The sequence below is a fragment of the Saonia flava genome (assembly GCF_011927795.1).
GTDB lineage: Bacteria > Bacteroidota > Bacteroidia > Flavobacteriales > Flavobacteriaceae > Saonia > Saonia flava.
This window is the reverse complement of record NZ_JAATJJ010000002.1, coordinates 634,385-692,055: the sequence shown is the minus strand read 5'-3', so window position 1 is coordinate 692,055 and position 57,671 is coordinate 634,385. Positions and strand designations below refer to the sequence as shown.

Here is a 57,671-nt window from a genome sequence, read left to right as displayed (position 1 = left end):
TGACTTTACTGGAAGAGAACAAAAATTACGCAAGCAAAGCGACCTATCAAAAAGTAGCTTTTTATCGTGGAGTGGAGCTTTTCTTGGATACCGATTATTCTGGGGCTATCGATGCCTTTTCAAAATCCTTAAAAAGTGCCGAGGACAGATTGTTTGAGGCAAGAGCAAGTTACTGGAAGGCAGAATCAGCATATAGGTTGAATAGATTTGATGAAGCACTGGTAGATTTTGTGCAATTTCAAAAAAATCCAATGGCCTCTACTACTGAGGAATTTAAAGAGCTGGACTATAATTTGGGTTACAGTTATTTTAAAATGAAGGACTATGGAAGTGCTATAACCTACTTTACGAGCTTTGCCAGTTCCGGGGATGATGATGAAAGGTTAAATGACAGTTATCTCCGTTTGGGAGATAGCCATTTTGTAACAAGTAAATACTGGCCCGCCATTGAAGCTTACAACAAAGCCTTGGAAATGAACGGGGCCGAAAGGGATTATGCTGCATTCCAAAAAGCAATAAGCTATGGTTTTGTAGATAGGAATGAAAGAAAAATTGAAGAACTTAATAAGTTTGTGGATAGGTTTTCTAGATCAAGCTTAAAGGATGATGCTTTGTTCGAGTTGGGAAATTCATATATAAAAGCAAATAGGGAAAGTGATGGAATGAATGCCTACGATAGACTGATAGATGAGTATAGAGGCAGTTCTTTGGCACCACAAGCATTAATGAGGCAAGGGCTGGTGCATTACAATGCCAATAGAAATGAGGAAGCTCTGGGTAAATTCAAAACAGTGGTTCGTAGTTATCCCAAGACACAGGAAGCGGTCCAGGCCGTGGCCACCGCAAAATTAATTTATGTTGATTTGGGCCGTGTAAACGAATATGCCGATTGGGTCAGGGGATTGGATTTTGTTGAAGTGACTGATACCGAATTGGATAATGCTACTTTTGAGTCAGCCAATAAACAATATATAGAGGGCAACCAGGATGCCGCGATTAAGGGGTATGAAAGTTATGTAAAGCAGTTCCCTAATGGATTGCATGCGCTCAACGCCAACTTTAATTTGGCTCAACTTTATTTTGGGAAAGAACAACGTGATAAAGCGTTGCCCTTTTACCAAGATGTGGCAAATAGAGGAACCAGTGAATATCAGGAGCAGGCTTTGACAAGAGTGTGCGAGATTTATATTGGAAACAAAGATTATGTCATGGCAATTCCATTTTTGGAGCGATTGGAAAGTATGGCCCAAATTCAGCAAAATGTCACTTTTGCCCAATCTAATTTAATGAAGGGATATTACGGTCAAAAGGATTATCGCAGAACAATCTCATATGCCGAAAAAGTGCTGGCTTCCCCAAAAATTGATAATCGTATAAAGAGTGATGCACATACCATGATCGCACGCTCAGCTATACAGACCAATGATGAAAATAGGGCGGAAAGCGCCTATAGAGAAGTGCAAAAAATAGCAAATGGAGAGTTGGCCGCTGAGGCGTGGTACTACGATGCATATTTTAAAAATAAGTCAGAAAATCATGCGACCTCTAATATTTCCGTTCAAAAATTGGCGAAGGATTTTGCCGCTTATAAGGAATGGGGAGGAAAAGGACTGATTATCATGGCCAAAAATTTCTATGCTTTGGGCGATGCCTTCCAAGCAACTTACATACTGGAAAGTGTTATTTCCAATTTTGCCCAATATGAAGAAATAGTGGTAGAGGCGAAAGAAGAATTGGCTAGTATTAAAACAAAGGAATCAGAAAGTAATTCATCGGTCAACCCAGACGGGAACTAAATCAATCAAATACATGATGCAGAAGAAAATAAGGATAGTTTTGATATTTTTTATGGGGTTTTCAGTATGGGCGCAAGCACAGGAGGAAGAGACTATTGGTACAGAAACGGTTACAGTGACAAAGGCATATACACCCACTATTTCAGATGCTTTTAAGTTGAAATCCACCCCAAGTTTGAATGATTCCATTGTGTTGCGAAAAAAGGAAATTGAGTACAATATTTTTTCCGTGCCAGTTGCGTCCACTTTTACTCCGGCCAAAGGAAAGGCTGCGACGGTGGAAAAAACTCCACCACCTGTGTTGTTCAATTCTTATGCATCAGTAGGTTTGGGAAATTATAACAATGCCCTAGTAGATTTTTATACCAGTAGAAGTTTTAATAGGGGAGAGGATTTATTAGACGTAGGGTTTAACCATCATTCGTCTAGAGGAGAAATAGACGGAACTGCATTGGACAATATATTTTATAATACAAAACTGGAAAGTTCTTATGCTAAAAAAGATAGTGATTATGATTGGGGTGTAAATCTTGGACTGCAACACCAATTGTACAATTGGTATGGAATTCCTGATGGAGCTTTTGATGATGCTACTATTGATGGAATAGATGAACGTCAGAATTATTATAAAGCACAGGCTGGAGCCCATGTCAATATGGAAGACTCTTTTTTTAAAAGGGGTGAGCTACTTTTAAGACGGTTTTGGGACGGAGTTGAATCTGGAGAGAATAGAGCGGTATTGTCACCCACTATTGAGTTGCCACTTACCGAGGAATTGGTGACCATTAAGGCCAAATTGGATTATGTGGGCGGTACTTTTGAAAATGCCAACCTTGCCAATGAAGCCAATATACCTGGGATTGATTATAGTTATTTTCAAGCGGGTGTAAATCCCAGTATTTTAATTCTTAGAGATGATTTGACTTTAAATTTAGGAGCCAATTTTGTTTATGGAATGGATATGGAAAATAGTGACGGTAATTTTTTCATTTACCCCACTGTAACAGCTTCTTACCGTTTGGTGGAGGATGATGTTATTGCTTATGGAGGTATAGAGGGAGAACTAAAACAAAATTCGTATTATAGTTTTGTAGAGGAGAATCCTTATGTATCCCCTACTTTATCTATAGTGCCCACGGACCAGCAGTATGATGCTTATATTGGATTAAAGGGACAATTGTTTTCTAATGTTAGCTATAATATAAAGGGTTCTTATATGGCCGAAAATAGAAAACCCCTGTTTAAATTAAACCCAACAAATCTTTTTAGAACTGATGAAAAGGGATACTATTATGGTAACTCTTTTGAATTGTTTTATGATGACGTGCGAACACTGGGCATATTTGGTGAATTGAATGTTGATGTAAATCGAAATTTCTCTTTGGGAGTCAATGCGGAGGTGTATGAGTATGATACGGAAACTGATAATCCAGCATGGAATCTACCAAACATAAAAGGTACTCTTTTTATGGATTACCAAATAGGCGAGGAGTGGTTCATGGGGCTTAACTTATTTTATGTTGGAGAAAGAGAAGATTTTACAACTGTTTTTGTACAGAATACAGCACCCGAAAATTTTCCTGCAGCTATTGTTGCTTTAGATAGTTATTTTGATGCCAATGCACATATTGGGTATAGATTTAACGAGCAACTATCTATTTTTGCAAAGGCCGCCAATATTGCCAATAATAATTACAATCGCTGGGCAAATTATCCCGTTCAGGGATTTCAAATACTGGGAGGAGCTACCTACAAATTCGATTTTTAATAATCCGAATACTCAGTAGGATATAGCAACCAAATGTCCGCATGGGATACATTGTTTTGGTATTTAGACATGGACGACATTTCTTTCCATGCAGGAGCATTTCCAAAAGCTTTCCAATTGGCATCCCTTATTTCCATGTTTTCATGGGTGGTCATATAAATGAGATTGGGCATTTTTGGACCAGAAATTACATCGGCATAAAAAACGGCATTGAAATCTAAATCATCAAATAACTTTACTTCTCCGCCCTCATTGAACATATGAACCTTATTTCTGTAAATGGCTTCGGTAGCAGATTCATAACTTCTTAATTCGTATACCCTGTCCTCCCTTGGACCTGTAAGAGGGGAAGGCTTCATGTTGGGCATATCATCAAAAGCCTCCATTAAAACAGATTCTATGCGCGCATAGGGAGGGTTGTCATAAGAAGCTTTTAAATAGTCTACACCCGCTGCCAAATGTTCTTTGTCCCTGCTTAATTCATAATCTAAAGAACTAAAAACATCCAGAGAAGGGGATGGAATTAACAATATTGTTTTCTTGGGAGTTTCCTCTCCTTCTATTTTTCTATACTTAAAAACACCTACATGTTCTATTCCCAATCTTTTTAAGGCCGGTAAATATGCATTTTCAAGATAGGCATCTGTAGTCGCCATTTGTTCGTCCGTATCAAAAATGTAAGTTTTTAGCTGATAAAATTCATTGCGTTGGGCCTGTACGGTAATTGTTGCCGTAAGGGCAAAAAGTAAAATTGCAAAAGTGAAAAAGGATGAGATTTTGGACTTCATGGGAATAGAATTTTATTTGTAACCAAACTTAATCAAGTTGTTGCTAAAATCCTATCAGTGAAGAACAATTTTAAAATTAATACCTTAGAGTAAGAAGAAAAATATACCAATATGCTTTCAACTATTCGGAAAGGATTTTTTTTGCTTGTATTGAACCTTTTTCAATATGTTCCGGCGATGGCGCAAAATTTGGTGAAAAACCCCAGTTTTGAGGAGTACATAATATGCCCCAAAACTATGGGGAATTTTGAAGATGATGTTAAGGATTGGTCAGCTCCAACAGCTGGTACTACAGACTATTTTAATACGTGTAGTACTATTATGGGTGCTCCTAAAAATTTTAACGGCAGTCAAGTAGCAGATTTTGGTCAAGGTTATGTTGGGTTTTATATGCACGCACCAGATGACTATAGGGAGTATATACAGGCTCAACTTAAAACCACATTAATAAAGGGCGAAAAGTATACGGTTTCTTTTTATGTAAGTTGGGCGGACGAGTCGGATATGGCCATTCGAGATTTTGGTGTTCTTTTTTCAGAAAAACAGGTGTATTTGCCTACAAAAAAACCACTTTCTGGACGCCAGCGATATAAAATAAGGGACAATGCCTACCATATGATCGACATTGAGAATGTTAAGTTTTATGACAATAAGGATACTTGGGTATTGGTTTCAATAGAGATCGTGGCAAAGGGAAAAGAAAATTTTCTAATTCTTGGTAATTTTAAAAGTAATGCCGCAACAAGGCGATTTAAAACGGGTAAAAAAGTCAAGAAAGGAGCATATTACTATGTGGATTTGGTTTCAGTGGTGCCAGAGAATCCCAACAAAGTTACGGCTACTATAGAATTGGATAAAACCAATATTTTTGAAAAAGTACTTTTTGATTTTGACGAGTATAGTTTAAAGGAAACGGCCAAAATAAGTTTGAAGCGCTTGTTCAAAGAAATAGGAGGGGATGAAGCATTGTATATAACGATTCATGGACATACAGATAATCAAGGTTCCAATAAACATAACAAAAGGCTTTCCAATAATAGGGCCCAAGCTGTTGGAAATTATTTAATAGAATTGGGATTGTCCAAGGAAAGGGTAAATTGGAAAGGGCATGGGGGAGAACAACCTGTGACTGAAAATGACACAGAAGAGGGTCGACAACAAAATCGTCGTGCGGAGTTTGTGATTATGAAAAAATAAAATCCAAGAAACGAGGGTCTTCGATTGCTGCTTGTTTTAATGCTTTTAAATTAGCATATAATGGGACAGAAAGATTGTCCATTTCATTAGTAAATAAGAAGTCTATTAATTCAATCAATTCATTTATGGTATTCACTTTCATATCAATCTCATCCGTTTCTGGAATAAATAATTTTACTTCTGAGGAGTTGGGTTTAAGAGCGATGTTACCCTTAATTTTAGAAACACCCAAAAACCCTGGGAGGCCTCCTTTTCCTACCCATCTATAAAAACCTACTATTTTGGTTTTTTCAGCAAGATTAAATATAGGCGCATTTTTTTCAGTTCCTTCTTCAGATAGTTCTCGCTCCATACCTTCTCTTAACATTGGAAATAATTTATGGGGATTATTTTCATAATCCGCTATATCAAGAGATCCGGAACCGGTTGGTGCGATTAGGTCTTCAGATCTTTGTGCAGATTGACTTTGTTGCCATAAAATCATTTCATTATCTGAAAAGGCGATGGTGTTACCGCCTATATGATTTGAAAAGTTCGAAGTTTCTAAGGGTTTGATTCTATTTATTTTTTTAGCAGGATCTAAAATGTATGGAAATTTATTTATTGCTTGCCATCGGTATCTATTTTTTCCTTTAACTGTATTGTCTTCAATATTTTTTGTTGACATATCGTTAGTGACATAAGATAGATAATAGGAACTTTTGAAAACCTCAAGGGTTTTTACTCCCTGTTTTGGAGTTGTTAACAAGGAAATTTTATTATCATTAAAAAACATTTTATTGGTACGCCTCGATTTGTAATAATTATTCAAAAGAGCATCTTTTATTAATTCGGCATCTGGCTCCAAAGTTTTCATGATTTCTTTCTTTTTTCCCTTAACTATTCTAAGGCAAACACTGGTCACCTCATTCCTCAAAAAAGTATTTACCGTTTTTGAAAATAAAATAGAATCTTTTCTTAAGGGCAGATCAATTCGTTTATATCCGGCTTCTTCTTCTATTTTGGAAGGATGCAAAACAGTATTAAAATTATTTACCTTATTCTTGTAGAAGGTTTGGAACAAAAATTTATCAATTTTTTTTGATGAAGAAACTTTTAATTTTCTGTTTTTGATAAATTTAAAAGTAGTGGCAAATATCATAAGGATAAAAGCTAACAGGGAAATTAAGAGGTTTATTGCAGAAGTTAAGGATAGTGCAAAACGCTCCAACCCCCAAAAAGTGATTATAAAACTAAATATGCCTAGTAATAGGTTAAGTAAAAAAAAACTTGACTTGTTTTTCCCAATAAGTTCAAAATAAAAATTAATTACGGAGTAAGGAAAAAAGCTTGGTTTTCCAATATTTGGAGATTGTTTGGACATAAATTTTTTGTTGGTTGTGTCTAAGATAATGGTTTTAGTAAAAAAAAGACTATAAGGTTTCATACAATTGCTACTAAGAGGGTCGACAACAAAATCGTCGTGCGGAGTTTGTGATATCCAAACAATGATTCTTAAATTACTGGACCAATAAAATATCAATCATAGAAACACATATAGCACCCTTACAGGAAAGACCAATACGGCTACAAGAATATGGGGTTGGGATTTTTATTAAAATCCCAACAAAATCTGCTCTTAAAAAGGCTATAAAAAAGAAGTTGGTCTTTGTAGATGGTAAAATTGCTTCCACAGCTACAATGATCAAAGGAACTGAAAGGATAACCTATAGCCCAGCAATTGAAGTTGAGAGAGGAAAAAAGCTGGTTCTTAAACTGGAAGTGGTTTATGAAGATGATTATTTGGCTATTGTGAACAAACCTGCAGGTATTTTGGTAAGCGGTAATTCTTTTAAAACTATTACCAATGCATTAGTGTTAAACCTTGATAGAAGTGGCCAGGTTGATGTAACTAAACCACAACCCGTACATCGATTGGATTATCCTACTACGGGGTTATTATTGGTAGGTAAAACAACTTCTAGCATCTTGGCCTTAAATCAACTGTTCCAAAATAAAGAAATAGCAAAAACATATAAAGCTGTCACAATTGGTCCTATGTCCATAAAAGGGAGTATAAACCAAACCATAGATGTAAAAGAGGCGGAATCTTTTTATGAAGTACTAAAGACAGTTCCTTCAGCGAGGTTTGGTTGTCTAAATTTGGTAAAGTTGGTTCCTACCACGGGAAGGCGTCACCAATTAAGAAAGCACCTTTCGGGTATTGGGAACCCAATTTTTGGAGATTTAGAATATGGTCAGGATAATTTAATTTTAAAAGGAAAAGGGTTGTATTTGCATGCTTTTTCATTGGAATTTATTCATCCCTTTACCCATAAAAGAATGCATGTAAAAAAAAATCCACCTACTAAGTTCGATAAAATTTTTGCTGAATGAGAAGCCTAGATTAATCGCAAATCAATTAGGGTATCCATGATGTTTTTTGCCTAGTATTTTGTTGCTTTGGAGAAATAAAGACTTTTGAAGCCAATAGTTTAGGATGTCCATACAACAAATATGTAGCTGCACCGTTAATATTTAGTAAGGCAAATCTTACAATATGTAACAATTATATTTTTCTATAAATTATTGAACAAGCCTCGTATGATGTATTACAAGAAAATCATATTCTTTATTTGTGTATTTATTTCTTTTTCCAGTGTTGCCCAAAGGAACCAATTAACAGATTTAAAGGTTTATACTTCTATACAGGATGCCTATGCCAATAGACGAACGGCCATGTATGTAGATTTGTCCAATCAAAATTTAAATGCTGTACCTAATGAGATTGGTAGCTTATCAAATCTAAAAAGATTAAATCTTGGGAATAACAATATATCAACACTGCCACGTTTCTTTAGGAATCTTAGAAATTTGGAGGAATTGGACCTTTCCCAAAACAATTTTAGGACTGTACCAAATGACCTATATAGAATAAGGGGCTTAAAAGTGATTTCATTTAGGAATAATGAAATAGGTTCCATATCCGAGTGGATAGGTTTTTTGCGCAATTTGGAGCGTCTAAATTTTCAGAACAATAAATTAACATCCCTGCCAAATTCCCTATGCAATTTGGGAGGTCTTGAATGGTTGTATTTGGATAACAATAGATTAACCTATTTGCCCCCAAACCTTGGTAATCTTTCTAATCTTAAGATTTTGGCGTTGAGTAACAATAACTTGGCCGCGTTACCCACTTCCATTAACAGGTTGTCCAATTTGTACAGTCTAAGGCTTGAAAATAACCAGATAGTATCTTTAAATGGTATTTTTAGCAATCAAATGATAGGGCTTAAGTACCTAAACATTGGAAACAATAACCTTACTAGTTTGCCCAATGAAATTGGGGATTTGACAAACCTTAGTAACTTGCTTATGGCCAATAATGGCATTATATCTCTACCGGCATCCATAGAAAATTTAGGCAAACTAGAAGCTATATGGGCCGAAGGCAATGGTTTGTCCAATACCGATCTTGATAAAATTAAGGGCAAAAAAATGAAATAGAGGTGAATACATTCTCTGCACTGGAGTTAACTTAACGTATTGTCTTCAACAAGAATGAGCACTTCACTTAGATTCATTTCTACGGGGTAGGGACCAAGTAGAGCGAAATGCATCATAAATTAAGCCGTTTAACTATCATAACTTCTAACAAATATGTTTTTTAAGGAATACATATTTGGCTAACTTGCTATACTCTTTAAGCAATTTCGAAGCACTTTATATATTTTGTTAGTATAGCAGTAATTATTGCAAATTATTTAAATTAGCTTAAATCTTTGCTTCGGGTAAAAATAAAACCAAGTGCAAAAGAATTATATCGATAGTATTATTAAGCAATTTCAATATTATAAAACCTTAGGTGAAAAGACATTTGACCAGTTAAGTGACGAGGAGGTTTTGTGGCAGTTTGACCCTGAAAGCAATTCAGTGGCAATTATAGTAAACCATCTACATGGGAACATGAAATCTAGATGGACAGATTTCTTAACCTCAGATGGGGAAAAAGAATGGAGAAATAGGGATAATGAATTTGAAAATATAATTGGGACCAAGGAACAAATGTTAAGTAAATGGAATGAAGGATGGGAATGTTTATTCAAGGCATTGAAGTCTATTAATTCTGAAAATTTTGACAATAAAGTTTATATCCGAAATCAAAGCCATACAATCATAGAAGCTGTAAACAGGCAACTTTCCCATTATTCCTATCACATTGGCCAAATCGTATTTATTGGAAGAATGATTAAAGGTAGTAGTTGGAAGAGTCTATCTATTCCAAAAGGAGAATCTTCGGAATTTAATGAGAAGATGTTTTCCAAAGGGAAACATTCAGGACATTTTACGGATGATTTAATTCAATAACAAAATAAATGAGTGGGCAACCAGAATTTTGGCTTCGAGGTCCAATACCAGAAATTCCCGCTTTGCTGCAACCTGGAGCTCACGCCCTTTTGCAATCTCTAGAGGAAGTTAAAAGATATACAAAGGGTTTTTCAGAGGATTTGCTTTGGGAAAAACCAGGGGGCTGTGCATCGGTTGGGTTTCATATACAACATATTACGGGAGTTTTAGATAGAATGCTGACTTATGCAAAAGGAGAGTCTTTATCTGAAGTACAGTTTGCATTCCTTAGAAATGAAGGAAATCCTAAGACAGAAGCATCAATTGATTTTATGGTTAAAGAATTTGAGAAAAAAGTGGAAGAGGCATTGTCCTACTTTAAATCGGTTCCTGTTGCATTACTTACTGAGACCAGAACTGTGGGCAGAAAGAAATTGCCTTCTACAAGGATTGGATTGTTGTTCCATGCAGCAGAACATAGCCAGCGTCATGTAGGTCAATTATGGGTTACAATAAATGTTCTTAAAGCATAGCTTTTAGGAAGTCTATCATCAATGTAATTTCCTTAAATTTGAATAAAACCAGTCTATATGAAATTGCGCCTATTGCTATTGACTCTTATTGTCTTAATTTTAAGTTGTAAAGAAGAGAAATCGACCACAAAAGAAGATGCAACTATTGTTTTGGATAGTCTCTTTGAGGCCTTTCATAAATTTAAATTGGAAATAAACCCATTAGAAGCTACTAGGGCTGGTGATAGTTCCTATAATGATTATCTGCCAAATTATATTTCGGATGCGCATCAACAAAAATTATTGGAGAAATACACCCAATTTTTGAGTAGAATTGATGATTTGGACCAGGCACAGTTGTCCCAATCACAGTTAATGAGTTTAAAGGCCATGAAGTGGGATTGTGAAATAAAAAAAGAAGGATTGACTAACAATCTTGTAACTATAGCTTCTCCCATGTTCGATTTGCCCAATTTTGAATTGATGCCAATCAACCAAATATTCAGTTTTCATTTGGAAATGGGTCTTTTGGGAAGTGGAAATGGAGCACAACCATTTAAGACTTTTGAAGATTATAAAAATTGGCTTAAGCGGTTAAAAGATTATATCGAGTGGATGGAAACTGCTATTGTCAATATGGAAGAGGGGATAGAAAAAGAGGTGGTTATGCCGAAAGTCATTATAAAAAGATTAATAGATCAATTGGATGGCTATTTGCCAGAGAATATTGAGGACCATCTTTTTTATGGCCCCATAAAATTACTTCCAGATGATTTCTCTGAAGACGATAAAAAAAGCTTGGATACTGCCTTCAGGGAAATGATTACTGCTAAAATGAATCCTGTACATAAAAAATTAAAACAATTTTTAATTGAGAAATACTTACCAGCAGGAACGGAAACTTCTGGTATTGGGGCACTGCCAAACGGACAGGAAACCTACCAATATTTAATAAAGTATCACACCACTACGAACATGACCCCAAAAGAAATTCATGAATTAGGATTAACAGAGGTAGAAAGGATTTCTGCGGAAATGGAAAAGGTAAAGGAACAGGTCGGGTTCAAGGGCGAGTTAAAAGCCTTTTTTGATTTTGTAAGGAATAGTCCAGAACAGATGCCATTTACAGAACCCGAGCAGGTGATAGCCAATTTTAATGCCATTCATGAGACCATGAAGGATAATTTGGACAAACTCTTTGATTTAAAACCTAAAGCAGGTTTTAAAGTAAGAAGGGTAGAGGCCTTTAGAGAGAAATCTGCATCAGCAGAATATTTTGCTGGCTCAAAAGACGGTTCTAGGCCTGGTACTTTTTATGTGCCTATTCCAGATGTTGAAAATTATAATAAGTTTCAAGATGAATCTTTGTTTCTACATGAGGCAATTCCAGGACACCATTACCAATTATCCTTGCAGCAAGAAAATGAAAGTCTACCTGCTTTTCAACATGCTGAGGGAATGGGGGTCTTTGTGGAAGGATGGGCATTGTACTCGGAATCTTTGGGGAAGGAATTGGGATTGTACACAGACCCCTATCAGTACTTTGGAATGTTGAGTGCAGAAATGCACAGGGCAATTCGTTTGGTTGTAGATTCTGGCATGCATGCCTTAGGGTGGTCACGGGAACAGGCCATTCAGTATTCTTTGGACCATGAGGCAGAGTCAGAAGCTGGTATCACTTCAGAAATAGAACGGTATATGGTAGGTCCAGGGCAGGCATTGTCATATAAAATGGGTCAATTAAAAATTAGGGAATTAAGGGATAGGGCAAAAGAAGCCCTTGGGGATGATTTTTCCATAAAAGAATTTCATAACCAAGTTTTAAACTCGGGAAGTTTGCCTTTGGTCTTGTTGGAGGAAAAAATTAATAATTGGATAGAAAAAACTAGCAGAAATGAATAGATATAGTATGTTAAGAAATGTTCTTTTGATTTTTGTTGCATTAGGAGTCTATGCATGCGCTCAAGAAAAAGAACAGGTAGATCTTATTGTCCATAATGCAAATATTTATACAGTGGATGATGGGTTTTCAAAGGCAACTTCTTTAGCTGTCAAGGATGGAAAATTTGTAGCGGTCTTAAGTTCTAATATCATATTGGATGCTTATACTTCGGAGAATGTATTGGATGCCCAAGGGCAAACCCTTGTTCCTGGTTTAATTGATGCCCATTGTCATTTTTACGGATTGGGATTGAGTCAGCAGATTGTAGATTTGGTCGGTACCAAAAGTTATGATGAGGTATTGCAACGTGTTAAAGAGTTTCAAGAAAAAAGCCCAACGAATTTTATTCAAGGTAGAGGTTGGGACCAAAATGATTGGGAAATAAAAGAATTCCCAACCAAAGAAAAGTTGGATGCCTTGTTTCCAGATATTCCAGTTGCCTTGCGAAGAGTGGATGGGCATGCGTTATTGGTAAATCAAAAGGCTTTGGATATGGCTGGAATAACCAATAAGACAAAAGTTGCCGGGGGTGAAGTAATATTAAAAAATGGAGAACTAACAGGAGTTTTGGTAGATAGCCCTATGCAATTCATAGGAAATATAATTCCCTCCCCAAACGTTGAAACCCGTATGCAGGCGCTCAAGGATGCAGAAAAACTATGTGTGGATTATGGATTAACGACAGTAAACGATGCGGGCATCGATAGAAGTACAATTGAATTGATAGATAGTCTACAGCAAGCTGGCGATTTATCTATGAGAGTGTATGCCATGGTGAGCAATAATCAAAAAGAAGTAGATTATTTTTTAAATAAAGGCATTATAAAAACGGATAAATTACATGTACGTTCCGTAAAAGTATATGGGGACGGAGCTTTGGGTTCTAGAGGTGCGGCACTTCGTGAGCCTTATTCTGATCAAGCGGACCATTTCGGTGCAATGATTACCACGCCAGAACAATTGGAAGAATTGGCCTTGAAAATAGCAGCATCGGATTATCAAATGAATACACATGCCATTGGGGACTCTTCTATCGTATCGGTCTTAAGGGCATACAAAAAAGCATTGAAAGGTAAAGCCGACAGAAGATGGAAAGTGGAGCATGCCCAAGTGATTTCCATGCAGGATTTTGATTATTTTGAAAATGGTATTATTCCCTCTGTGCAACCTACCCATGCTACCAGTGATATGTATTGGGCTGGGGACAGATTGGGAGAAGAAAGGGAGCAGGGGGCCTATGCGTATAAAACATTGTTGGATAAAGCCGGACTGGTCGCTTTGGGAACTGATTTTCCCGTGGAGCAGGTGAGTCCATTCCTTACTTTTTATGCGGCGGTTGCCCGTAAAGATTTGGAAAATTATCCAGAAGGAGGCTATCAAATGAAAGATGCCTTGACAAGGGAAGAGGCTTTAAAAGGTATGACGATATGGGCAGCTTATTCTAATTTTGAGGAAGATGAAAAAGGTAGTATAGAGATTGGGAAGTTGGCAGATTTTGTAATCTTGAGCGATAATATTATGGAAGTTCCAGAGCAAGAAATCCCCAAAATTACTGCCCAACAGGTTTTTATTGATGGGAAGAAAGTGAAATAGATTTCAAATAAAAAAGCCGAAGCATTCGCTTCGACTTTTAATTCTAATTTTTATTTCCACACTTACATTATAGGAACGGCAACTCTAGTAGTTCCCCATCCCATAACCATGTGAACACCGCCATCAACTTCTTTATAGGCAATTGAGAAAGCTTCCAAAGATTTTCCATCTGTGCTTGCGGAAGCAGACACTCTGACAACATCGGCAGATTCAGCATAAGAATAAGACCCCCATTGGTTTAGATTACTGTTTAAAATAATGGTCCATTCACTGGCCCCAGGAATGGTAAACAAGGAATAAGTGCCGGCTTTAACGGCTTTTCCGCCAAATGTTACATCCTTAAAGAATGTAATTTCGGTAGATTCATTGGCACCGGTTCTCCATACTTTTCCAGCTGGAGCAAGATCAGATAAAGACCTTCCCTTTAATTGTGGTCTGCTATAGATGACCTTAACGGTTTTCTCAGCTGCTCTACCTGGGTAGATGGCAATATCGGCAGGACTTTTGTCCAATCCGCCAAATTCTTGGGCAATGGTTTCAGTTGAAACCACCATAGTAAATGCAATGATGGCAAGCGTAAGTACTCTTTTCATAATAATGTGATTTAGTTTTCTTCAAATCTAATTAGTATTCCTATGGAATTCTTATAAAAAGTCGTTAAAGTTTGTTAAGCTTACAATATGTTGATATGGTTTTAAAATATATCAAAATAAATTACATTATATTTTTAATATGTAGATATGTATTTCAAAATGAAACTTAAAAGTGCTTTATGGTTTGTTAAATGAAAGTTTAGTATCATATTTGCCTTATAATTGATATAAAAAGATTGATATGTGTGGAATTGTATGTGCGTTCGATGTTAAAGAAAGCACAGAGGCTTTGAGACCTCAATTATTGGAAATGTCCAAGAAAGTCCGTCATAGAGGACCAGATTGGAGTGGTATCTATTCAGATGATAAGGCTATTCTGGCACATGAGCGTTTAGCGATTGTGGATCCAGCATCTGGAAAGCAACCTTTGTTAAGTGAAAATGGTAAACTTGTTCTTGCAGCTAATGGTGAAATATACAACCATATGGAGTTAAGAAAACAGTTTGAAGGAACATATAATTTTAAGACTGAATCCGATTGCGAAGTAATCTTGGCTTTATACCAAGCAAAAGGGGCTGATTTTTTGGATGAAATGAATGGTATTTTTGGCTTTGCCATCTATGATGCCGAAAAGGATGAATATTTTGTGGCCAGAGATCATATGGGGATTATTCCTTTGTATATGGGCTGGGACCAAAATGGAACGTTCTATGTAGCATCAGAGTTAAAAGCTTTGGAAGGTACATGTACAAAAATTGAGCTTTTCCCTCCGGGACATTATTTGCACAGCAGTGATGGTGAGTTAAAAAGATGGTACTCCCGTGATTGGATGGAATATGATGCTGTAAAGGAAAATGAAACCAGTATTAAGGAAATTAAAAAAGCATTGGAGGCCGCGGTACACAGACAATTGATGTCCGATGTTCCCTATGGCGTTTTGCTTTCAGGTGGACTGGATTCCTCGGTTACTTCTGCTATTGCCAAAAAATATTCTCAAAAGAGAATTGAGTCTGGTGATACAAAAGACGCGTGGTGGCCACAATTACATTCTTTTTCAGTGGGATTGGAAGGTTCACCAGATTTAGCTGCTGCACAAAAGGTTGCAGACCATATTGGTACGGTACACCATGAAATAAAATTTACAATCCAAGAAGGATTGGATGCCATCAAGGACGTGGTATATAACTTGGAAACCTACGATATTACAACAATTAGAGCTTCTACACCTATGTATCTTATGGCAAGGGTAATTAAATCCATGGGGATAAAAATGGTTTTGTCAGGAGAAGGAGCAGATGAATTGTTTGGGGGATATTTGTATTTTCATAAAGCGCCAAGTCCTAAAGACTTTCATGAGGAAACAGTTCGTAAATTGGATAAGCTCCATATGTATGATTGCCTAAGAGCCAACAAATCTTTGGCTGCTTGGGGAATAGAGGGGCGTGTGCCATTCTTGGATAAGGAGTTTATGGATGTTGCCATGCGTATTAACCCAAAAGATAAAATGATCAATGGGGAGCGAATGGAGAAATGGGTCGTTAGAAAAGCATTTGAGGATATGTTGCCAGAAAGTGTGGCTTGGAGACAAAAAGAACAGTTTTCTGACGGTGTTGGATATAGTTGGATAGACACTTTGAAAGAAGTGGTTGCAGCGGAAGTTTCTGATGAGCAATTGGCCAATGCCAAGTTTAGGTTCCCACTACAGACACCAACTACAAAAGAAGAGTTTTATTATCGTTCAATTTTTGAATCACATTTCCCATCGGATGCTGCTGCTTTATGCGTGCCGCAAGAACCCTCGGTAGCTTGTAGTACTAAAATTGCCTTGGAATGGGATGAGGCATTTAAAAATATGAATGATCCATCGGGTAGAGCTGTAGCAAACGTTCACGATGATGCGTACAAAAAGTAACGTATAGACGGTTTTAAAGAGGAAGTAGATTCTGTTTTTTTTTCTTTCAGTTTTTATTTTAATTAGTCGATGAGAAGCACCCAATTGGGTGCTTCTTTAATTTTAATATTATAGTCTATTGCTTAGGCAGTTATTTTATTTTTTATATTCATGGTTATAGTGGAATGTTGTAATCGTTTAAATGCACAGGAGTTAGTTTAAGTGTGTTTATAATAAAATGAAGAGAAGCCTAAAATGCATGCAAATCGTTACAAAAATGTTGTTCATCGAAATATGAAAGACATTCATAGCTAATATTAATGGCGATATTATTATCAATATAGTTTTGCCGTATGATGCATGTAAAAAATTCCCCATTTTATAAAGAGGCCATACAGGAAATTAACTATCCTTTTGGTGATTTTTATCTATTTGAAAATTTTGTCATTGGAGAAATAAAGGCCGATATTGTTTTTACATGGGCTGACCATGGACAAAAAGTAGTTGAAGAATTAACAGATTTATATGGTGAAAATGGAAAGGGCTTGGTTTATATAACCAATCGTGTCAACTCATATTCCGTAGTTCCCAGTGATTGGATAAATTTTTACAAATTAAGCTATCAATTAAAAGGATATGCAGTAGTGAGTTACAGTTCCAAAGGCTTGCTTAACTCCTTTTTGGAAAAAATCTTTATGAGGAATACATGGCACAGTTTTGAGAAATTGGAAAATGCGATTTCTTGGGCCAAAAGTCTGTCAGAAATAAAAGGTACAGCCGCATAAATACTGTTTTAATTACCAGATTAGCAGCTTCTGTTATCAAAGCAAATAAAAAAAAGAAAGACCATTTATATTTAGAATGGTCTTTTTACATAATATAGTTTAGAGTAATAAATACACGCATAAGTGTACCTAAGTTAACAACCCAATTATGCGGCTAATTTTTCCACAATTTTTGTTGATAACTTAAAAGGCTAAAATAGCTACAACTACTATATTTCATAGGCTTTTCCGTATATTTGTAAGATTGCAAAATTTTAACTGAAACAACTCAAATTATTCTATGAGCGAAGAAGCAAAAAAACCGAATTATTCAGCCGATAGTATTCAGGCTCTTGAGGGAATGGAGCATGTAAGAATGCGTCCTTCTATGTACATTGGAGATGTAGGTGTAAGAGGATTGCACCACTTGGTCTACGAAGTAGTGGATAACTCTATCGATGAGGCAATGGGTGGGCACTGTGATACTATTAGTGTTATTATTAATGAGGATAATTCTATTACTACAAAAGATAACGGTAGGGGTATTCCCGTGGGACTCCATAAAAAAGAAGGAGTATCTGCTTTGGAGGTGGTAATGACAAAGATTGGGGCCGGGGGTAAATTTGATAAAGATTCTTACAAAGTTTCTGGTGGTTTACATGGTGTTGGTGTTTCCTGTGTAAATGCCTTATCAAGTCACTTAAAGGCAACTGTTTTTCGGGAAGGTAAAATTTGGGAGCAAGAATATGAAAGGGGAAAGGCACTTTATCCTGTAAAAAGTGTTGGAGATTCATCTGATCATGGTACAGAAGTTACTTTTCTTCCAGATACTACCATATTTACCCAAACTATAGAATATAGTTATGAAACTCTTGCCAATAGAATGCGGGAACTCTCTTATCTCAATAAAGGTGTTACCATTTCTATTATGGACAAACGCCAAAAGGATAAGGATAGTGAAACTGGTTATGTTGGTGAAGTATTTCATTCAACAGAAGGTTTAAAAGAATTTATAACCTTTTTAGATGGCAACAGGGAACAATTGATACAAAATGTAATCTCTATGGAGGGTGAAAAAAATGGTATTCCTGTTGAGGTTGCCATGATTTATAATACTTCATATACAGAGAATTTGCACTCTTATGTAAATAATATTAATACACATGAAGGAGGGACACATTTGTCAGGTTTTCGTAGAGGTCTTACAGGAACTTTAAAAAAGTATGCGGATGCTTCGGGAATGTTGGATAAGTTAAAATTTGATATTCAAGGGGATGATTTCCGTGAAGGTCTAACAGCGATAGTTTCCGTAAAGGTGGCCGAACCCCAGTTTGAAGGTCAGACAAAGACCAAATTAGGTAATAGGGAGGTGTCAGCCGCTGTTAGTCAATCTGTGTCTGAAATGTTGACCAACTATCTTGAAGAAAACCCTGATGATGCCAAAACCATTGTTCAGAAAGTAATTTTAGCAGCTCAAGCCAGACATGCAGCAACAAAGGCACGTGAAATGGTGCAGCGTAAAACGGTAATGAGTATTGGTGGTTTGCCAGGAAAATTATCAGACTGTTCAGAACAGGACCCAACCCTTTGTGAAGTATTCCTTGTAGAGGGAGATTCGGCAGGTGGAACAGCTAAACAAGGGCGTGATAGAAATTTTCAGGCCATATTGCCATTGCGAGGTAAAATTTTGAATGTGGAAAAGGCAATGCCACATCGTGTTTTTGATAACGAAGAGATTAAAAATATATATACTGCACTTGGTGTGACCATTGGTACAGAGGATGACACCAAGGCTTTAAACTTGGAGAAGTTGCGTTACCATAAGGTGGTCATAATGTGTGATGCCGATGTGGATGGTAGCCATATTGAGACATTGATTCTTACATTCTTTTTTAGGTATATGAGAGAGCTTATTGAAGGAGGTCATGTGTATATTGCCACACCACCACTTTATCTTGTGAAAAAAGGATCTAAAAAGAAGTATGCTTGGAATGATGCAGAAAGGGATGAAATAGCAGAAAGTTTTAATGGTAGTGTTGGTATACAACGTTACAAAGGTTTGGGTGAAATGAATGCGGAACAATTGTGGGATACTACAATGAATCCAGAGTTTAGGACTTTACGCCAAGTAACTATTGATAATGCTACCGAGGCAGATAGAATATTTTCTATGTTAATGGGTGATGAGGTGCCACCAAGAAGGGAATTTATTGAGAAAAATGCTGTTTATGCGAACATTGATGTATAACTAATGACGTTTCACAACAAAAACTCGCACCAACAGTGCGAGTTTTTTAGTTTTGGGGAAAACTTAAATTATGAAAGTAGTATATTTTCTCTTTGTAGTATTTTTTGCTTCCCTAACGTATGGCCAATCCAATGTAAATGAATTATTGGCAGCAGGTCTAGAGGATGCGGAACGCTTTACCAATGATTATATGTCTCCAGTATCCGAGGGTGTTATTTATAGCATAGCTGGTGGCTGGTACAATACAGCAGATGCAAAACCCCTTGGCGGCTTTGAAATTTCGTTAATTGGGAATATGGCAGGGTTTAAGAACAAGGAAGATAAAAAGTCATTTGTTTTAAACACCTCTGAGTATGAAAATCTTCAATTTGATGATGGCAGCACCTCAAAAACAGTATCCACCGCTCTGGGCGATATAGAAGGGGTAATGGTATTTGTCGAGGGAGAAATTGCTCCAGGAGTAACGACTCGGGAGGATTTTGAACTTCCTACTGGTTTGGCCTCGGAGAATATTAATTTTGTTCCTTCTGCTTTTATACAGGCAAGCGTAGGATTGATCAAGGGAACAGAGCTAAAAGCAAGATTTTTGCCCAAAATCAATACAGATGAAGTTTCTGTGGGGTTGTTCGGGCTGGGGGTGCAGCATGAGTTTACAAAACACCTTCCGGCAGATAAAATATTGCCAATCGCTATTTCTGGTGTTATAGGATATACCAACTTAACTGGCACCTATGATTTTACGGATACAGATATAATAGCTGGAGAAAATCAAAAAATAGATACAAAAACAAATTCATGGCTTTTTCAGGCTGTAGTATCTACCAAGCTTCCAATTATCAATTTTTATGGAGGTGTTGGATATATTACAGGAAAGTCGGAAACAGACATATTAGGTACATACAGAGTGCAATCAGGACCTTTTCAAGAAGAATATGTGGACCCTTTTTCCATAACCAAAAATGCAAGTGGCGTTGTGGCTAATGTAGGAACTAAATTAAAATTGGGATTCTTTAGGTTAAATGCCGACTATTCTATTGGTCAGTTTAACAACCTTTCCTTTGGTGTAAATTTTGGATTTAGATAGAGGGATAGAATAAGATTTATAAAAGGCCCAAACATATTTAATATGTTTGGGCCTTTTTTGCATTAAAGATTTGGGTTTATTCTCTTTTTGCCAAAATAGTGCCTGTATTGTCTTCTAAGACTGTGCCAATGGCACTTTCTTTTAAAATGACTATATCATCAGCTAAATTGGTTCCGGGATAAGAAATGGTATAGGTGCCATTTTCCTGAACCCATTTAAAGTCAGTTTGCATTTCAACAATATTACCGTTGTATCTATGATATCTTCCTAGATAGGCATCGTTGAATATCCATTCCAGCCGTTCGGAATTTTTATTGGTAGTTAACTGTACTGCTTTATTGGACCAGATTCCAAGAACGGGGTCGTTGTTTTCTGGAATTCGCGAGCAATTGCTCGCAAAAAATAGGCTAATAATAGCCAAAAGTGATAATAGCCTCTTCATCAATCGTAGGTTTAAGATAATAAGTAAAACTTGGTACTATTTAGAACGGTAGTTGGGAAGCTAGTATTTCAAAATTTCGATGAAATACATTCAGTTGCCATTTTTTTCGATGAAATACTCATTTTAACATAGTAGGAATAAAGTGTAAAATATATGGGAAAAGGATATAAATTGATTTTATAGAAAAGAAGCTGGGTTATCGTTCTTTTGTGTTAAAATCACTAATTTTGACGATACAAAAATTCATTAAAAAAAATCACTAACATGAAAGTTACCGTAGTAGGAGCCGGCGCAGTTGGGGCAAGTTGCGCAGAATATATTGCCATTAAAAATTTTGCTTCAGAAGTCGTTTTGTTGGATATTAAAGAGGGGTATGCTGAGGGCAAGGCCATGGACTTGATGCAAACAGCTTCTTTAAACGGTTTTGACACCAAAATTACTGGTAGTACCAGCGATTATTCCAAAACGGCCAATAGCGATATTGCTGTAATTACATCGGGTATTCCAAGAAAACCAGGAATGACAAGAGAGGAACTTATAGGTATAAATGCTGGAATCGTAAAAGCCGTTTCTGCTAGTTTAATAGAACATTCTCCAAATGTTACCCTTATTGTAGTAAGTAACCCTATGGATACCATGACCTATTTGGTTCATAAGACTACCAACCTTCCTAAAAACAAAATAATTGGTATGGGTGGTGCTTTGGATAGTGCCCGTTTTAAGTATAGATTGGCAGAGGCTATGGAAGCACCTATTTCTGACATAGATGGTATGGTAATAGGAGGCCATAGTGATAAGGGTATGGTGCCTTTAACCAGTCATGCAACAAGAAATAGTTTAAAAGTTTCAGAATTTTTATCAGAAGAAAGACTGTCGCAGGTTGCGGAAGATACCAAAGTAGGTGGTGCAACGTTGACCAAGTTGTTGGGAACCAGTGCTTGGTACGCTCCGGGCGCAGCTGTTTCTGGTCTTGTACAGGCAATTGCTTGTGATCAAAAGAAAATGTTCCCATGTTCCACTTTCTTGGAAGGTGAATATGGTTTGGATGATATTTGTATTGGAGTACCTGTTATCCTTGGTAAAAACGGTATAGAAAAAATAGTTGAGATTGGCCTAAGTGATGCAGAGAAAGCAAAAATGCAAGAAAGTGCAGAAGGGGTTAAAAAAACCAACGGTCTTTTAGAACTATAGAAAACAACTCATTAAATTTGATACGCATCCCGTTAACAACGGGATGCTTTCATTTTATAAAACTGATAAATATATTGTCATTTCCTATGGGAAATGATATATTTGCACGCTGTTTACGAAAACATCAATAAATTAATTAAACAATGCAAAATAAAGGACTTATAAAGCTTTTTGCTTTCTTGTTTGGGATTGTAAGTATCTACCAACTATCCTATACGTTCATAACCAATAAGGTTGAAAAAGAAGCAGAGACTTTTGCAATTAGCTCAATTTCTGAAGCTGAAGAAGACTATGTGGCCAAGAGAGAGGCTTTAGAAGCTAGATACTTAGATTCTATCGGTAGCAATCCAATCTTTGGATTTACCAATTATGACGAAGCAAAGAAGAAGGAACTTAACAAGGGTCTTGACCTTAAAGGTGGTATCAATGTTACCTTACAGATTTCCGTAAAGGATATCCTTAAGGGATTGGCAAACAATACCAAAAACCCGGTTTTCAACAAGGCTTTGTCCGATGCAGATACTGCATCGAAAAATAGCGATGATACCTATTTGGAATTGTTCTTTGATGCTTTTGATAACATTAAGGGAGATACAAAGTTGGCAAGCCCAGATATTTTTGCCAATAAGGAATTGAGTGATGTCATTAATTTTCAGATGAGCGATGATGAGGTAAAACCTATTATCAGGACCAAAATTGATGAAGCTATTGTTTCCGCGTTTGAAGTGTTGAGGGAACGTATTGATGGTTTTGGGGTTACCCAGCCCAACATTCAAAGAGAAGGGAATTCTGGACGTATTTTGGTAGAATTGCCAGGAGCTAGAGATATTGCAAGAGCTCAAGACTTATTGTCCAGTACGGCACAATTGGAGTTTTGGGAAACGTATAAGCCAACCAATCAGAGTATAGGAACTTTCTTGGTATCTGCCAATGAGTATTTAAAATCTGTGGTTGAAACTGATACTACTGCGGTAGTTGAAGAAGAAATTACTAAACCAGAGTCGGAAATAGACTCTCTATTATCCGATGTTTCTGATGATGCATCAGATTTAATAGGACAGGTAAATCCATTGTTGGGATTGATCCAGGGTCCCGGTCAAAATAACGCCATTGCAAGTGTGGCTATTAAGGATACGGCCAAACTAGGGGAATACCTTAGAATGCGAGAAGTGCGTCGCCTTATACCGGCTGAAATCCAATTTGTGAAATTTGCGTGGGAACGCCCGACTGCAGATTCTGAAGTTGTGGATTTGTACGCATTGAAATCCAATCGCGATAACATTCCTAGAATGAGTGGGGATGTGGTAAGTGATGCACGTGATGATTTTGACCAGTTGAGCAGACCTGCCGTTAGCATGAGCATGAATACCAGAGGTGCCAAGGAATGGGAAAAATTAACGGGAGATGCATTTAATAATCAAACCGGTATCGCCATTGTTTTGGATAATAAAGTGTATACAGCTCCTGGAGTTTCTACGGGTCCTATTTCTGGAGGGCGTTCTGAAATTACAGGAACGTTTACGGTTAACGAGACTAAAGATATTGCCAATGTGCTACGAGCAGGTAAATTGCCAGCAAAAGCAGATATCATTCAGTCAGAAATTGTAGGTCCATCATTGGGTCAAGAGGCCATCGATAGTGGTTTTATGTCGTTTATGATTGCCATGGCATTTGTATTGCTTTGGATGATTTTCTATTATGGAAAAGCAGGAATCTTTGCAGACATTGCTCTTTTGTTGAACATACTATTGATTTTTGGAGTATTGACCAGCTTAAATGCGGTGTTGACCTTACCTGGAATTGCCGGTATTGTATTGACCATAGGTATGTCTGTTGATGCCAACGTACTTATTTTTGAGCGTATAAAAGAAGAATTGGCTAAAGGAAAAGGAAAAGCTTTGGCCATATCGGATGGTTTTAGCAACGCACTTTCATCTATTTTGGATGCCAATATTACAACAGGTCTTACGGCATTGATTTTATTTATTTTTGGAACAGGTCCTATTAAAGGATTTGCAACTACCTTATTAATAGGTATTTTAACATCTCTATTTACAGCCATATTTATAACAAGATTGTTGATAGAATGGTATATAAGTAAAAAAGGTAGGTCTTTGGATTTCTCCACGGGCATGACCAAAAACTTATTTAAGAATACCAAAATAAATTTCTTGGGCAAACGTAAGATTGCATATGTTATCTCCGCTATTTTAGTAGGTGTTGGCTTGTTCTCCCTATTTACGCAGGGTTTACAGCAAGGTGTTGATTTTATTGGAGGACGTTCGTATCAAGTTCGTTTTGAACATCCTGTAAATCCATCGGAGATAGCATCAGAATTAAATACTGTTTTTGGTAGTGGAACCAATGTAAAAACATATGGTGATGTCAATCAAATAAAGATTACAACTCCCTATAAAGTAGATGTAGAGGGTATAGAAGTGGATAATGAAATACAAAATACATTATTTACATCGCTCCAAAAGTATTTGCCAGATGGTACAAGCTTTAACGATTTTACAGTGGGAGCATCAGAAAAATCCATTGGTATTTTACAGTCTACCAAAGTTGGACCGACCATTGCGGATGATATTAAGAAGAATGCCGTTTTGGCCATTATAGGTTCCTTGTTTGTTGTGTTCTTATATATCTTATTACGCTTTCGTAAGTGGCAATTCTCATTGGGAGCTGTTGCGGCGGTATTCCATGACGTTTTAATTGTTTTGGGTATATTTTCTTTAGTAGGTAAGATTATGCCATTTAACATGGAAATAGACCAAGCTTTTATTGCGGCTATTTTGACCGTGATTGGTTACTCCTTGAACGATACAGTGGTTGTGTTTGACCGTATACGTGAAATTGTTGGTCTAAAAGGTTGGAACAATGGTGAAAACGTAAATGAGGCCTTAAACAGCACGTTGAGCAGAACATTGAATACATCCTTAACTACCTTGGTAGTATTATTGGCCATCTTTATATTTGGTGGGGAATCGCTTAGAGGGTTTATGTTTGCCATGATTATAGGTGTTGTTGTAGGTACCTATTCATCTTTGTTCATTGCCACACCTGTAATGTTCGATACTTTGAAGAAAAGAATACAGTCAGGAAAAGAATAAGTTTCCTTTAAATAAGATTATAGAAAGCCACTTACTAAAGTGGCTTTTTTTATTCTCTTAATTATCTGTTTTTCAATAGAAAGCGTAACTTTAGGTCTGGTCAACTCTTTTGGTCTTAAAAATAAAAACATGAAAAAACAGCACATCGTTTCTATTTTATCCTTATGCACACTTTTAATACTATTGGCAACCGCCTGGATAGTACCGAGCTCATCCAATTTAGGAGAAGGAGGAATAGGTCATTATTTGTATGTGGCTACTCCGGGTATTAGGGATTATTTAGGGTACGGCGGCCATGGCCTCTTGGTTTTTGATATGGATAATGACCATAAGTTTGTAAAACGAATACCAACCAAAGGATATCACGAAGATGGTACACCCTCCAATGTTAAAGGAATAGCTGTTAGTAGACAGCTTAACAGCGTTTATATTTCTACTTGGGAAACCTTGCAAAGAATTGATTTGGAGACCGAAGAATTGGTTTGGGAAATTCCAGTGGAAGGTGGCTGTGATCGTATGTCCATATCTCCCGATGGAATGACCATGTATCTTCCTTCCTTAGAAAAAGACTTTTGGAATGTGGTAGATTGTAGGACTGGGAATATTATTACCAAAATCATTGTGCACAACAGGGCTCACAATACGCTTTATGGCCCTTCTGGGGACAAGGTGTATATGGGAGACATTAATTCCCCTTTTGTACATGTTGCAGAAACCAAGACACATACCATAACGCAAAAAATAGGGCCTTTTAGTGCTGGTATCAGGCCTTTTACTATTAATAGCGATGAATCACTTGTGTTTGTAAATGTGAACGAATTACTGGGTTTTGAAGTAGGGAATTTAAAAACCGGTGAGAAACTGGCAAGTATTGAGGTAATGGGATGGGACAAAGGCCCAGTAAGAAGGCATGGCAACCCAGCACATGGTATTGGTCTTACACCCGATGAAAAGGAAGTTTGGGTGTGTGATGGACATAATATGCGAATGCATATTTTTAGTGCAAAAGCACCTTACCAACAATTGACCACCATTCCCCTGATGGATATGCCCGGTTGGGTAACATTTAGTATGGATGGAAAATATGCTTATCCCTCCAGTGGGGAGGTTATAGATATTAAAACCAGAGAGATTCTATATCTGTTAAAGGACAAAGACTACAACACAGTTTCCAGTGAAAAAATGATTGAGGTATACATGAAAGACGGAAAAGCAACTAAAATTGGCGACCAATTTGGTGTGGGTAGGTTGAATGGGGTAAAATAATTATATCTACGTGAGTTTAAGCTGGAACGGTTTTGTGTACGATTTCGTTGCGTGTTTTAGCAACTAAATGAGCAAATACAAACCGTATAGAAAATCCGCGAGGATTTTCGTAAGTAGGCTAGAACTAGCAATTAATTTTATATGTTGTACATTGTTATTCTTGTTTCATTTGCAGTAATACTTTTTTTCCATTTTCATTTTCTGGATTTAATTCAATCGATTTCTCATACATTTCAATTGCTTCTGCTTTCTTATTTGCTATCGATAACGCTTCACCATAACTATCGTATGCATTCCAGCTTTCTGGAAATAGCATTATATTTAATTTTAAAATTTCTAAAGCCTTATCTAATTCTTCATTTCTCAAAAATGAATATCCCCATTCATTCAAATCATGTTCTGAATGCTTATTCTCCATTTCTGTCTTTTTAGCTTCAATAGATAATTCTATGGCAATATCTAGAGCCTTTTGTAATAGCTCATTTTGTTGAACTTCGTCCAATGTTTTTGAATATGCTTTGATAATTGCATTAATGATTAACGAAGGGTTATCTTGAAATACAGCATGACCACTTCCTTTGGCGATAATATTTGTTACATTATCCTTATGGTCACCAAGCTCTATGTGTAGTTTTCTCCATCTATTTGAAAGTACCTCAGGAAAGCCTGGGAAAGAATTTTCAGGAAAAATATTTATAATTGGGAGGTTCTCTGGGAAATGTATATTCCTCACATATCGCATGGTTTCATTAAAATTGGCATTAAAATAATAGTCGCCTGAAGGTTTATCTATTGTACTAATATCGACATTGTTATCTCTCATTGTCAGTAATTCCTCATTCCAAAAATCGTTAAGCGTAACATCTAATAAAATGACCGACTTTACTTTTTTAGGATGCTTACGTGTGTATAGCAAATTATATAAACCACCATACGAATGGGAAACCAGAACAATTTCATTATCAAAGCCCAACTTTGAAAGGCCTGTCTCTAGTTCTTTAATACCATTCTCTATTCCAAAATCCGAATCGTTATTCAAATTTGGATTTAATTCACTTTGTCCAAATCCAGACCGGTCATAAGTAATTAATGTTGTACCTGTAACCTTATGAATTTTTTCTAATATGTTGTCCCATACTGAAGCATCACTACCTGCGCCAGCTTCAAAAAGAATTGGAGTTCCTTTTCCTTTTATTATCTTAAAATGCATTTTATAACCCCCAACGTCTACTAGCGTATCTTGACTTTGAGCTCGCATATAGAAGGATAAATAGAAAATCACTAAGAATGTGAAATAAAAATGTCTCATTTGGTCTGTAGTTTATGGTTTAGCCCTAAAGATAGTATTGCATTTACTTTAAGATGTGGAGCAACGCAGTTGCACAGATTAAAGTTAGCCATGGGCGAATGCAATACTATCAAGGGGATATCATCATTGATGATATCCTACCTATATGTTTAGTTTTTAAATTAACAATTTCTTATAAGGTGTACTACCCAATCCAGCCTTTTTTAATACAATGCCCTGCAAACCAAATTAAAAAGACAGAAAACAGAACAACCATTACGGGCATAATAGCCGCTCCTGGACCATAGACATCCATAGCTTTGGCAATAAACAAACTATGGACCATTTGTACCAGAACACCAATAAGGGAGAGTATAAAAACAGGCTTTGCCCATTGTTTTCGCAGGACAAGACCTATACAGCCAAAAAAACCTCCAAAAACAGCTACCGCATAGGCTATTTTGGTCCATGGCGGGTATTTGCCATACAAGTCCCTTTCGTTCTCTGGTAATGCTTGTAATGCTTCATCGGACATCATAATATCCGCGAAAAATGCAGTAACGCCCATTAGGTTCCAAATTAAAAAAATGATGGATACTACCCAAAACCAAGTTGGGACTTTTTTAAGTTCAGCAGTCATAATTGATAGTTTTTAGTTTAAAGTTGATTGTTTTTATACTTTTCATTTCGACAGAGCGAGGTATGAGCGACGAGAAATCTCATGACGATAAGATTCCTCCTAATTCTTAGTTCGGAATGACATTGTTTTGCCATAATATGATCACCCTCATTTATTGTAGGGAACAAATTAACTGTTTTTGGCAACTTTTCCTAAAGAACCATTAGGGGTCATTGCCAACTCATATACAAATTGGGGTTCCAATCCCGGTTCCGTTCTGTGGGAGACAAAGAGGATGGCCGTGGTACTTTCTTGTGCAATTTTGTTTACCAGATGTACAAACAACAGGGCACTTTCATCATCGAGACCTGCGGTGGGCTCATCTAAAATGAGTAAAAGGGGATGTTTTACCATGGCTCTTACGGTCATAATAAGTCGTTTTTGACCCATGGAGAGATCATGAAAATAGGTCTTTCTACTATCCCACATTCCAATTAGCCCTAACCACTCTTTTGCCAATTGTACTTGGGTCTCGGTTGGTTTTTTGTATAATCCAATGGAATCGTGCAAACCGGAAATGACCATATGTTCCAAGGAATGGTGACCGGTAAATTTATCGGTCATGGATGGGGTAAAGTAGCCTATCTTTTTTTTAATGTCCCATACAGTTTCCCCACTTCCTTTTTTCTGGCCAAAAAGATAGAGGTCTTGCCCATAGCCTTTAATACTATCTCCTGTAATCATGGAGAGGATAGTGGTTTTTCCACTTCCGTTTTTTCCTATAAGTTGCCAAAATTCACCTTGCTTTATTTTCCAATTAATGTTCTGGAGCACTGGTTTTTCTTTAAACTGTACAGATACATTTTTTAATGCAACCAATACATCATCAGAATAATGAATTACCTTAAGGGGTGGGGGAATGGGTTTGTTAAAAAGGATGCCGCTCTCGTTTTTAGTATTCAAATAAGTAGATGAATCTTTAAGAAAATGTACTGTCCTGTTATCCAGATTGGCAAAATGGGAGACAAAGGGCAACACATCTATCTTCCTACTTACCAGTTGTACAATGTGTATTTCTTGGGATATGGTACCAAGTATTTGTTTTAATTCTTTTTGAAAATCTACATCCAGATTGTCAAAGGGATTGTCCAGAATTAGAAAATCGGGTTTTGAGTCCAAAAGATAGGTGAGCAGTGCTTTTTTCTGCTCTCCACTGGACATGGTCTTTAGGAGTTGCGGTGTTTCTTTGGTAAGTAACTTGGATTCGTGCCTTTCTTCTTCATCAATAAATTTTACCAATGCCAATTTTGAGAAAAGAGCTCCCTTTAACCTACTTAAATCTTCAAAACCTTGTACATCTTCTTTTAAAAGTGAGTAAATAAAATGCTCCTTGTTGGATTGGTTGTTTATAAATAGGGCCCAGTGTTTTTTTGGGTTCATGAAGTATGTCTCTTTTAGAAAGAGAAATTTATGCATTATTGGGCATAAACCCTAAAAATGTGAACGGGATTGTCCCTATAGGTTGTGGTTTTATCTAAATGCATACCATTATTTATGGCCACTTTTTGGGAAGGAACATTATCTACATGAACAATTGAAATAAGGGATGCTGCAAGTTTATTTTCAAAAGCATAATTTTTACATTTTGCAGCGGCTTCCGTAGCGTACCCATTTTTCCAGTAATTGGGCAGTATGGAGTATCCTATTTCCAATTCTTGTATGTTGTCCACAGTTTGCAGCAAAAGACCACATTGACCAATGAGTGCATTGGTACTTTTGTCAATGAGAGCGTTCATACCGCCCAAATTATTTTTGTACCTGTAGAAAACTGTATCAAACCATTTTTGGCAAGCAATTTTGGGCTCTGGTTGTTCACCTTCCCAAAATTGTGTGGATAAGGGTTCTTCATGAAAGGGCATCCAAGAATTAAAGTCAGTAGGTTTTACCCTTCTAAAAAGAAGTCGTTTGGTTTCTTCACCTTCTAGAAGGTATTTCATGAAGTGGAACGTTACTTTTTGGAATAGACAATACTATCACCTACTTCCAACAACCATTTTTCTGCAAGTCCGGCATTAATTTCTAAAACATATTGCACAGGGACTTGAGAAGAAAGTCCTGTTTCATCCATGGGTTTTGCACCTTCCTGAAAACTGTCAATTTTTAAATCCGAACCAATAAAAACAATATCCAAAGCTATTTTGGTGTTTTTCATGTAAAATGAATGCATGGCCTCTTCTGGGAAAATAAAAAGCATCCCTTGGTCATCTTCCATAGAATCGCGATACATGAGCCCAGTTTGGGTTTCATATTCACTATCGGCAATTTCTATATCCAATTTAGTTAGGACAGAATCGGTCTTGGCCTTATAAATTGTTAGCTCCCCTTCTTTTTTAAAAGAAATAGGCTCTGTTTTTATTACTTTTTTAGCATCATCCTTACAAGAAGCTTGGATAAGTATTCCGATGATGAACAAAAAAAGGTACAACCGAGTTTTCATGGGAAACTATTTTTTTAGAATCTTGGACTTGAACATAAAGAACAGCCCGATTAAAATAAAAGGAATGCTCAACCATTGGCCAGTGGACAAAAGCCCAAGGGATTCCTCAAAACCACCCTGACTTTTCTTAACAAACTCCACAAAGAAACGTACTGTCCATAGTAATACCAAGAACAGGCCAAAAAGATAACCAGACTGGTTTTTCTTATCTGTTTTCCAATACAGGAAGTATAGTATTAAAAAAACAAAAATATAACAAACACCTTCATACAATTGTGCTGGGTGCCTATATGGAATACCCTCTAAAATAGAAGCAAACTCAGGATTGTTTTCAATTGCGTTATAGGCTGCACTTGCAGTTTTTTCTTTGGTTAATGCCAAGGCACGAGCTGCCGGCATATCATCCGAATCGCGAATAAAACGAGTGGCGAGGGCAAAAGATCCTTCTGTGATTTTTCCGTTGATTTCCGAGTTAAAGAAATTCCCCAACCGCACACAAAAGGCGCCAATGGCCGTAGGAATAACCAATCGGTCCAATATCCACAACAATTTAAACTCTGGAAATTTTCGGGTGTACAGATACATGCCAATAATTACTCCAATGGCCGCACCATGACTTGCCAGACCAGCAAAACCTGTAAATTCATATCCCTTTATAAAGCCAAATAGAGAGGCATTGGAATTTTCTCTAATGGGTAATAAGATTTCCATTAAATGATTTTGGTAATAAGGCCAGTCATAGAAAAAAACATGGCCCAATCTTGCGCCCAACATGGTTGCCAAAACTGTATAAATAAAAAGTGAGTCCAACTGTTCCATGGACTTTTTTTCATTTAAGAAGATTCGTTTCATGATGACCCACCCCACCGCAAAAGCAGCAATCCATAAAAGATTGTAGTATTTTATCTGTAAAGGCCCAATATTAAAAAGAGTTTCATTTGGGTTCCAATTAAATCCTAAAAAGTACATATCGGTTGTTTTGGAGGGCTAATATAGTTATTTAGATAGAAAAGGATTTTGTGTTGAGGTTAAATTAATACCTTTTGGACGTATGTCATTAAGGTACAGGGTCATACCCTTTTCCACCCCATGGGTTGCAGCTGAATATACGTTTAATGGACAACCATCCACCTTTAAAAAGGCCATGCTTTTTTAGGGCCTGTATAGTATAATGCGAACAAGTGGGAGAATAGCGACATGTGGCCGGTGTTAACGGTGAAATAAGGTATTGGTACGTTTTTACCAAAAAGATAAACGGCGCTATAAGTATTTTTTTCATTTCCTTTAAAAGGTAAAAAAAATTTATGAAAGACTATAAGTAGTGCCTTCTTTTCCATCCTTTAGCTGTATTCCCATAGCATCCAATTGGTCCCTGATTTTATCTGATGTTGCAAAATCCTTATTGCTACGGGCTTCATTTCGTAATTCTATCAAAAGCTCAACAACCCCAGATAGTTTGTCAGAATTATTGTCGGAAGCACTGGTGTTTTCCAATCCCAGAACATCAAAAACAAAGGCATTTATATACTCTTCTAATTTGGCTTTGTCGCCATCGGTAATTGTTTCTTTACCTTCTTTAATAAGATTAATGTGCTTAACGGCATCGAACAATTGGGCAATGAGGATGGGGGTGTTAAAGTCATCGTTCATGGCACTATAACACTTATTTTTCCAGGTTTCAACATCAAAATCCGATGTTGGCCCTGTTTCTAAATTTTCTAACGTAGAAAGAGAATCCATTAGTTTGTAATATCCCTTTTCTGATGCCAAGAGTGCATCGTTACTTAAATCCAGAATGCTTGCATAATGAGCTTGCATCATAAAAAAGCGAACTACGGAAGCAACAAAAGGTTTACTCAAAATATCGTTTTCCCCAGAAAATATTTCATTGGGCAACAAATTATTTCCTGTTGACTTTGCCATTTTTTTACCGTTTAGGGTAAGCATATTGGCATGCATCCAATAGTTTACAGGGGATTGCCCATTACTGGCTTCAGCTTGTGCAATTTCACATTCATGGTGGGGAAATTTAAGATCCATTCCACCCCCATGAATATCAAATTTTTCACCCAAATACTTGGTGCTCATGGCAGTACATTCCAAGTGCCAACCAGGGAAGCCATCTCCCCAAGGGGAAGGCCATCTCATTATATGCTGTGGTTCCGCTTTTTTCCAAAGGGCAAAATCTTGAGGGTTCCTTTTCTCATCTTGGGCGGTAAGTTCACGGGTATTGGAAATCATATCTTCCAATTTTCTACCACTTAACTTACCATATTCATTGGTTTCGTTGAATTTGACCACATCAAAATACACAGAACCATTGATTTCATAAGCATAGCCCTTTTCTAGAATATCCTTTATAATTTCAATTTGCTCAATAATATGCCCCGTTGCAGTTGGCTCTATACTTGGGGGCAATAAATTAAATTTTTGAAGTGTATTATGGAAGTCAACAGTATAACGCTGAACCACTTCCATGGGTTCTATCTGCTCCAATCTTGCCTTTTTGGCAATTTTGTCCTCGCCTTCATCTGCATCGTTTTCCAAATGCCCAGCATCTGTGATATTACGAACAAAACGTACTTTGTAGCCTACGTGTTTTAAATACCTAAAAATCATGTCAAAAGACATAAAAGTTCTGCAATTTCCCAAATGCACATTGCTATAAACAGTTGGGCCACAGACGTACATACCTACATGTCCCTCGTTTATAGGTTTAAAAACTTCCTTTTTATTGGTTAGGGTATTGTAAAGTTTTAAGGTTTGTTCTTGGTACAGTTGCATTCTATGGAAAAACGATTAAAAATTGGTCTCTAGGTTAATATAATCCAAAAACTCTCTGCGTAAAGCCTCTTCCTTGAATTTACCACCGTATTCAGCGGTAACAGTACTGCTTTCTATATCGCGAATACCCCTAGAATTAACACACAGATGTTTGGCGTCTATAACACAGGCAACATCCTCTGTTCCCAATACTTTTTGAAGCTCTTTTACAATTTGTATATTCAATCGTTCTTGTACCTGTGGTCTTTTTGCAAAATAGTCCACAATACGGTTCATTTTAGAAAGTCCAACAACTGTTCCATTGGAGATATATGCTACATGGGCCCTGCCAACAATTGGGAGTAAATGGTGCTCACATGTAGAATATAAGGTGATGTTTTTCTCCACCAACATTTCACCATATTTATATTTATTGTCGAACGTAGATGATTTTGGTTTACGGTCTGGGTGCAACCCTCCAAATATTTCTTTAACGAACATTTTGGCAACACGGTTTGGAGTTCCTTTTAGGCTATCATCCTCCAAGTCCAAACCAAGGGTAAGCATAATTTCCCTTACATTTTTCTTAATGATATCAATCTTTTCATCATCATTTAACAAAAAGGCATCCTTTCTTAACGGAGTGTCTTCGGAGGATGAAACATGTTCGTCCCCAATCTCTTCAAACTGCTCTTCCAACGTACTATCAAATTTCATTAAATACTTTTTAAAAGAGGAGCAAAGATATACATAAAATGGCAGTTAATGTCACATTCAAACGGTTACACAACATAAATTAGTGTTAAGAAAATTCGGGGTTTACTTTTATGATTCCAAATAGTATCCCTACTTATGAGAAAGTGTGGCCCTCTTATTTTGACACTTTTGTTCATAGGACTGCTCGGTGTTTCTGCCCAGATTTCACCTGACTGTTCTGGGGCTATTCCTATTTGTACCAATACCCCTGTAAACGGTGGAGCCTATGATTATGGTGATGATGACTTTAATGGCGACACTAAATCTGGATGTTTGGAACAGTCCACCATGGCAGGAACCATTGAATCCAATTCGGGCTGGTATAGGTTTACAACCATGGCCTCTGGACAATTAGGGTTTAATATTGGTTTTGATTCCTCAGAAGATTGGGATTTTGCACTGTATAGAACAAATGATTGTTCCAACTTGGGAGACCCTATTCGTTGTAATTTCTTTGATAATTCGGAAAGTAGTTCATTTATAGGGGTTGGTGAGGATCCAACGGGAATGGCAAATTCAATTCAATATGAAGATTGGTTAGATGTAAATGCAGGTGAGAATTACTATTTGCTGGTAAATAACTATAGCAACAACAATTCAGGATTTTCAATTCAGTTTTCAGGATCCATTTTTGAGACCAATCCCTATGATGCTTTGGATTGTTCCATAATTAGCAATCTCTTGGGCCCACCAGTTGCTGCTTGCGAAAATGACACCGTGGCTTTAGATGCAACTACACCCAACGCTACGCTGTACAATTGGTTTATGGATACGGGTATAGGCTATCAACAAATAGTTGGAGAAAACAGTCCTATGATCAATGTAACCGCTTCTGCCATGTATAGGGTAGAAGTTGTAACCCCTACGGGCAATATTTACAGTGATGTACAAGTAGCCTTTTCTATGGCGCCCATAACTTTTATGGTTACAGATGAAGCTTACTGTTTGGTGGAGGGCGATTCCTTTGATTTATCTCAGAAAAATAATGAAGCTCTGGGATCCCAAAGTCCTTCAGAGTTTATTGTAAGTTATCATAGTTCTCTGTCTGATGCAATGAACGGATTTAACAAATTACCCGAACAATATACAACAACAGTGGGGACGGAAACTATTTATGTGCGGATTTCATCATTGGCCAACCCCAAATGTTTTGATGCTTCCAGGCAATTTGAATTTGCAAGTGTCGAAATGCCGATAGCGGACTTTCCATTAGAAGTTTTTTTATGTGACGATATTGTATCTACATCAATTGGAGATGATACACCAAGTGCTGGGTACACTTATTTTTGGAGTACAGGTGCAATAACACCTACTATTGACGTTTATGAAGCCGGCACCTATGATTTAACAATTACGAATGAACAATTCGGAAGGGCCTGTTCAGAAACATTTTCAATTACAGTGTATATTTCTAAGGCTCCCGTAATTACAGATGTTTTGATAGACGATCTGCAGCAATATAATAATGTAACTATACTTACCGATGTCGAGGGTGATTTTGAGTATAGCTTGGATGATGGTGAGTATCAGTCTTCAGGTAATTTTGAAGATGTATTGCCAGGAGAGCATATAGTTACGATAAATGATTTAAATGGTTGTGGCTCGGTATCAGAAAGTATTATGGTAGTTGGTTTTCCAAAATATTTTTCTCCAAATGGAGACGGTGTAAATGATCGATGGGAAATTGTGGGAATGACAGAACTTCAGGATCCAATTGTGTTTGTTTTTGATAAGTTTGGTAAACTATTGGGCCAAATTGATGAAAACAATATGGAATGGGACGGTACCTACAATGGCAAACAATTGCCTTCTACGGATTACTGGTTTAAATTGACCTACATAGACTCAGAGGGTCAACGTGTGGAGGCCAAGTATGTGGAAAATCACTTCTCGTTAAGGCGATAGACACAAATTTTATTACTTCTTAAAATTCATTTCATCGATTAAGTGCCTAATTTATAGGTTAAAACATACTAAATAGAGCTTGTGTGAGTTATACTATAGATTGTAGTATAATGTTAGCCCTAAATCTATGCGAACACTCATTTGTTCTATCTGTTGCTTATTCCTATTTGCCCTTGGAGTAAATGCCCAAAATTCACCAGATTGTAGAAGTGCCATACCCGTTTGTGCAGATGCACCCATTATTTCATTTGCCGATGGTGGAGGCGATATAGATGATTTTGACCCAGATGTCATCCGGCAGACAGGTTGTTTGGAAAAAGGAAGCGTAAGTTCCGCCAATATAGAAAACAATACATCTTGGTATGTTTTTAGAGCAGGCACTGATGGTCAAGTAGGATTTGATATTGAAGCCCTTAGCGATACCGCTGAATGGGATTTTGCCGTTTATGGACCGGATGTAGATTGTGGTGATATAAGTAATGGTACGGCTCAACCCATTCGTTGTAATTACGAAGTAAATACTACATCTTTTACGGGATTGGGAATCAACCCAGAGGACGGTCGTGTGGGAGCACCATTTGTAGTGGGTAGCCAAAATACGTATGATGAATATTTAGATGTAATACAAGGGGAGATATACTTTATTCTTATCAATAATTTCAATACCAATTTTAATGGGGACCCAGAACCCTTTTCATTGACTTTTACGGGTCAGTCTGTAGAAGACGATCAAGACACGGCATTGGATTGTACGCTTAGGGATGAATTTTTAGGATTGGATATTGTTGCCTGTGAAGGAGATCCGGATATTGTATTAAGTGCATTGCGTTCTCCTGCAGGACCAGCTATTGCCAATGTTATATGGTCTGTAGATTATGAAGATGACGGTACTATTGACCAAGTTTTAACGGGCAGCGGTCCATCTGGTGCAGAATTGGTAGTAACTAGTCCTAATTCTGGGCGCTATTTCGTAGAAATACAAACCACCTTGGCCACCGTTATAACAGATGATATTCTAATAACATATTACGGAATTCCCGTTTTGGATAGGGTAGATATATTGGAAAATAACCTATCCACTGAGGTAGATCAAAATGATATTGAAATTATAGTGGATGGAGATGGGGATTATGAATACGCCATTAATGGAGGTGAATTTCAGGATGATACCATTTTTCTAGATGTGCCTCCTGGTATAAATACTGTGATTATAAACGATAAAAATGGATGTGGAACAACTGAACCTATTGAGTTCTTGGTTGTTGGTTATCCTAAGTTCTTTACACCCAATGCAGATGGTTTTCATGATGCTTGGAATGTGCAAGGGATAGAAACTCTCGATGCCCCTGTTGTCTTCATTTTCGATCGCTATGGAAAGTTGCTTAAGCAAATAGACGATACAACTATTGGTTGGGACGGTACTTTTAATGGTAGGCCCATGCCATCATCAGATTACTGGTTTAGATTTGAATATGGAGAGGACGAACAGAATGATGGTATTATAGTGGCAAAAACATTGCGAAAACATTTTTCCTTAGTTCGATAAAAAACAAAAAACCCACCAATTGGTGGGTTTTTTGTTTGCAAAATTTTATTCCTAAAAATTAAGGGTATAGCTTAAAGTTACATTTGTATTAATATTGTCTATTAAAGCTGTTGAGGTTATTCCTGTATCAAACAACTGTTTATTAATATCTTGTTCTGTTCTGGTTATGGAAAGATCTAATCTATTTCCACCAAAGCTATATCCAATACCTCCAGAATATCCCATTAAATCACCAATCATTGTTTCATTTGCATAGGGGCTTTGTTCAAAACGATGCCCAAGCCTTAGGCTTACGGCGTCTATTCTATATTCACCACCGACCCTAAAAGTGGAGACTGCCCCTAACTGATTGGAAATAAAAGTGTTTTCAGAAGCAAAGCTAGGATCACTGCTTGGGCGTAATTCTGCCTTTGACATATCTTGGTACCCATAATCAAAACTCAGAAGTCCCTTCTTCCCAAAAATTATAGCGGCACTACCATTTAGTTTGCTTGGCGTCTTTATTTTGTATGGCGCAAATAGGTTTATAATTCTAAAATCGATGAAATTAATATCGCTGTCCGCCAAATCGGAATTGATCCTTTGTGATGTGTCATCTGTTAATCTGTACCAAGTTGGAGATTGGTAGCTACCACCAATTCTTACATTGTCGTTTAATTTGGCAATCCCCCCAACACTAAAAGAGAATCCATCACCTTCTGTATGCAAAAGATTGTCAAAATGAGTGAATTGGATTTCTGATGCAGTATCATAACCTGTTTCTCTATACTGGGTTATTTTATCATATAAGATTGAGTGGAAGTTCATGGAAGCTCCCAAATAAAGATTTTCCTGATATTGCCCCCCAAAATTCACTGTAAACTTACTATTGTAGCCCGATGTAATTTGTGAAAACTCTTGGTTTACACTGCTGTACTGTGCATTGGAAATATAATCTGTATTATTATTGTCATCTACATCAACGGGGTCAATAATTCCTCCAAAATAACCTAGAAAAGCTTGTTGTTCCGTAAATCCAAGACTGGAACCTATATCCAAATAGGCTTCTTCTATAAATTCTCCGTCCCTTAATAACAAATCCCCAAAAGGAACTCCTTGGGCATAATTAAGAAAGTAATTGTCTATTCCCTGTGTATTGTTTCCAGAAACAAAATAATCATCGTCAAAGGACTGAACCATGTCATAATTTATTGCCAGTGCTAATTTTTTCCAGTCAGAATCATCTCTGCTTTTAAAAACGAACACACCACCAGCTTGATTAATTTCCAGTGTATTAAGCACTGTATTATTGGTGGTGTTGGAATAAATGGCATCATTGTTTCTATTAAAGTTGGTGCCAGATATTGTAAATTGGCTATTATTGAATACCGCTGATCCAGCGGGGTTTATATTTAGGGCCGAAAGATCACCGCCCAGTGCGCCAAAAGCACCGCCCATTGCTTGAAAACGTGCCGTTCCCTGTAAGTTTTCTGTACTGTATTGGAGTACTTCATTAATATTCTGCGCACTTAAGGACGCACATGCCAATACCATTATGAAAGTAATCTTTAGTTTCATTTTGCAATTTTTTTAGGGTTTTGATTGATGGTTTTTAATTTCGTCTTCCTCCACTAGATGATGATCTACCACTACTTCCTGATGACCTACCACTGGATGAAGACCCTGAACTTCTATAGCTTCCACTTGATGAGCTTCTGGAAGGACTGGAACTTCTGTAGCTACCGCTACTTCTTGAAGAACTATTGGAACTTCTATAACTACTACTCCTTGGAGAGCTACTGCGACTACTTCTGTATGTGCGGTTATTAGTGGCTGGAGTTCTAGAACTTCTATAGGTTGAGGTTCTAGGTGTTGTGCTTCTAGATGTTGAGTATCCATTTCTGGTTCCCGTAGATGTCCCGCTTCTATAACCACTTGTTCTTGGTGTTGTGCCGCGATAGGTTTGGCTAGATCTGCTACTGCTGTTATATCTGGGAACTGCTCTGGTGCTTCTACTGGCTCTATAAGCTGAATTTCTTTCGACGCCATCCACACTTACCGCTCGTCTGCTTGTTGTTCCCGTTCTGTAATTTGTATTAGGTCTTGCAGAGGTCGAACTTCTGTTTATGTTGGAACGTGTTCCAGTAGTCCTATATCTGGATGTATTTAAATTGCTTCTTAATGCTGGATTTGACCTTCCTCTTAAAGAATTTGCCGCGATTGCATTTCTGTTATAATATCCTCTTCTGCTATTGTTATAGGCATAATGTCTTGATCTATTATAATAGGGGTTGTAGGCGTATCCATAATAATTTCTCCAGCCATATCCATTGAACCATGGGTTGTAATAGCCATAATATCCCCATCCCCAATTGTTCCATCCCCAGTTGTTCCATCCATATCCATAATAACCCGGATATCCCCAATTGTTCCATCCCCAATTATTCCATCCCCAATTGTTCCATCCCCAATTGTTCCATCCCCAGGGTGTGCCATAATCATAGAAACCAAAACCTAAACCACTATGGATGTTTATGCTAACAGATGTTGAATTATCTCCCCAACCTGCATATCCATTATAATCGTTTTCTGAACTAAAATAATCTTCTTTTTGAGCTACGGCCAAACTATCAGTTTCTGCTTCACCATAATATCCATCGATATCAGTAAAAACCTCACTATCCAATATTTCATCATATTCATTTGCCCTTTGCTCAAAGTAATCACCATAAGGGTCAGCCTCTTTTTTTTGAGCCTGTATCTCTGGATTATGTCTGCTTTCAACGGCTACTTCATTTTCGCGGTTAGAGTAGATACCATCATTGTCATAATAGGAGGCTTGTTGGTAAGAACCACAAGAAGCCACTAAAAAGCCCAAAAAGGACAATAGAGTGTATGTTTTAATATTTGTTGGGATGTGGGATTGTATCATCATATTAAAATTAATTGTTGAACATTTTAAAAATAGTTAGTTTTACCGAATTATTTATTAATAAAGTCACAAGTTTTGTGCCAAACTTACAAGGATGGGTAAAAATTTAACCAGTAGAAGTGAAGATTATTCCAAATGGTATAATGAATTGGTGGTGAAGGCGGATTTAGCTGAAAATTCAGGAGTTAGGGGTTGTATGGTCATAAAACCTTATGGATATGCTATCTGGGAAAAGATGCAGGCTGGCTTGGATAAAATGTTTAAAGAAACAGGTCATGAGAATGCCTATTTTCCAATTTTTATTCCAAAATCCTACCTTAGTAAAGAAGCCAGTCATGTAGAAGGTTTTGCTAAAGAATGTGCCGTGGTTACACATTATAGACTTAAAAATGCAGAAGATGGTAGTGGGATTATTGTGGACCCTGATGCCAAGTTAGAGGAGGAATTGATTGTGAGGCCTACTTCGGAAACCATTATATGGGACACTTATAGAAAATGGATTCAATCCTACAGGGATTTGCCCTTATTAATTAATCAATGGGCCAATGTGGTACGTTGGGAAATGAGAACCCGACTTTTCCTTAGAACCGCCGAATTTTTATGGCAAGAAGGGCATACGGCACATGCTACAGAAAAAGAGGCTATTGAAGAAGCGGAACAAATGATGCACATATATGCAGAGTTTGCAGAAGAACATATGGCGGTACCGGTAATAAAAGGGGTAAAGACGGAAAGTGAGCGTTTTGCAGGAGCTATTGAAACGTATTGTATTGAGGCATTAATGCAAGATGGAAAAGCTTTGCAGGCAGGGACTTCGCACTTTTTAGGTCAGAATTTTGCCAAGGCCTTTGATGTTAAGTTTGCCACCAAAGAAGGAAAACAAGAATATGTATGGGCAACTTCTTGGGGTGTTTCCACAAGATTAATGGGAGCACTTGTAATGACCCATAGTGATGATAATGGCCTGGTCCTGCCTCCAAAACTAGCTCCTATACAAGTTGTAATTGTCCCCATTTATAAGGGAGAAGAACAATTGGATGTTATATCGGAAAAAGTGAATCCATTAGTGAAAGAGCTACGTTCCAAGGGAATTTCTGTTAAATATGATAATAGGGATACGCATAAACCTGGATTTAAATTCAATGAATATGAATTAAAGGGTGTCCCGGTTCGTTTGGCGATTGGTCAGCGAGATTTGGATAATGGAACATTTGAGGTGGCACGTAGGGATACTTTGGAAAAAGAAACGGTAAAAGCAGAAGATGTTGTTTCTAAAATAGAATTTTTGATGGACGATATTCAAAAGAATATTTATCAAAAAGCAGCGGATTATCGAAAAGAGCATATTACGGAGGTGAATTCTTATGATGAGTTTAAAGCAGTTCTAGAAAGTAAGGGAGGATTTGTCTCTGCCCATTGGGATGGTACTGCCGAAACAGAAGACCGTATAAAAGAAGAAACAAAAGCAACTATTCGCTGTATTCCATTGGATGCTAAAGAAGAGAGTGGAAGTTGTATGGTTACGGGAAAACCATCAAATAAAAGGGTATTATTTGCTAAAGCATATTAAAACAAATAAAAAAAATTATATAGAAGTTGCAATAGTTAAAAATAGTTGTATTTTTGCATCCGCAATTATGTAAATAATGGCCCGTTCGTCTAGGGGTTAGGACGCCAGGTTTTCATCCTGGTAACAGGGGTTCGATTCCCCTACGGGCTACAAAACATAGGATTTAATCCTATTTTAAAAAGTAACAAAAGAAAGAATGGCAAATCATAAGTCAGCATTAAAGAGAATCAGAAGAAACGAAGCGGTACGTCTACGCAATAGATATCAGCACAAGACAACTCGTAACGCAATTAAGAAATTGCGTGGTGAAGAAGATAAGAAAGCTGCTGAGGCTTTATTGCCAAATGTTGTGGGTATGATAGACAAATTGGCAAAACGTAAGATTATACACGCCAATAAAGCTGCCAACCTTAAAAGTAAATTGGTAAAGAAAGTAGCTGCTCTATAGGTTTACTACTATTCCAGAAAGCATAAAAACGCCCTTCATTTGAAGGGCGTTTTTTGTTTTTATATCTTTTTAGAAACTAGTTTTCTGTTTTTCATTTTTATAAAACCTATAATAATAAGTATATACATGACAATTATTAAAATGCGTTGTATGTGCCTAATATATGGGGGTTCTACAATATTGAAAAGTGAATCAAAATAGCGTTTTATTTCAATTGGGAGGTATCCAATAAAAAAAATGAGCAGACCACAACTTATCCAGAACAATAAATCTTGCTTCATGGTTTTTTTGTGTGAATAGCGAAGTTTAGAAAAATATAAAAGAATGCAAACAATTAAAAACAGGCCTCCGTAGACATAGGTTAGGATTTGAGTAGATAACATCGGATTTTGTAGGTAGAGATTTAAAATGCAGACAAAAAAGAATAGGGTTCCGCCAAATAAGACAATTCTCTTGTGCTTCTCATAGTTAATGTATGACCAAAAAACGTAGTAAAAGTAGGGGAAGAAAATAAGGTCATAAATATTATAAATTATAATGTTGTAATGGGAAAAACCTTCTCTGCTTATTAATTTAAATTCTGGGTACGTGAAAATAAGATATCCCAAAGTTTCATTTAGAAATGTGTATAACAGAATAAACGGTAGAAACCGCAGAGGAGTGTCATGGTACTTGGGAAGATATATCATGGATGTAAAAAAGGCTACTGCGTATATTCCCAGCATTGTGTAAGCCAAAAAAGTTCCCAAATCTAAAGTCATAAAAAAATCAGGAGTATTCAATATTCCTTAAAACTAACCCTATTCTAAAATTTATCTATATATGAGCCTTTTCATTCTTATAAAACCAATGATTATTAGAGAGTACATTATTATTATTAGGCTGAAATGTAATGGCCTGAAAAAGATAGGCTCGGTTGGCATTTTATTAAAATTATAAATAGTATATCTACAAAAGGTTAAAGGTAAATACCCAATAAAAAAGGTTGCGTACCCTAGTCCAATCCAAGACAAAATATCATAACTGTCAAAATAAGTTAGGCCTTCTTTTTTTCTGCTTTTAAAGTAAAGTCCAATACAAACTATTAAAATAACTCCTCCGATAGAATCAGCCAGAATTAGAGAATCATAAAAGAAATTGGAATATGATGCATTAATAATATTACTGATTAAAAACACAATAGCGCCGTAAAATACATATCTTTTATAGGTTTTGTATTTAATAAATTTACGAAAAATTGAATACAGGTATAAATAGGTGATTAGACTGTAAATATTAAATATTAAATGATTGTTGTTATAGTAGAAATCATTCAAATACAAACTAAATTCTTTAAAGTGCCAAATAAAACCTCCTAATGTTTCAGTCACCAGTGTGTAAAGTAACATGATCGGAAAAAACTTTAGGGGACTACTGTAGTATTTAGGATACCTATATACAGAAAGCGTAAAGGCAACTAAATATAACAGTAGAAATGGAAACTCTTGAAAAAATGATATGATTTGGTCTAAGTTCAAAAGTACATATTATTGGTAGTCCGAATTAGGTGGTGGGCCTTCTGTACCTCGATTCATTGTTAAACTTTGCTTTGCAAAATAAGTGGGATTTTTAGATGGAGTTGGTAACATGGAGGCGTAAGCTTTTTTTGTGGTTGTATCACCAGCACTTCCCATTCCTTTTTCTTTACCGGAACCACTAATGGGCATCGCGGTTTTGGTACCATCGGCTGCTACTTCAATATAAAAACCTTGGTTGTAGTTAATTCCTTCAAACTGAGTGGTGGGTACAATAAATACAGTATTTTTTCCAGATTTCTTACTCTTTTTATACTTTCCAAAATAAAATCTAAGGGTTTTGACCTCTGTACTATCAGCCAAAGCGGCCTCTTGCTCTACATAGGCTATATATTGCTTTATTGAATCTAAATCGTATTCTACAAAACGTGCTGCAGGTTTTGCAGCACCTTCAATACCTTCTAATAATGGAACAACATTTCTGTCGTAATCATCATATAGATTTTTGGCCTCTTCGTTGGTAATTATTTGTTTGGGAGGATCGACTTCCGCAACTTCTTCTTGGGCAGGTGTTTCCTCATTTTTTGGGTCTTTTACTTCTTTACAACCTATTAGATTAAAACTTAAAATGGATAGGCAGCATAAGGATAGGATTAACTTTTTTACATTTTTCATAGGTATGGTTTTTAATAGTTTAAAATAGTGTTCTCTACAAAATGAGGGGATTTTGAGGTAATTAAATTACCTATTATACGGTTGTTAAAAAAATATTTTTTGGTAAAAACGATGAAAAAAGCCCCAATGGATATCCATTGGGGCTTTAAATTAACTTAGAAAAAGTTTTTAATTGTTCATAGTCATTAAGAACTCTTCATTGTTTTTTGTCTGTTTTATGCGCTGTTCCATAAATTCCATGGCTTCAACAGGATTCATGTCTGCCAAATACTTTCTCATGATCCACATACGTTGAATGGTGTTTTCATCCAACAACAAGTCATCTCTTCTTGTACTGGACGAGGTAAGATCAATCGCTGGGAATATTCTTCTATTGGATATTTTACGATCCAATTGCAGTTCCATGTTACCGGTTCCTTTAAATTCCTCAAAGATTACTTCATCCATTTTGGAGCCTGTTTCTGTCAAGGCAGTGGCAATAATAGAAAGTGAGCCACCATTTTCAATATTACGTGCCGCACCAAAGAAACGTTTTGGTTTGTGTAGTGCATTGGCATCCACACCACCACTCAATACCTTGCCAGATGCCGGCTGTACTGTGTTATAGGCACGCGCTAAACGTGTAATGGAGTCCAATAGTATAACTACATCATGACCACATTCAACAAGTCTTTTTGCTTTCTCCAATACAATGTTAGCCACACGAACATGTTCGGTAGCTTCCTTGTCAAACGTTGAGGCAACCACCTCGCCACGTACATTACGTTGCATATCGGTAACCTCTTCCGGACGCTCATCAATCAATAATATAATTTGATAAACCTCTGGATGGTTGGCAGCTATGGCATTGGCAATATCTTTTAACAACATGGTCTTACCCGTTTTTGGCTGGGATACGATCATACCACGTTGTCCTTTACCAATAGGCGAGAACAAGTCCATTATCCTTGTTGAAATGGTACTTTGCCTTTCGGCCAATTTAAATTTTTCTTTAGGAAATAATGGAGTTAAATGCTCAAAAGCAACACGGTCGCGAACTACTTGCGGATCCAGGCCATTGATTTTAGCTACTTTAATCAATGGAAAATATTTTTCTCCTTCTTTTGGGGGTCTAACGTTGCCCAAAACAGTATCTCCTGTTTTTAATCCAAACAATCTTATCTGGGACTGAGAAACATAAATATCATCAGGGGATGATAAATAATTATAATCGGAAGAGCGTAAGAAACCATAACCGTCTTGCATAATATCCAAGACACCTTCGCTTTGGATGATACTATCAAATTCAAATTCAGGTTGTTTGTATTTATTCTTTAGATCCCGGTCAAAATTACTGTTCTTTTCCTGCCTTCCCTTATTCTGATGTTGAGGTTTTTTAGGATTTTGATTTTTTTGAGAACCGCTATTTCTGTTACCTTCATTCTTAGCTGGTCCACTAGTATTGGATCCATTCTGTTGGTGACGTGGGGTTCTACTATCTGGCTGGTTACTTTTTGCAGGTGCCTCCTTTTTTTCGGTGGCCTTTTGCTCTGTAGTATCAGGTGTTTCCTTTTTGTCAGCGGTAACCCTTGGTTTTCTCGGTCTTGGAGTGGGTTTGTTTCTTGGAGCTTTATCCTCTGTTGCAGTAACTGGGGCAACAACGGCCTCAACTACTTTAGGATTGGAGGCCTGTAGGTCCAAGATCTGGTAAACCAAATCCAATTTTTTTAAATTTTTGTATTTAGGTACATTTAAACCCTTAGCAATTTCTTGAAGCTCTGGTAGCTTCTTTGTTTTTAAATCTGAAATTTCAAACATTAAGTGTTGAATAAATTAATACTTGTATAGAAAATTTTGAAGTGTATTGTTATACGGATATTACGGGGGAATGTTATTCCTCTAGGTAAGTGTGTTAACTAATAACGTAACAATATTACAAATTATTTTCATAATTACATGGATATTTTTTAAAAAGACGCTTATTTTTGCACTTCAAACAAGAATTGGGGATGCTTCAAAGAGTGCAAACGGTTTATTTAGTGGTGGTGGTTCTATTGGGAGCTTTACTTCCTTCTTTTGTTAGCCTATGGACGGATGTAAATGATGTAGTTGTATTTGCAAAAGATACTATACTGGTTTCTATAGCGTTTTATGTTTCCGCCGCATTGGCAATTGTGGCCATATTTTTGTTTAAAAACAGGAAAAACCAATTTGTTGTGAACAGATTGAATATGATATTGAATCTTTTTTTACTAGGATTTTTCGTTTACCGATCACTAAACTTATCTGGAGAAAGTAACATTTCTGAGAAGGGTATTGGGATGTTGATTCCTGTATTTTCTATCGTTTTTTTAACTCTGGCCAACAGAGCTATTAAAAAGGATGAAGATCTTGTAAAATCTGTTGATCGCTTACGTTAAACCTAACATCTTAGTAGTATTAGTGCGCAAAAACCCGGGGTTGTTCCCGGGTTTTTTACTTTTTAATCTTTTTTGAAATAGTTGTATCTGTTATTTTTGAGTTGACCAAAATAGTATCTCCTAGGCTGTAGCCCTTAATATCTTCTCTTGCCATAGGGATGCTAATTGTATTATTTCCTATACTTATTGATACATTATAGGATTCTCCTTTTTCCTGAATGCCTTTAATTGTTCCTTCTAGCTTAACAATGTCAACCCTTCCTTGTTCAAAAATCTGGGAGGGAGCACCAGATTTTATTATTTCACCATTTCCTAGGACATACACCTTGTTGGAAAGTTTTACTATTTCTTTGATATCATGACTTATCAATAGAATGGTGCACTTGTTTTCTTTATGGAATTTTAGAATGAAATCTTGAAGTTTTATTCTCATGTTATTATCCAATGCAGATAAAGGCTCATCTAACAGTAAAATAGAGGGTTTTTGTACCAAAGCCCTAGCTAGGCTAACACGTTGCTTTTGTCCCCCAGAAAGCATGTCTGTTTTTTTATCTTGCAATTCACCCAATTCCATTTCCTTAAGTAAATCATCTATCTCTTTCTTGGTTTGATGGTTTTTTAGGGCATACTCCAAATTTTGCCTAACGGTCATGTTAGGAAAAAGCGCATGATCTTGAAATGCAAAACCAACCTTTCTATCCTGAGGTTTTATATTTATTTTTTTGGATTTATCCCACCAGGTGTCACCATTTGCCACAATGTGTCCATCATCAGGAGAAAGCAAACCCCCGATCATTCTAAAAGTAGACGTTTTGCCAGCACCGGACTCACCATAAAAGGTAGAAATTTCACCTTTGGGAATAGATAAATCTATTTTTAGTTCCATTTTTCCATTTGGTGTGTTCAGGTTTTTTATAAGGCGTAACTCTATCATTTTTTTAGTCCTTTAAATGCACCATTGTTAGACAGGTACACGGTGAGTAAAATGATGAAAGTTATAAGTAACAAAACCAAAGAATACCAATTGGCAGTATCATAATTTAATGCTTCCACTTCATCATAAATGGCAATGGAGGCCACTTTTGTTTTCCCCGGAATGTTCCCGCCAATCATTAAGACTACCCCAAATTCACCTATTGTGTGGGCAAATGCCAAGACCAGACCTGTTCTAATAGATGTCTTAATATTGGGTAAAAGCACTTTGAAAAGGGTGTTGAGTCTAGATTTCCCCAAAACATAAGATGCTTCTTTTAAGTTTTTGGGTAGGCTTTCCAATCCAGATTGTATAGGCTGTACCATAAAGGGCAAACTATAAATTATAGAGGCGATGACCAATCCTCCGAAAGTAAAAATGAGCCGGATGCCAATAAATTCATCTAGCCAATTTCCAAAGGCGTTAGATGGGCTAAAGGCAAGCAGTAAATAAAACCCCAATACGGTAGGGGGCAATACCAAAGGCATGCTTACGAACGTTTCAATAAGGGGTTTTAATTTGGATTTGGAATAGGCCAGCCAATAGGCTATGGGAATACTGATAACCAATAGAACCAATGTGGTAATCAGTGCCAGCTTAAAGGTTAAAAATAGTGGTTCCCAATCTATCATTTGGATGTTTCTTTTGTGTCTACCGGAACCGAATATCCGTATTTTTCTAATGTTTCTTGGGCCTTCTTTGAAAATAAAAAATCGTAAAATTGTTTGCTTTCTTTTTTTAGGGAACTATTTTTAAGAAGAACTATTCCTTGGGAAATAGGTTCATAGCTTATATTAATAGGAACCCAATAGCCTTTTTCTTTTAGGTTGGGAGATAAAACAACTGATTTAGCGGTGAAACCCATATCAGCTGCACCGGACAGAATAAATTGATTTGTCTGGGAAATACTTTCACCATAAACCAATTTATCCTCTACCTTGCCATAAAGCTTCATTTCTTTAAGTACTTCCACAGCAGCTAGCCCATATGGTGCCGTTTTGGGATTTGCAATAGCTATATTCTTAATACTATTGTTCGTTAAACTATCAAGATTTGGATTTTTATGTGTTGTTGACCAAAGCACTAATTTTCCCAAAGCATATATACTGGGTTTGGATTCAGCAAACCCTTTTTTGTATAGCTCATTCGGATATTTTATATCCGCTGACACAAAAACATCATAGGGAGCTTTTTCCATAATCTGAGCGGTCAATTTTCCAGATGAACCCACAATTATGACACATTCTGTACCAGTTTGCTCTTTGAAAGACCGGGTAAGTTCTTTCATTGCATATTGCATGTTGGAGGCGGTAGCAATGGTGAGCGTATTGCTTTTGTCTTCTTTGCAATTTAGAATCAGAAAGAAAAGTAATAAAAAACTGATTTTTATGGGTATTCTCATTACTTTTTACCTAATTCAATAATTTCTAGGTTTTTTATTTCTTCCCCATCAATATCAAAACGGAGCATAGTGCGTACTTGGTGAAAGCCATATTTGCCACAGGCTCCAGGATTCATATGCAATAACCCCAGTTTTTTGTCCCACATTACTTTTAAAATATGGGAATGCCCGCAGATGAACAATTTAGGTGGATTTTTGGCAATTTCCTCTCTGACCCTAATATTATATTTATGTGGATACCCGCCGATATGGGTTATCCAAACATCTACCCCTTCGCAAAAAAAACGATTGTCCAGCGGAAACTCCATTTGAATTTTATGGTCGTCAATATTGCCATGTACCCCCCTTATTGGCTTCAATTTTGCCAATGCATCTGTAACTTCTAAAGTGCCAATATCACCTGCATGCCATATTTCATCTGCCTGAGCGGCATATTTCAAAATGGTTTTGTCCATATGGCTATGTGTATCAGAAAGTAATAGGATACGTGTCATAAAACTTAAAATATGCTTAAATATGGAAATGCGTCCTTTCTTTTTGGAAGGATTGGGGTATATTTAGGCTTCGTAAAAATAGGGGATTCAGTTGAGATATTTTGTTGCCTTTTCATACTTTGGGAAGTTTTATCATGGATGGCAGAACCAACCCAATGCCATAACTGTACAGCAGGTAATGGAAGAGGTTTTTTCTAAGTTGTTGAGAAAGCCCGTTAATTTGGTAGGTGCTGGCAGAACGGATGCAGGTGTGCATGCCAAACAAATGGTGGCTCATTTTGATATTGAAAAGATTAGTGATACGGATGATTTGATATATAGATTGAATGCTTTTTTGCCAGATGATATTGCTATTCAAAACATATATCAGGTTTCCAGTGATGCCCATGCAAGGTTTGATGCTGATGAACGTACTTATGAATACTGGGTTGTGCAGGATAAAAATCCCTTTGCCATGGAGAGTACCCATTATGTGAAGCACTCTTTGGATCTTGATGCAATGAACAAAGCTGCATCAATTTTGTTGGAATATGCAGATTTTGAATGTTTTTCAAAGTCAAATACAGATGTGAAGACCTATTTGTGCAAAATAAAAAAGGCTGAATGGAAGGTGGTAGATGATAAGTTGATTTTTACAATTTCTGCTGACCGTTTTTTAAGAAATATGGTGCGTGCAGTAGTGGGAACATTATTGGATGTTGGTTTGGGGAAATCATCAATAGAAACAATTAGAGAAATAATAAAAAGTAAGGATAGGGGCAAAGCTGGGGTTTCTGTTCCTGCAAAAGGTCTATATCTAACCCAAGTTAAGTACCCTAAACACGTTATAGAAAATAATGGATAAAGAAACAGGAAAAGCTTTTGATTTTGGATTGTTCAAAAGGCTTTTGGAACATGCAAATCCCTACAGATTTACTTTTTACGGTGTAGCACTTGCCGCTATCTTAATATCTGCTTTTGCAGTGCTGACCCCAATTTTGGTGGGTGATATTGTGGATGTGGCCATCAAAGCCAAGGATGCTGATAAGTTGTTGTTCTACACTATGGCTATGTTGGGCGTATTATTGGGAGAAGTAATTAGTCAGCTTGCCTTTAACTATTATGCCAACTGGTTGGGAGAATCTGTAATAAAGGATATACGTATTGCCCTTTTCCAGAAAATGATTGGGTTTAAAATGAAGTATTTTGATAATTCTTCCATTGGTGTTTTGGTGACCAGAGCCGTGGCCGATATGCAAAGAATAGGGGAAATATTTAGTCAGGGTTTCTTTGTGATAGTTTCGGATTTGTTAAAAATGTTGGTGGTTGCCATAGTTATGTTGGTCATGAGTTGGAAATTGGCTCTTTTGGTTTTTTCATTGTTGCCAATCATATTATATGCCACAAGAGTGTTTCAAAAAGCAATGAAAATTGCTTTTATAGAAGTAAGGGCCCAAGTTTCCAGCCTAAATTCTTTTGTGCAGGAAAGATTGACAGGAATGAAAATTGTACAGCTTTTTAATAGGGAAGCAATTGAAAAGGAAAAATTTAGAGAAATAAATGAAAAGCATCAGAATGCATGGCTTAAAACGGTTTGGTACAACTCAATTTTCTTTCCCATTGCGGAAATTGTTTCTGCCATTACCATTGGCCTTATTGTTTGGTATGGAGGGTTGCAGAATGTAGCTAATATAAGTAGCGATGAGTATGGAACTGTGTTTTCTTTCATTATGCTTTCAGGAATGTTGTTTAGACCTTTGAGACAAATAGCGGACAAGTTTAATACCTTACAAATGGGAATGGTTGCTGCCAATAGGGTTTTTAAGATTTTGGATACGGATAGTCATATTTCCAATGAGGGTACTTTTGAAAAAGAAGATGTAAAGGGTGATATCAAATTTTCTGACGTGCATTTTGGTTATGTGGAAAATGAAGAAGTATTACATGGTATTTCGTTTGATGTAAAAGCAGGGGAAACTATGGCAATAGTGGGTGCTACGGGAGCAGGAAAATCGACCATTATTAATCTTTTGAACCGTTTTTATGAAATAAATTCGGGAACTATTTTGGTGGATGGTGTTGATATCAAGGATTATAAATTATCATCTTTACGCTCCAAAATAGCAGTGGTGTTACAAGATGTTTTCCTGTTTGCCGATACCATAGCCAATAATATTTCATTAAAGGACGAGTCCATAACTTTGGAGGATATTGAAAATGCAGCCAAGCAAATTGGGGTACATGAGTTTATAGCTAGTCTTCCCGGGGGTTATGGGTATAATGTAAAAGAGCGGGGAACTATGTTGTCCAGTGGACAACGTCAATTAATTTCCTTTTTAAGGGCCTATGTAAGCAATCCAAGTGTATTAATTTTGGATGAGGCTACTTCCTCCATAGACACTTATTCCGAGCAGTTGATACAAAAGGCAACGGATAAGATTACCGAGGGTAGAACCTCCATAATTATAGCACACCGCTTGGCAACCATTAAAAAAGCGGATAAGATTTTAGTGATGGATTCTGGAAATATTGTAGAAATGGGCACACACAAAGAATTGCTCAAGAAAGGAGGGTATTATTGGAATTTGTATGAAGCCCAGTTTTTGACAGAGGAGGTTGCTTAATTATTTCACAGGAGCAAAATCTTTTAGAGAAATACTTCCTGTAAGAATTAAAATTATCGGAATTAGAAAAATTAAAGCAAAGTATTGAACAGTGAATAGAATAAAAAATAAGATGACCCTAGCTATATAATCCAACCCTTTAAGTTTGGTTATTCTCTTTATAACATAAGCACAATAGAGGTACATTGCTGCAAGAACTATTAAAGATGCAGACATATATTCTCCAGGTATGATTGAAATAAGAATAACAGAAGGTAAAAAAGTAAATATGCTATAATGAGCCAGTGTATACATAAAGACAACAGAGCGTTCAGCAAAATTGTATTTTTTATTTTCAAAAACCAGCCAGCCCGCAATTGCCATCATAGGAATATATAATATGAACAATAGTGCTTGGTAGTCCATAGTAAAATCCATAATTTTTTTACTTCCTTGAGTAGCGTTTACTCCATTATTGAAAACATCCATATCAATCTGATCTATGTTTTTTGTCAATAAAAAAACAAGAAAACCAGACAAAGTAATCGCAATTGCTAAATAACTAGTAGGATTTAAATACTTTCTTCTAATTCCAGATATGTATCCATCAATAACAACTTCTGGTTTAGTAAAAAGATGCAAAAAGGTGTTTATAAAAGTGTTGTCAAGATTAAAGTACCTTTCAAAAATATCGTGCCATAAATTTCTAACGGTAAGTCTATTGCGGATTACTTTGGCTCCACAAGAGGGGCAAAAACTATAATCTGTTCTTAAGTTGTCATTACAATTTTTACATTCCATCTTAAACTAAATCTTCTTTAACCATTGTTGCCAGTTCCTCTATGCCTTTGAACAGTACAAATTCTCCGTTTTTAATATAGGATATCAGTCCCGTTTCTTCGCTAACCACTAGAGCCAATGCATCTGTTTTCTCCGTTATGCCAACAGCTGCCCTATGACGAAGGCCAAAACGTAGCGGAATCTTTCGCTCGTTGGTGACGGGTAAAATAACCCTGGTAGCTACAATATAATTATCCTTTATAATGGCTGCACCATCATGCAGAGGGCTGTTTTTGTAAAAAATACTTTCTATAATGGGCTGGGTGATTTCAATCTTCATTTTATCACCAGTTGACTTTACAAAATCAAGGGAATTATTTTTTTCAATAACAAGAATGGCCCCCGTTTTAGAAGCCGACATTTTTTCGCAAGCGGCAAGAATCGCATCTACATCAGTGGAGGTAAGCCTAACTTCTTGTTTTAGAAATTTAAAATGGCGCACAAAATTGCGTTTGGAGGCAAAATTGGTGGAGCCTATCATCAATAAAAATTTTCTTATCTCTTGTTGAAATACAATGAAGAGAGCAATTAGGCCAATATTCATAAACCCACCCACCATACTACTGATCATTTTCATGTCCAACAATTCCGTAAGCTTCCATAAAGCCCAAACAATTACAATTCCTATAAAAATATTGATGGCAACGGTGCCTCGGACCAATTTATAGATGTAATACAGAAGTGCTGCAACCAAGATGATATCTATGATATCTGTTATCTTGAAATCCAAAAAATTAAAAAAATCCAATAGGTATCGCTTTTTGTAAAATTATAAAAAATAGATGAACAAAATCCAATCATTCATTTGGGTACAACTCATTAAATAATGCAACACACTCCTTGGCTTCCTTAACATCATGTACCCTTAGGATATTTGCTCCCTTGTTTAAAGAAAACATGTTTAATGCTGTAGTGCCGTTTAGCGCTTCTTTTCCCGTTCCACCCAGGACCTTGTATATCATAGATTTTCTGCTGAGTCCCACCAAAACAGGTAACTCAAGTATTTGGAATAAATCCAGTTTTTGGAGTAGCTCATAATTCTGTTCAGTTGTTTTTGCAAACCCAAATCCCGGATCTACTATAATATCATTAATGCCCAAAGATCGTGCAATAGCAATTTTTTGTGAGAAATAAAACAAAATATCTTCCAATAAATTCTCATAAACGGCTTGCTGTTGCATGGTCTGCGGAGTACCTCTCATATGCATCATAATGTAAGGCACCTGGTGTTTTGCAATTATTTGTAACATTTTATCATCTAAATTCCCTGCAGAAATATCATTTATAATTGCCGCACCCTTTTCTAGACAGGCATCTGCAATAGTGCTTCTAAATGTATCAATGGATAAAAGTATATCTGGAAATTGTTTTAGGAGCAAATCAATAATGGGTACAATGCGGTTTAATTCTTCTTCCTCAGAAACGTAAATGGCCCCTGGCCTGGAACTATACGCTCCCACATCAACAAAAGTAGCACCTTCCTGGAGCATTTTTTCTACTCTATTTAGAATAATATTCTTCTCCCTATATTTGCCACCATCGAAAAACGAATCTGGAGTAAGGTTTAAAATTCCCATTATTTTAGGGCTTTTTAAATCGATAAGTTTTCCTTTACAATTGACGGTCATTGGAGAAATTAGGCTATTGATGCTATTTTAAACTACTAACCTTGATGGTTAGAAAATTTTAAGCGAAATTTACGCAAATTACAAAGAATACATGCAGCAAACCTCTGAACAATACGATGCGGTCATAAAAACTTGCAGGGATTTATTTATAAAAAAAATGAAGGATTATGGTACTGCATGGCGTATTCTTAGACTTCCTTCTTTAACGGATCAAATTTTTATAAAAGCCCAACGTATACGTTTCTTGCAGGAAAATAAAATAAGAAAGGTAGAAGAGGATGAGAAGTCCGAATTTATTGGAATTATTAATTATTCTATTATGGCTTTGGTGCAAATAGAGATGGGAATTGTAGATCAGCCAGATATAAAGGCAGATAAGGCCATAGAATTGTACGATAAACATATAGCACTTACCAAAAAATTAATGGAGGATAAAAACCATGACTATGGCGAGGCATGGCGGGAGATGCGGGTGAGTTCTTTAACTGATCTTATTTTGCAAAAATTGCTAAGAGTAAAGAGTATTGAAGATAATATGGGAAAAACTTTGGTGAGTGAAGGAATTGATGCCAATTATCAAGATATGATAAATTACTCGGTTTTTGCCATGATTCATTTAAATGAAAGTTCCAAATAAGAAATTCCGGATAAAATGAAATATTTAGTAGGCTTGTCAAGAATATTTGTAGGTATATTGTTCATCATCAGTGGACTAATAAAACTAAATGACCCTGTTGGTTTTTCATTCAAATTAGAGGAATATTTCAGTTCAGGTGTACTGGACTTGCCATTTTTAATGCCTTATGCATTGGCTATCTCCATTTTTGTAGTCATTGTTGAGGTGTTGTTGGGGGCAATGCTTCTTCTTGGGTTTAAGCCAAAGCTTACCGTTTGGAGCTTATTGGCAATGATTGTCTTTTTTACCTTTCTCACTTTTTATTCTGCCTATTTTAATAAGGTAACGGATTGTGGTTGTTTTGGCGATGCGGTAAAATTAACACCATGGGAGTCTTTTACAAAGGATATTATTTTACTGGTATTTATTTTAATTCTGCTTTTAGGGCTTAAATATGTAAAACCACTTTTTAGTAAAGCTATTAACTGGATATTGGTTTTATTATCCCTGTTAGCATGTATTCTTTTTGCAAACCATGTACTAAAGCATTTGCCATCCAAAGATTTTAGACCCTACAAAATTGGTGCAAATATTATAGAGGGAATGACGGTTCCCGATGATGCGCCAAAAGCAATTTTTGAGTATTCATGGAAGTTTAATGTGGACGGAGAAGAAAAGGTGTTTGTAACCAATGGTGAATACCCAACTGTTGATGGAGAATTTATTGATGTAGAAACCAAGGAAATACAGAAGGGGTATGAGCCCCCTGTACATGATTTTACCATAGAAAAGGATGGGGAAGATTTTACGGCTTCTTTATTGGAAGAAGACAATTTGGTAATGGTCATAGCATATGATTTGGCAAAAACCAATTATGACGCTTTTGAAAAGATTAAAGAGGTAACAGATAACGCATTAAAAGATGGATATAGGGTAATTGGAATGTCTGCATCAAATGAACAACTCACAGACCCTCTTAAAGAAAAGTATGAATTAGGTTTTCCTTTTTATTTTACTGATGAGACTACCTTAAAAACCATAGTCCGATCTAATCCAGGTGTTTTGGTTTTGGAAAAAGGCACCATTAAACAAAAAGTACATTATAATGATTTGGAAGATTTAAAATTTAATCTTTTGCCATCTGATAAGAAAATAGATATAGTGCTTAAGAAAAGTTTGGATAGTATTATGGTGCTAGATCAAAAGTATAGAGCCGATTTTTCTATTGAAACATGGAAGCTGCAAGAGGCAATAGATAGCTCTAATATCAATTTCATAGAAAAGGTAATATTGGAAAAAGGCTATCCCGGTTCTAGTTTAGTTGGAGCAAAAGCAGGAGAAACGGCTTGGTATATAATTCAGCATTCCAATAAAATCTCAAAATATATAGATATTATAGAAGCAGCAGCTGAGGAAAAGGAGTTGCCTTACAAATTGTACGCAATAATGTTGGATCGCCATCTTATGGGAATGAACAAGCCTCAAATTTACGGTACGCAAGGAAGTTCTTATTATATGAACACTCCGGATGAAATCAGTTTCATTTGGCCTATTAAGAATATAGATTCTGTAAATCAAAGAAGAAAAGAAGCTGGTTTTTCAGATTCTATAGAGGAATCTGCTAAAAGGTTATTTGGAAAAGACTTTGAGTTTAAGAGTTTAACAATTGAGGAAGCAAATCAAATAGTAAATAAAATTAATCAATAAAAAATGAGAAGTAAGATAGTTGCA

Annotated in this window: 51 protein-coding genes and 1 tRNA gene (2 of these 52 running past the window's edge); 28 read left to right on the top strand and 24 right to left on the bottom strand. The window is 36.6% G+C overall.

The genetic code is table 11. The annotated features are described in order from the left end of the window. Both GGR42_RS15235 and GGR42_RS15230 read left to right on the top strand, forming a co-directional pair. Positions 1–1,796, top strand: partial view of a tetratricopeptide repeat protein gene (locus GGR42_RS15235; RefSeq protein ID WP_167965807.1) — the 3' portion only. Its footprint begins 1,225 nt before the window's first position; 1,796 of the gene's 3,021 nt are visible here — the last part of the coding sequence; its start codon lies beyond the left edge, outside the window; its stop codon occupies positions 1,794–1,796. Between the two features lie 13 nt (positions 1,797–1,809). After that, positions 1,810–3,564 carry a TonB-dependent receptor gene (locus GGR42_RS15230; protein WP_317169699.1) on the top strand — a complete coding sequence of 585 codons (1,755 nt, stop codon included), beginning with the start codon at positions 1,810–1,812 and terminating at the stop codon, positions 3,562–3,564. Here GGR42_RS15230 and GGR42_RS15225 read toward each other — a convergent pair. Next, positions 3,561–4,352 (bottom strand): NIPSNAP family protein, encoded by a 792-nt coding sequence (locus GGR42_RS15225; protein WP_167965805.1) that lies wholly within the window; start codon positions 4,350–4,352, stop codon positions 3,561–3,563. The two genes, GGR42_RS15230 and GGR42_RS15225, sit on opposite strands and share 4 nt — an antisense overlap. 111 nt (positions 4,353–4,463) lie before the next feature. Here GGR42_RS15225 and GGR42_RS15220 point away from each other — a divergent pair, with 111 nt between their 5' ends. Beyond that, positions 4,464–5,549: an OmpA family protein gene (locus GGR42_RS15220; RefSeq protein ID WP_167965803.1), complete on the top strand. Its 1,086-nt coding sequence runs from the start codon at positions 4,464–4,466 to the stop codon at positions 5,547–5,549. On the opposite strand, the gene GGR42_RS15215 is transcribed toward GGR42_RS15220, so the two are convergent. After that, the gene (locus tag GGR42_RS15215) at positions 5,536–6,405 is read right to left on the bottom strand and encodes a hypothetical protein (RefSeq protein ID WP_167965801.1); all 870 of its coding nucleotides are present in this window, start codon (positions 6,403–6,405) and stop codon (positions 5,536–5,538) included. The genes GGR42_RS15220 and GGR42_RS15215 overlap by 14 nt on opposite strands. A gap of 785 nt (positions 6,406–7,190) precedes the next feature. On the opposite strand from GGR42_RS15215, the gene GGR42_RS15210 reads away from it, so the two are divergent. From GGR42_RS15210 to GGR42_RS15185, 6 genes are all read left to right on the top strand, one after another. After that, complete coding sequence (locus GGR42_RS15210) at positions 7,191–7,925, top strand: RluA family pseudouridine synthase (protein ID WP_209024001.1); 735 nt, start codon at positions 7,191–7,193, stop codon at positions 7,923–7,925. Between the two features lie 207 nt (positions 7,926–8,132). Further along, a complete protein-coding gene (locus GGR42_RS15205; protein ID WP_167965799.1) occupies positions 8,133–9,035 on the top strand; it encodes a leucine-rich repeat domain-containing protein in 903 nt (300 codons plus the stop codon). Positions 9,036–9,335: 300 nt separating this feature from the next. Next, entirely contained in the window at positions 9,336–9,896 is a 561-nt protein-coding gene (locus GGR42_RS15200; RefSeq protein ID WP_167965797.1) for a DUF1572 domain-containing protein, read from the top strand. Positions 9,897–9,904: 8 nt separating this feature from the next. Beyond that, complete coding sequence (locus GGR42_RS15195) at positions 9,905–10,408, top strand: DinB family protein (RefSeq protein WP_167965795.1); 504 nt, start codon at positions 9,905–9,907, stop codon at positions 10,406–10,408. Positions 10,409–10,465: 57 nt separating this feature from the next. Next, positions 10,466–12,289 carry a DUF885 domain-containing protein gene (locus GGR42_RS15190; protein WP_167965792.1) on the top strand — a complete coding sequence of 608 codons (1,824 nt, stop codon included), beginning with the start codon at positions 10,466–10,468 and terminating at the stop codon, positions 12,287–12,289. Further along, complete coding sequence (locus GGR42_RS15185; RefSeq protein WP_245201486.1) at positions 12,282–13,922, top strand: amidohydrolase; 1,641 nt, start codon at positions 12,282–12,284, stop codon at positions 13,920–13,922. Before GGR42_RS15190 ends, GGR42_RS15185 begins: the two co-directional genes overlap by 8 nt. A gap of 62 nt (positions 13,923–13,984) precedes the next feature. Here GGR42_RS15185 and GGR42_RS15180 read toward each other — a convergent pair whose 3' ends face one another. After that, the gene (locus GGR42_RS15180; protein ID WP_167965790.1) at positions 13,985–14,515 is read right to left on the bottom strand and encodes a DUF2911 domain-containing protein; all 531 of its coding nucleotides are present in this window, start codon (positions 14,513–14,515) and stop codon (positions 13,985–13,987) included. A 241-nt stretch (positions 14,516–14,756) separates the two neighbouring features. Between GGR42_RS15180 and asnB the strand changes: the two genes are divergently transcribed. The 4 genes from asnB to GGR42_RS15160 all read left to right on the top strand — a co-directional run bounded on the left by asnB (position 14,757) and on the right by GGR42_RS15160 (position 20,502). Next, complete coding sequence (gene asnB / locus GGR42_RS15175) at positions 14,757–16,427, top strand: asparagine synthase B (protein WP_167965788.1); 1,671 nt, start codon at positions 14,757–14,759, stop codon at positions 16,425–16,427. A 332-nt stretch (positions 16,428–16,759) separates the two neighbouring features. Next, positions 16,760–17,191, top strand: a complete 432-nt coding sequence (locus tag GGR42_RS15170) for a hypothetical protein (RefSeq protein WP_167965786.1) — start codon at positions 16,760–16,762, stop codon at positions 17,189–17,191. Between the two features lie 280 nt (positions 17,192–17,471). Then, positions 17,472–19,418, top strand: coding sequence for a DNA topoisomerase (ATP-hydrolyzing) subunit B (gyrB, locus tag GGR42_RS15165; RefSeq protein ID WP_167965784.1), 1,947 nt, complete (start codon positions 17,472–17,474; stop codon positions 19,416–19,418). 70 nt (positions 19,419–19,488) lie between these two features. Next, entirely contained in the window at positions 19,489–20,502 is a 1,014-nt protein-coding gene (locus tag GGR42_RS15160) for a DUF6588 family protein (protein WP_167965782.1), read from the top strand. Positions 20,503–20,578: 76 nt separating this feature from the next. Here GGR42_RS15160 and GGR42_RS15155 read toward each other — a convergent pair whose 3' ends face one another. Next, the gene (locus GGR42_RS15155) at positions 20,579–20,944 is read right to left on the bottom strand and encodes a hypothetical protein (RefSeq protein ID WP_167965780.1); all 366 of its coding nucleotides are present in this window, start codon (positions 20,942–20,944) and stop codon (positions 20,579–20,581) included. 264 nt (positions 20,945–21,208) lie between these two features. Here GGR42_RS15155 and GGR42_RS15150 point away from each other — a divergent pair, with 264 nt between their 5' ends. The 3 genes from GGR42_RS15150 (at position 21,209) to GGR42_RS15140 (ending at position 26,514) form a co-directional block, all read left to right on the top strand. Next, the gene (locus GGR42_RS15150) at positions 21,209–22,135 is read left to right on the top strand and encodes a malate dehydrogenase (protein ID WP_167965778.1); all 927 of its coding nucleotides are present in this window, start codon (positions 21,209–21,211) and stop codon (positions 22,133–22,135) included. Positions 22,136–22,278: 143 nt separating this feature from the next. Then, a complete protein-coding gene (gene secDF, locus GGR42_RS15145; RefSeq protein WP_167965776.1) occupies positions 22,279–25,248 on the top strand; it encodes a protein translocase subunit SecDF in 2,970 nt (989 codons plus the stop codon). 129 nt (positions 25,249–25,377) lie between these two features. After that, on the top strand, positions 25,378–26,514 hold the full coding sequence (locus GGR42_RS15140) for a YncE family protein (RefSeq protein ID WP_167965774.1): 1,137 nt from the start codon (positions 25,378–25,380) through the stop codon (positions 26,512–26,514). Positions 26,515–26,668: 154 nt separating this feature from the next. On the opposite strand, the gene GGR42_RS15135 is transcribed toward GGR42_RS15140, so the two are convergent. The 9 genes from GGR42_RS15135 to folE all read right to left on the bottom strand — a co-directional run bounded on the left by GGR42_RS15135 (position 26,669) and on the right by folE (position 34,398). Continuing rightward, complete coding sequence (locus GGR42_RS15135) at positions 26,669–27,823, bottom strand: alpha/beta fold hydrolase (RefSeq protein ID WP_167965772.1); 1,155 nt, start codon at positions 27,821–27,823, stop codon at positions 26,669–26,671. Positions 27,824–28,007: 184 nt separating this feature from the next. Continuing rightward, positions 28,008–28,442 carry a hypothetical protein gene (locus GGR42_RS15130; protein WP_167965770.1) on the bottom strand — a complete coding sequence of 145 codons (435 nt, stop codon included), beginning with the start codon at positions 28,440–28,442 and terminating at the stop codon, positions 28,008–28,010. A gap of 168 nt (positions 28,443–28,610) precedes the next feature. Continuing rightward, positions 28,611–29,861 (bottom strand): ATP-binding cassette domain-containing protein, encoded by a 1,251-nt coding sequence (locus GGR42_RS15125; RefSeq protein ID WP_167965768.1) that lies wholly within the window; start codon positions 29,859–29,861, stop codon positions 28,611–28,613. Positions 29,862–29,896: 35 nt separating this feature from the next. Continuing rightward, positions 29,897–30,418: a GNAT family N-acetyltransferase gene (locus GGR42_RS15120; RefSeq protein ID WP_167965758.1), complete on the bottom strand. Its 522-nt coding sequence runs from the start codon at positions 30,416–30,418 to the stop codon at positions 29,897–29,899. Positions 30,419–30,429: 11 nt separating this feature from the next. Beyond that, positions 30,430–30,918: a DUF192 domain-containing protein gene (locus GGR42_RS15115; RefSeq protein ID WP_167965756.1), complete on the bottom strand. Its 489-nt coding sequence runs from the start codon at positions 30,916–30,918 to the stop codon at positions 30,430–30,432. 6 nt (positions 30,919–30,924) lie between these two features. Next, the gene (lgt, locus tag GGR42_RS15110; RefSeq protein ID WP_167965753.1) at positions 30,925–31,887 is read right to left on the bottom strand and encodes a prolipoprotein diacylglyceryl transferase; all 963 of its coding nucleotides are present in this window, start codon (positions 31,885–31,887) and stop codon (positions 30,925–30,927) included. An 88-nt stretch (positions 31,888–31,975) separates the two neighbouring features. Continuing rightward, entirely contained in the window at positions 31,976–32,197 is a 222-nt protein-coding gene (yidD, locus tag GGR42_RS15105) for a membrane protein insertion efficiency factor YidD (protein ID WP_167965750.1), read from the bottom strand. A 23-nt stretch (positions 32,198–32,220) separates the two neighbouring features. Then, positions 32,221–33,702: a cysteine--tRNA ligase gene (cysS, locus tag GGR42_RS15100; protein ID WP_167965747.1), complete on the bottom strand. Its 1,482-nt coding sequence runs from the start codon at positions 33,700–33,702 to the stop codon at positions 32,221–32,223. Between the two features lie 15 nt (positions 33,703–33,717). Then, positions 33,718–34,398, bottom strand: a complete 681-nt coding sequence (gene folE / locus GGR42_RS15095; RefSeq protein ID WP_167965745.1) for a GTP cyclohydrolase I FolE — start codon at positions 34,396–34,398, stop codon at positions 33,718–33,720. Positions 34,399–34,533: 135 nt separating this feature from the next. Between folE and GGR42_RS15090 the strand changes: the two genes are divergently transcribed. Both GGR42_RS15090 and GGR42_RS15085 read left to right on the top strand, forming a co-directional pair. Then, positions 34,534–36,342: a T9SS type B sorting domain-containing protein gene (locus GGR42_RS15090; protein WP_167965742.1), complete on the top strand. Its 1,809-nt coding sequence runs from the start codon at positions 34,534–34,536 to the stop codon at positions 36,340–36,342. A 127-nt stretch (positions 36,343–36,469) separates the two neighbouring features. Beyond that, positions 36,470–37,888, top strand: a complete 1,419-nt coding sequence (locus tag GGR42_RS15085) for a T9SS type B sorting domain-containing protein (protein WP_167965740.1) — start codon at positions 36,470–36,472, stop codon at positions 37,886–37,888. Positions 37,889–37,939: 51 nt separating this feature from the next. Here GGR42_RS15085 and GGR42_RS15080 read toward each other — a convergent pair whose 3' ends face one another. Both GGR42_RS15080 and GGR42_RS15075 read right to left on the bottom strand, forming a co-directional pair. Continuing rightward, complete coding sequence (locus tag GGR42_RS15080) at positions 37,940–39,445, bottom strand: OmpP1/FadL family transporter (RefSeq protein WP_167965738.1); 1,506 nt, start codon at positions 39,443–39,445, stop codon at positions 37,940–37,942. A gap of 34 nt (positions 39,446–39,479) precedes the next feature. After that, on the bottom strand, positions 39,480–40,802 hold the full coding sequence (locus GGR42_RS15075) for a hypothetical protein (RefSeq protein ID WP_167965736.1): 1,323 nt from the start codon (positions 40,800–40,802) through the stop codon (positions 39,480–39,482). A 91-nt stretch (positions 40,803–40,893) separates the two neighbouring features. Here GGR42_RS15075 and proS point away from each other — a divergent pair, with 91 nt between their 5' ends. The 4 genes from proS to GGR42_RS15055 all read left to right on the top strand — a co-directional run bounded on the left by proS (position 40,894) and on the right by GGR42_RS15055 (position 43,549). Beyond that, the gene (gene proS, locus GGR42_RS15070; RefSeq protein WP_167965734.1) at positions 40,894–42,369 is read left to right on the top strand and encodes a proline--tRNA ligase; all 1,476 of its coding nucleotides are present in this window, start codon (positions 40,894–40,896) and stop codon (positions 42,367–42,369) included. A gap of 78 nt (positions 42,370–42,447) precedes the next feature. Beyond that, a tRNA-Glu gene (locus GGR42_RS15065) sits at positions 42,448–42,519 on the top strand. Between the two features lie 46 nt (positions 42,520–42,565). Then, positions 42,566–42,817, top strand: a complete 252-nt coding sequence (gene rpsT / locus GGR42_RS15060) for a 30S ribosomal protein S20 (protein ID WP_167965731.1) — start codon at positions 42,566–42,568, stop codon at positions 42,815–42,817. Between the two features lie 588 nt (positions 42,818–43,405). Next, on the top strand, positions 43,406–43,549 hold the full coding sequence (locus tag GGR42_RS15055) for a hypothetical protein (protein WP_167965728.1): 144 nt from the start codon (positions 43,406–43,408) through the stop codon (positions 43,547–43,549). Between the two features lie 794 nt (positions 43,550–44,343). Here the strand turns inward: GGR42_RS15055 and GGR42_RS15050 are convergent. Both GGR42_RS15050 and rho read right to left on the bottom strand, forming a co-directional pair. Next, complete coding sequence (locus tag GGR42_RS15050) at positions 44,344–45,006, bottom strand: hypothetical protein (protein WP_167965726.1); 663 nt, start codon at positions 45,004–45,006, stop codon at positions 44,344–44,346. A 168-nt stretch (positions 45,007–45,174) separates the two neighbouring features. Further along, positions 45,175–46,803, bottom strand: a complete 1,629-nt coding sequence (gene rho, locus GGR42_RS15045) for a transcription termination factor Rho (RefSeq protein WP_167965724.1) — start codon at positions 46,801–46,803, stop codon at positions 45,175–45,177. A gap of 191 nt (positions 46,804–46,994) precedes the next feature. Between rho and GGR42_RS15040 the strand changes: the two genes are divergently transcribed. Further along, on the top strand, positions 46,995–47,405 hold the full coding sequence (locus GGR42_RS15040) for a DUF4293 domain-containing protein (protein WP_167966419.1): 411 nt from the start codon (positions 46,995–46,997) through the stop codon (positions 47,403–47,405). 55 nt (positions 47,406–47,460) lie between these two features. On the opposite strand, the gene GGR42_RS15035 is transcribed toward GGR42_RS15040, so the two are convergent. The 4 genes from GGR42_RS15035 to GGR42_RS15020 are packed head-to-tail and all read right to left on the bottom strand — an operon-like array spanning position 47,461 to position 50,274. After that, the gene (locus GGR42_RS15035) at positions 47,461–48,339 is read right to left on the bottom strand and encodes an ABC transporter ATP-binding protein (RefSeq protein ID WP_167965722.1); all 879 of its coding nucleotides are present in this window, start codon (positions 48,337–48,339) and stop codon (positions 47,461–47,463) included. Next, a complete protein-coding gene (gene modB, locus GGR42_RS15030) occupies positions 48,336–49,010 on the bottom strand; it encodes a molybdate ABC transporter permease subunit (RefSeq protein WP_167965720.1) in 675 nt (224 codons plus the stop codon). Before modB ends, GGR42_RS15035 begins: the two co-directional genes overlap by 4 nt. After that, a complete protein-coding gene (gene modA / locus GGR42_RS15025; protein ID WP_167965710.1) occupies positions 49,007–49,780 on the bottom strand; it encodes a molybdate ABC transporter substrate-binding protein in 774 nt (257 codons plus the stop codon). The genes modB and modA overlap by 4 nt, the downstream gene beginning before the upstream one ends. Beyond that, positions 49,780–50,274 (bottom strand): metallophosphoesterase family protein, encoded by a 495-nt coding sequence (locus GGR42_RS15020; protein ID WP_167965708.1) that lies wholly within the window; start codon positions 50,272–50,274, stop codon positions 49,780–49,782. Before GGR42_RS15020 ends, modA begins: the two co-directional genes overlap by 1 nt. 91 nt (positions 50,275–50,365) lie before the next feature. Between GGR42_RS15020 and truA the strand changes: the two genes are divergently transcribed. Beyond that, entirely contained in the window at positions 50,366–51,118 is a 753-nt protein-coding gene (gene truA / locus GGR42_RS15015) for a tRNA pseudouridine(38-40) synthase TruA (protein ID WP_167965706.1), read from the top strand. After that, on the top strand, positions 51,111–52,877 hold the full coding sequence (locus GGR42_RS15010; RefSeq protein WP_167965704.1) for an ABC transporter ATP-binding protein: 1,767 nt from the start codon (positions 51,111–51,113) through the stop codon (positions 52,875–52,877). Before truA ends, GGR42_RS15010 begins: the two co-directional genes overlap by 8 nt. Here the strand turns inward: GGR42_RS15010 and GGR42_RS15005 are convergent, their stop codons facing one another. From GGR42_RS15005 to folP, 3 genes are read right to left on the bottom strand one after another with little or no spacing between them, the layout of a single operon-like run. After that, the gene (locus tag GGR42_RS15005) at positions 52,878–53,657 is read right to left on the bottom strand and encodes a DUF3667 domain-containing protein (RefSeq protein WP_167965702.1); all 780 of its coding nucleotides are present in this window, start codon (positions 53,655–53,657) and stop codon (positions 52,878–52,880) included. Between the two features lies 1 nt (position 53,658). Continuing rightward, the gene (cdaA, locus tag GGR42_RS15000; protein WP_167965700.1) at positions 53,659–54,444 is read right to left on the bottom strand and encodes a diadenylate cyclase CdaA; all 786 of its coding nucleotides are present in this window, start codon (positions 54,442–54,444) and stop codon (positions 53,659–53,661) included. Positions 54,445–54,493: 49 nt separating this feature from the next. Beyond that, positions 54,494–55,324: a dihydropteroate synthase gene (gene folP, locus GGR42_RS14995; RefSeq protein ID WP_167965698.1), complete on the bottom strand. Its 831-nt coding sequence runs from the start codon at positions 55,322–55,324 to the stop codon at positions 54,494–54,496. A 91-nt stretch (positions 55,325–55,415) separates the two neighbouring features. Between folP and GGR42_RS14990 the strand changes: the two genes are divergently transcribed. The 3 genes in view from GGR42_RS14990 to tpiA are tightly spaced (at most 15 nt apart) and all read left to right on the top strand, a layout consistent with a single transcriptional unit that may run on beyond the window. Then, on the top strand, positions 55,416–55,961 hold the full coding sequence (locus GGR42_RS14990; RefSeq protein WP_167965696.1) for a DUF1599 domain-containing protein: 546 nt from the start codon (positions 55,416–55,418) through the stop codon (positions 55,959–55,961). 15 nt (positions 55,962–55,976) lie between these two features. Then, entirely contained in the window at positions 55,977–57,647 is a 1,671-nt protein-coding gene (locus GGR42_RS14985) for a BT_3928 family protein (protein ID WP_167965694.1), read from the top strand. Positions 57,648–57,650: 3 nt separating this feature from the next. Beyond that, positions 57,651–57,671, top strand: partial view of a triose-phosphate isomerase gene (tpiA, locus tag GGR42_RS14980; protein WP_167965692.1) — the beginning only. It continues 729 nt past the right edge of the window; 21 of the gene's 750 nt are visible here — the first part of the coding sequence; its start codon is at positions 57,651–57,653; its stop codon lies off the right edge, out of view.

Bases quoted from the DNA above. Each gene is read 5' to 3' on its own strand.
- rho (WP_167965724.1), bottom strand. From the start codon at position 46,803: ATGTTTGAAATTTCAGATTTAAAAACAAAGAAGCTACCAGAGCTTCAA.
- GGR42_RS15225 (WP_167965805.1), bottom strand. From the start codon at position 4,352: ATGAAGTCCAAAATCTCATCCTTTTTCACTTTTGCAATTTTACTTTTT.
- GGR42_RS15005 (WP_167965702.1), bottom strand. From the start codon at position 53,657: ATGGAATGTAAAAATTGTAATGACAACTTAAGAACAGATTATAGTTTT.
- GGR42_RS15020 (WP_167965708.1), bottom strand. From the start codon at position 50,274: ATGACACGTATCCTATTACTTTCTGATACACATAGCCATATGGACAAA.
- folE (WP_167965745.1), bottom strand. From the start codon at position 34,398: ATGAAATTTGATAGTACGTTGGAAGAGCAGTTTGAAGAGATTGGGGAC.
- GGR42_RS15195 (WP_167965795.1), top strand. From the start codon at position 9,905: ATGAGTGGGCAACCAGAATTTTGGCTTCGAGGTCCAATACCAGAAATT.
- GGR42_RS15120 (WP_167965758.1), bottom strand. From the start codon at position 30,418: ATGAAATACCTTCTAGAAGGTGAAGAAACCAAACGACTTCTTTTTAGA.
- GGR42_RS14990 (WP_167965696.1), top strand. From the start codon at position 55,416: ATGCAGCAAACCTCTGAACAATACGATGCGGTCATAAAAACTTGCAGG.
- GGR42_RS15215 (WP_167965801.1), bottom strand. From the start codon at position 6,405: ATGAAAACTTTGGAGCCAGATGCCGAATTAATAAAAGATGCTCTTTTG.
- GGR42_RS15230 (WP_317169699.1), top strand. From the start codon at position 1,810: ATGATGCAGAAGAAAATAAGGATAGTTTTGATATTTTTTATGGGGTTT.
- GGR42_RS15190 (WP_167965792.1), top strand. From the start codon at position 10,466: ATGAAATTGCGCCTATTGCTATTGACTCTTATTGTCTTAATTTTAAGT.
- GGR42_RS15160 (WP_167965782.1), top strand. From the start codon at position 19,489: ATGAAAGTAGTATATTTTCTCTTTGTAGTATTTTTTGCTTCCCTAACG.
- GGR42_RS15135 (WP_167965772.1), bottom strand. From the start codon at position 27,823: ATGAGACATTTTTATTTCACATTCTTAGTGATTTTCTATTTATCCTTC.
- GGR42_RS15080 (WP_167965738.1), bottom strand. From the start codon at position 39,445: ATGAAACTAAAGATTACTTTCATAATGGTATTGGCATGTGCGTCCTTA.
- GGR42_RS15170 (WP_167965786.1), top strand. From the start codon at position 16,760: ATGATGCATGTAAAAAATTCCCCATTTTATAAAGAGGCCATACAGGAA.
- secDF (WP_167965776.1), top strand. From the start codon at position 22,279: ATGCAAAATAAAGGACTTATAAAGCTTTTTGCTTTCTTGTTTGGGATT.
- GGR42_RS15035 (WP_167965722.1), bottom strand. From the start codon at position 48,339: ATGATAGAGTTACGCCTTATAAAAAACCTGAACACACCAAATGGAAAA.
- modB (WP_167965720.1), bottom strand. From the start codon at position 49,010: ATGATAGATTGGGAACCACTATTTTTAACCTTTAAGCTGGCACTGATT.
- GGR42_RS15205 (WP_167965799.1), top strand. From the start codon at position 8,133: ATGATGTATTACAAGAAAATCATATTCTTTATTTGTGTATTTATTTCT.
- GGR42_RS15180 (WP_167965790.1), bottom strand. From the start codon at position 14,515: ATGAAAAGAGTACTTACGCTTGCCATCATTGCATTTACTATGGTGGTT.
- GGR42_RS15130 (WP_167965770.1), bottom strand. From the start codon at position 28,442: ATGACTGCTGAACTTAAAAAAGTCCCAACTTGGTTTTGGGTAGTATCC.
- GGR42_RS15010 (WP_167965704.1), top strand. From the start codon at position 51,111: ATGGATAAAGAAACAGGAAAAGCTTTTGATTTTGGATTGTTCAAAAGG.
- asnB (WP_167965788.1), top strand. From the start codon at position 14,757: ATGTGTGGAATTGTATGTGCGTTCGATGTTAAAGAAAGCACAGAGGCT.
- GGR42_RS15085 (WP_167965740.1), top strand. From the start codon at position 36,470: ATGCGAACACTCATTTGTTCTATCTGTTGCTTATTCCTATTTGCCCTT.
- GGR42_RS15140 (WP_167965774.1), top strand. From the start codon at position 25,378: ATGAAAAAACAGCACATCGTTTCTATTTTATCCTTATGCACACTTTTA.
- yidD (WP_167965750.1), bottom strand. From the start codon at position 32,197: ATGAAAAAAATACTTATAGCGCCGTTTATCTTTTTGGTAAAAACGTAC.
- GGR42_RS15040 (WP_167966419.1), top strand. From the start codon at position 46,995: ATGCTTCAAAGAGTGCAAACGGTTTATTTAGTGGTGGTGGTTCTATTG.
- GGR42_RS15125 (WP_167965768.1), bottom strand. From the start codon at position 29,861: ATGAACCCAAAAAAACACTGGGCCCTATTTATAAACAACCAATCCAAC.
- GGR42_RS15050 (WP_167965726.1), bottom strand. From the start codon at position 45,006: ATGAAAAATGTAAAAAAGTTAATCCTATCCTTATGCTGCCTATCCATT.
- GGR42_RS15090 (WP_167965742.1), top strand. From the start codon at position 34,534: ATGAGAAAGTGTGGCCCTCTTATTTTGACACTTTTGTTCATAGGACTG.
- GGR42_RS15150 (WP_167965778.1), top strand. From the start codon at position 21,209: ATGAAAGTTACCGTAGTAGGAGCCGGCGCAGTTGGGGCAAGTTGCGCA.
- GGR42_RS15220 (WP_167965803.1), top strand. From the start codon at position 4,464: ATGCTTTCAACTATTCGGAAAGGATTTTTTTTGCTTGTATTGAACCTT.
- proS (WP_167965734.1), top strand. From the start codon at position 40,894: ATGGGTAAAAATTTAACCAGTAGAAGTGAAGATTATTCCAAATGGTAT.
- cysS (WP_167965747.1), bottom strand. From the start codon at position 33,702: ATGCAACTGTACCAAGAACAAACCTTAAAACTTTACAATACCCTAACC.
- GGR42_RS15075 (WP_167965736.1), bottom strand. From the start codon at position 40,802: ATGATGATACAATCCCACATCCCAACAAATATTAAAACATACACTCTA.
- modA (WP_167965710.1), bottom strand. From the start codon at position 49,780: ATGAGAATACCCATAAAAATCAGTTTTTTATTACTTTTCTTTCTGATT.
- rpsT (WP_167965731.1), top strand. From the start codon at position 42,566: ATGGCAAATCATAAGTCAGCATTAAAGAGAATCAGAAGAAACGAAGCG.
- folP (WP_167965698.1), bottom strand. From the start codon at position 55,324: ATGACCGTCAATTGTAAAGGAAAACTTATCGATTTAAAAAGCCCTAAA.
- gyrB (WP_167965784.1), top strand. From the start codon at position 17,472: ATGAGCGAAGAAGCAAAAAAACCGAATTATTCAGCCGATAGTATTCAG.
- GGR42_RS14985 (WP_167965694.1), top strand. From the start codon at position 55,977: ATGAAATATTTAGTAGGCTTGTCAAGAATATTTGTAGGTATATTGTTC.
- GGR42_RS15115 (WP_167965756.1), bottom strand. From the start codon at position 30,918: ATGAAAACTCGGTTGTACCTTTTTTTGTTCATCATCGGAATACTTATC.
- lgt (WP_167965753.1), bottom strand. From the start codon at position 31,887: ATGTACTTTTTAGGATTTAATTGGAACCCAAATGAAACTCTTTTTAAT.
- GGR42_RS15155 (WP_167965780.1), bottom strand. From the start codon at position 20,944: ATGAAGAGGCTATTATCACTTTTGGCTATTATTAGCCTATTTTTTGCG.
- GGR42_RS15185 (WP_245201486.1), top strand. From the start codon at position 12,282: ATGAATAGATATAGTATGTTAAGAAATGTTCTTTTGATTTTTGTTGCA.